The sequence below is a fragment of the Nocardiopsis coralli genome (assembly GCF_014892575.1).
Classification (GTDB): Bacteria; Actinomycetota; Actinomycetes; order Streptosporangiales; family Streptosporangiaceae; genus Nocardiopsis; species Nocardiopsis coralli.
The window spans coordinates 1-57,671 of sequence record NZ_JADBGI010000006.1; the positions used below are offsets into that span (position 1 = coordinate 1).

The following is a 57,671-nucleotide window of genomic DNA, read 5'->3' on the forward strand; positions in this document are numbered from 1 at the left end:
GTGGATAACTCCACGAGCACCCTTTTCTCGGATATCCTGAAGCGGGGGAAGGCGCGCTTGAAAATCCGCACGGCCTTGGGAGAATCTCCAACCCGGCCACCGCACACGTGTTACCCCTGACACTCAATGCCCTGCCGGGAGTGCGCGGGGCCCGGAGTCCGCCCGCACACCCGCCACTCCCCGACACTCAATGCCCTGCCGGGAGTGCGCGGGGCGTGCTTGTGCTTCCGCAGGAGCGAGCCACCGCCCGCACGCCGCAACCGTTGGTCGCAATGAAACACCCAAGGGGGATAGCAGTGACCACCGTTCCTTTGGGCGGGCGGGGGCCTTGGGGGTGAAGGGGGTTCGTCGATGCGGGTCGGGTCAGCCCGGCGAACAGGGCCGGAACGCACACCCGAGGCGCCCCGAACAACCACGCAGCACGCCGACGCATCCGCGCCAAGTTCAGGGATCGGGGGTGGCGCCGACGAGGGTTGCGTGCAGGCCCGGCCGGGCTACGATCCCGACCCCCGACGAACCACCACCCCCGAGGCAACACCACAGAACACCCCACCCCACATGACCCCCGACACCCCCACGCACAACCGACCCCGCAACCTCACACCCGAACCAATCGCGGGTGCCGGTCTCCGAGACCCGGTATCCAAGACCGTCCCCGGCCCCGAGCTCCGGAACAGGATCCGTGCGGGAAACCGTGAACCTCCCCGGCCCCTCGGCGCTACGTACTACGCAGCGCCGCCGGACCGCCCGGTGGCCGCGGACACGAGGAGGGCCGATGGTGGGAACGCCACCGGGAACGCCAGGGGCTTCAGGGACGCCCGTGTCACCGGGACGGACGGGCGGACCCGGCACAGCCGCGGAGACGGGCGCGGTCGACGCACCGTCGTGGCCGGTCGTGCTCCGCACCGAACTGACGCGGCTCAGGCGGGGGTTCCCGCTCTGGTACAGCGTCCTGCTGCCGGCGTTCCTGATCCTCCCGCTCGGGCTCATCACCGCGTTCTCCCCCGAGGCGCAGGCGGGCCGGGCGTGGGACACCTGGATCCAGGTGGTGCTCATGTTCTGGGGCGTGCTCCTACCGATGAGCGCCGCGCTCTACGCGGGGGTCGCCGAACGGCAGGACGACGACGCGCGGCGGCTGCTGTACACCTACGCGTTCCCGCGCAGCCGTCTGCTCATCGGCAAGTTCCTGGCGCTGGCTGTCCTGAGTCTGGTGTCGGCGTTCCTGCTCATCGCCTTCTTCCTCCTGTTGGGCGCGGGTCTGGGCCAGACCGGGGGCCTCGGGAAGATCGCCGTGGGCACCCTGGTTCCGTGGGCGGCCTTCCTCGGGGCGCTCGCGCTGTGCCTGGTCATCACCAACGCGTGGGGCTTCACGGCGACGATGTGCACGGGTGTGGCCGGGATGATGTTCGGCGCCCTGCTCGCCGACAAGGTCGTGTGGTGGGTGATCCCGCTCGCCTGGCCGATGCGCATGGTGGTTCCGATCGCGGGGATCGAGGCGTCCGGCGTTCCGCTGCCCGATCACCACCCGCTCAACGACCTGACGGTGCTACCGGTCGGGGTGGGCATGTCCCTCGCCCTGGCCGCGGTCCTGCTCGCCGTCGGTGCCCGTTACGTGAACCGGAAGGAACTGTGATGACCGAGGCGCTGCGGGTGTCGGGCGTGGAGAAGACGTTGGGGCGTTCCTTCGGCAAGCGGGGCGGCCACCCTGCTCTGCGGGGCGTGGACCTGAGCGTGCGGGCCGGGGAGGTCTACGGGCTGCTCGGGCCCAACGGCGCCGGCAAGACGACCCTGATGAAGACGATCGCGGGGCTGCTGCGCCTGGACACGGGGCAGATCTCGGTGTTCGGGCGGCCCCTGGACACGGACTCCCGCCGCGCGCTGGGCACTCTGATCGACGGTCCGGGTCTGTGGCCCCGGATGAACGCGGCCGAACACGTGCGCGTGCACACCAGGCTGCGGGGCGTCCCTGAGGCATGGGGGCACGAGGCCCTTGAGGTGGTCGCGATGGCCGAGCTCGCCGACCGCCGGGTCTCCGCGTACTCGCTGGGTATGCGGTGGCGGTTGGGGATCGCGCTGGCGCTCGTGTCCCGGCCGTCCCTGCTCGTGCTGGACGAGCCCACCAACGGTCTGGACCCGCTCGGGATGCGGGACATGCGCGGGCTTCTGCGGCGGCTCGCGGCGGAGGGTACGACCGTGTTCGTCTCCAGCCACCAGCTGGACCAGATCGCCCGGACCTGCGACCGCGTCGGGGTCCTGGTGGACGGCGCCACACGGTACGAGGGCACGCTCGAGGGTCTGGCGGCCGGCGGGGACCTGGAAGAGGGGTTCCTGGACCTGGTGTCCGAGGGCGCCGCGTAGGGGTTGCGCCCGGGCCGCCGCCCACGCGCCGGCCCGAGTGGGGGCGCCCGGCCCACAAGACGGGTCGGCCGGGCGCCCGGGGCTCAGTCGTCGTGCAGGGTGATCGCTGCGGTCGGACACACCTGTGCGGCTTCGTGCACGTCGGCGTGCAGGTCCGCGCCGGGTTCCGGTTCCAGCAGTTCGACGATGCCGTCCTCCTCGCGCTGGTCGAAGACGTCCGGCGCGATCAGGACGCACTGGCCGGCCCCGCAGCACGCGTCCTGGTCCACGGTGATCTTCATTCCGGGCCCCTCCTCACTCGTCGGGGTGTTCGCGGCGTCGGTCACCAGCGGACCGGGACCTCGCGCAGGCCGCCCACGAGGAGCCCTTCGACCCGTTCGAGGTGCTCGGGCGGCGATGCCAGTTCGAGGGTGGGGAGCTCGCGCAGGAGCACCTCCAGGGTCACCTGGAGTTCGGTGCGGGCCAGCGCTTGCCCGAGACAGGAGTGCGCCCCCGTCCCGAAGGCCAGGTGCGGGTTGGGGACACGCTCCAGGTCCATCCCGTCGGGGTCGCTGAACACATGCTCGTCGCGGTTGGCGGCGGCCATGCTGCACACGACGGCCGATCCCTCGGGAACGGTTTCGCCGGCGACCTCGGTGTCCTCGGTGACCATGCGGGTCAGCCCGAAACCTTGGTTGGCGTCGGCGCGCAGGGACTCCTCGACCGCGGTGCGCACCTTCGACGGGTCCGAGACCAGGCGTTCCCAGCGGCTGCGGTCGGCCAGGAGCATCGAGACCATCTTGCCGATCATGTTCGCGGTGGTCTCGTGCCCGGCGATCAGGAGGCCCATCGAGGTGCCGAGGAGTTCGGTGTCGTCGAGGCCGTCCTCGCCGCTCTCCCGCTGTTCGATGAGCGCGCTGATGAGGTCGTCGGCGGGTTCGGCGTGCTTGGCCTCGATGTGCCCGGCCATGTAGTCGACGAACTCCCGCTGGGCCGCCTGCATCTCCTGGCCGGTGTAGCGGGTGAGGTTCAGGAGGGTGTCGGACCAGCGCGAGAAGCGTTCCCGGTCCTCGGCGGGCACCCCCAGCATGTCGCAGATGACGAAGACCGGGAGCGGGAAGGCCAGGCTCGCCTTGAGGTCGGCGGGCTGCCCGGAGGCGGTCATGTCCCGGATGAGGTCCTCGGCGATCCGTTCCATGCCCGGCCGGAGCTGACGCATGCGTTTGGCGGTGAACCAGCGGCCGACCAGGCGCCTCCACCGCAGGTGGTTCTCGCCGGTGGAAGGCACCATCCGGGACAGGTCGGCCGAGTCGTCCCCGGTCTCCCCGGCGTCCCCGGCGGTGCTCCCCACACGGATGTCCCGTTCGAAGCGGGGGTCGGCGAGCATCGCCTTGACGTCCTCGTGGCGGGTGAGCAGCTTGGCCGGTGCCCCGTTGGGCAGGTGCACGTCGGCCACCGGACACTCGCGGCGCAGACCCTCCCATTCCCTGGGCGGTTCGAGCGCGGACTCCGGCGTCAACGGATAGGGCAGTGCATGTTCCTGCGGACTCATCGAGCCTTCCCTCTCGTGCTGCGGGGTGCGCGTGCGGGCACGCCCCGCGCGGATCGCGGCCGGGGGATGTGGTCGGTGCGGGCAGGATCGTGCGGCGGTACCGGGTCACGGTTCTGCACCCGGAATTGAGATGACGCTATCGCTTGCCGCGCGAGGGGGTCAAGAAAAGTGAGAGTCGACTCTCGGTCGATAGGGTGAGCCACATGAGTACCGAGGCCCCGAGACGGCTGCGCGCTGACGCGGCCCGCAACAGCGAGAGGATCGTGCGAGCCGCCCGCGACGTCTTCGCGGAACAGGGCCCGGACGCCCGCCTGGACGAGGTCGCCCGCCGCGCGGGGGTGGGCGTGGCCACGCTCTACCGGCGCTTCCCCGACAAGGCCGTCCTGGTGCGTGCGGTCCTGGACCAGGCCTTCCACGAACGTGTCGCCCCCGTCATCGAGGAGGCAGCGCAGGGGGACGACGCCCACGCCGGACTGGTCGCCGTGCTCGACGCGACGATGTCCCTGCTGGCGAGCGAGTACAACACCCTCTCGGCCGCGGGCGACCTGGGCGTGCTGACCATGGACTCCCGGCGGGCCTTCTTCGAGCAGATCATGGGCCTCGTCCGGCGTGCGCAGGAGGAGGGGGCCGTGCGCGGCGACCTCGAACCCGAGGACGTGCCCCGGTTCATGATCATGCTCGCCAGCGTCCTGGTGACCATGGAGCGCGGCAGCGAGGGGTGGAAGCGCTACCTCGCCCTCCTCGGCGACGCCCTCTCCCCCGAAGCGGCGCACCCCCTGCCCCCGCCCCCTCCCGTGATCCGCCCGTTCTGAGGCCCGCGCCGCGGTGCCGCGGTGTGCCCCGGAGCCGTGGCCGGAGCGCGGTGCACCCGCCATAAGCTGGACGACATGTCTGATCTCGCCCACACGAAGCGGGGTGGCCTCCGGTGAGGAACGCCGCCACCATCGTGTCCTTCGTCGTCTTCATCGTCGCCTTCGTCGCCACCCGCGACCTCACGCGGACCTTCCTGGCGTCCTGGGTCGACCTGGGAGGCGTCGCGCTCTGGGCCGCCTCCTTCGCCTCCTCCGTCGCGCTGGCCGGCTTGGCCGCCGGGCTCGTGCTCCAGATCTTCCGGTTCTTCGACCGCGGCTGACCCCTCGGGGGAACCGGCCGGAAACCGCCGCGTTCCACGGATTCCCGGGGCCCGTGTGCGTGCGCCATGATGTGCGCATGGGTTTGCGAGAGCGGAAGAAGGCGGCCACACGTGCCGCGATCCGACGCCAGGCGCTGGCGCTCATCCGGGAGCAGGGGTACGAGGCGACAACCACCGAACAGATCGCCGAGGCCGCGGGTGTCTCGGCGAGCACCTTCTTCCGCTACTTCCCGACGAAGGAAGAGGCGGTCCTCACCGAGGACGTGTTCGCCCGGGTGCACCGCTACTTCCTCGACGAACCCGCGGAGACGCCCCTCACCGACGCCCTGCGCTCGGGGGTGCGGCGCGCGTACGCGGAGATGAGCGGCGAGGACCGCGACGAGGACCTCGACCGGCGCCGGCTCATGTTCACCGTGCCGGAGCTGCGTTCGGCCCTGATCGCCCGGCACGCCACCGGGATCGGTGAGCTCGCCGAGGCCGCCGCCGAACGCACCGGACGGCCCGCGTCCGACCTCGACGTGCGCGCTTGGGCGGGCGCGTGCATCGGGGTGCTGTTGTCGGTCTCGCTCGCCGTCGCCGAGGAGGGCGGGGGCGAACCCGCGGACTTCCCCGACCTGCTCGACAGCGCGATCGCCCGCGTGCAGGGCGGCGCGCTGGACCTCTGAGCCGGGCGCGCGTTCCGGGGCGCCCGGGGGCGGCCGCGCGGATTGTCGGTGCCGGGTGTTGGTATGGGTAGCGGCCCCCAGAACCCGGTCACGGAGAGGTACGCCCGTGCTCCTTCCCCCCACCCACGACGAGTTGCTGCGGATGCCCTGGGCGAAGCACACTTCGAGGCTCAGGCCGAAGCACGGGCCGAAAGAGCGCAAGACGAGGCAGGGCTGGATGCACCCGCTGGTCTGCCACCTCATCGACACGATGGAGGTCGCGCGGCTGCTGTACCACCGCTTCCTCGGGCCGGAGGTGCGCAAGGAACTGGACGAGGTCTTCCGACCACTCACCGACGGGGACTCGCAGCAGACCGTGAAGTGGGTGGCGCTGCTGTGCGGGCTGCACGACCTCGGCAAGTTCTCCCCGGCGTTCCAAGGCGTCTCCGTGGAGGTAGCGAAGAAGCGCTTTCCGCACAGTGAGCACGAGTTGCTGGACGGCTGCGCGGCCCGGCGCGGCAGGAAGCAAGACACCCCGCACGGGATCAGTACCGGCGTGCACCTCGACGTGCTCCTGCGCGGTCTCGACGCACCGGTGACCACCCGCATCGTGCTGAGCCAGGTGTTGGCCGGCCACCACGGATATTTTCCGCCCCCCTCCGTACTCGCGCGATATCGGGACGCCAGGGGCGGCCTGCACAGGGAGGACATCGGGCAAGGTCTCTGGCGCGAAGGCCGGTCCGCCATGCTGCACGAGCTGGCGCGGCTCGCCGGCGTGGTCTTCGATGATCCGCGCTGGGCAGACGTACGTGTGACCTCTCGTGCCGTGCTCTGTCTGGCGGGGCTGACCACGATCTCCGACTGGTTGGCGTCGGACACCACGTACTTCCCCTACGCCAAGGACCCCGACTGCCTGGACGAGTACCGGGCCCGATCCGAGGCACGTGCGCACAGGGCCATGAATGTGACGGGGTGGCACCCTTGGCGGCCCGGCGAGCACACGGGCTTCACGGACATCTTCGCGGAGCAGCTGAGCCGGGACAGCGCGGAGACCGTCGAACCGCGCCCCCTGCAGCGTGAGGTGGAGCAGCTGGTCGATACCTGCCGGGAACCCGGTGTGCTGGTGATCGAGGCACCCACCGGCGAGGGCAAGACCAAGGCTGGCCTCCAGGCGGCCGCACGCCTGTCCCACGTGCTGGGACTGGGCGGGCTCTACTACTCCACACCGACCCGGGAACTCAGTCGCCAGACCTACGACGACGCACGCGCCCTGCTCGACGGACTCGGCTCCGACCTCGAGGTGAACGTCGTCTACTCGGGGTCGGCAAAGGAACAGAAGGAGATCGAGGCGGCGAACCAGGCCACGGCCGGCAGCACCATCAACCCGACAGGGGTGGAGGGTGAGGACGATGCGGGCGAGGACGGTTGCGCCCTTCGTGCGTGGGACTGGTTCGCGAGCAAGAAAGGGTTGGCCTTCCCGGTGGGGGTGGGCACCGTCGACCAAGCACTCAAGTCCGTGATCCGGGGAGGGCACAACTTCCTCGGCATGGCGGCGCTGAGCAACAAGGTCGTGGTGATCGACGAGGTGCACTCCTACGGCGCGTACACCACACGCATCGTCAAGCAGCTCATCTGGTACTGCGGTTGGTTGGGCTCGCCCGTAGTACTCATGTCCGCGACTCTCTCCCCGGAGCAGCGCGTCGAGCTGATCGAGGAATGGCACGCCGGGGCGGAGGGCCGTGTTCCACTCCCCCAGAGCACCAAGGACACCGGCTCGACGCCATGGAAAGTCACCTGGAGCCGGGACATGGCGAGGCCCAGGACATTCCGCCTGTCGGAGGTCGCGAGGAAAAGGGGGCCGGTACGGCTGAAGCGCCTACCTGAAAGCCCGGAAACCATCGCCGACCATGTCGAGAAGCTCGTGGACCAGGACGGCACCGCCCTGGTCGTGCTCAACACGACGGCACGGGCCAAGACCGTGCACGACCTGCTCGAGGAGCGGTACAAGAAGCGTTCCGGCTCCCCCGAGCTGATCCATTTCGAAGGGGACCACCAAGGTGAACAGCGCCGGGAGATCAAGGGCCGGATCGACGCGCACCTCGGCAAGAAGTCCCTGCCGGATCGACATGCGATCGTGGTCGGCACGCCGGTACTCGAACACGGCATGGACATCGACGCGGACGTTCTCGTCAGCGACCTGTGCCCGATCGACCTGCTGTTCCAACGGACAGGGAGGCTGCACCGCCACGCTCGCGGCACTCGCCCGTCCAACCTGTCCGTGCCCACGCTGTACGTCGCCGATATCGAACCTGCGGTCCTTGCAGCAGTGCCCGCGGGAAAGAAGCGCAAGAACCTGAAGTTCACCCCGTATGTGTCGAACGTCTACGAGCAGTGGATCCTCGGCCGTTCCCGCGCCATTCTCGAGGAGGTTTTCCCTGGCGAGCAGTGGCGCCCCTTCGATGAGGTCGGTGAGCAGATCCACCGGGTCTATTCGGAGGCGGATTCCATCGAGCCGGAGAAGGGGTGGGAAGACGCATGGCGAGCGGCGGAACGGAAATACCTCCGAAAGCTCGAAGACATGGAGGCGGACGCTCGGGCGGTCCTGATCCCGCTGCTCCGCGGACCCCAGCAGATCCACTTGGTGACGGAGCGCCGTGCACCGGCCGGCAGCACCCGCCAGTCGCAAGGGAGTCACGACGACCGCAAGTACCGCCGTCCTTGAGTCGAGCGTACGACCGCACAGGCGATCCCCATTTCTCCCACTTTTCCCACACAATGAACCCGAGTCCCGATAGAGTGACCGTCCCCCTACCCCCGGAGTTTTGGTGACCCTCTGCCGCTTCAACCTGCTCGACGAACAGTGGATCCCTGTCATCACAACCTCAGGTGAGTCCACGGAGCTCGGCATCCTCGACGTCTTCCGGAGATCGGGCGACCTTCGCTGCATCCGCGGTGAGTCGCCCGTGGTCACCGCCTCGCTGTACCGGCTCCTACTGGCATTCCTGCACCGGTCCCTCGACGGGCCAAAAGATGAAGATGCCTGGGGCGAACTCTGGGCGAGCCGCCCCGGATCGCAGGCCCTGAAGGATCTGGATAAGCACGGGGAATCACACCGTGATGCCTTCTGGCTCCTGGGCGGCGAGCGACCGTTCTTCCAATGCCCGAACCCCTCCGGGGTCAGGAGCCCCGCCTCTCAACTACTCCTGCACAGAGCCACGGGCAACAACACGACCTTGTTCGACCACACGGTGGACTCGGACCAGGCCGTGCTTCCCGCCGACGTTGCGGCCCGTTGGCTGGTCGCGGTGCAGTTCTACGACACCGGTGGACTGAAACCTGGGCGGTTGTCCAGTGTCGCCTCGCACGGCAACAGCTTCGGGACGGTTCTTCTCGAAGGCTCGACCCTCTGGGAAACCCTGATGCTCAATGCGGTCGTCTACGCCCCTGAGTGGCAGCTCCCTATTGGCCTGGGTGGAGCTCACGACTGCGCCGTCTGGGAACGCACGAGCCCTCCCTCACCAGAATCCGTCAAAGACGTGCGCCCGAAGGGCTGGGCCCACCTCCTCACGCTTCCCACGCGCAACATCCTCCTGCACTGGGTCGAGAAGGACGGTGCTCCCCATGTCGACGCGGTGGTGGTCTCGCCCGGCGAACAGCTCGCGAAGAACCTGGACAGCGAAATGATGGCCGCATTCGCAGAGCGTGAGACCAAAGGGAAAAAGAAAGAGGTCGATCCGGTCAAGCTGGAGATGCTGCGAGGGGTGTGGCGTCACGCCACCGACCTTCTCCTGCCGACCGAGAACCACGACGGAGCCCGCCGACCGGCGACGGTCTCCGCTGCGGCCGATCACGTCGATTACGGAAGGATCGACCCCGGAAAAACGGTCACCCTCCGTGTCTTCGGGCAGAAGCTCATGTCCAATCCGGGAGCGGTCGAGTACTGGTCCGAAGAAGCGTTTCCGATCAAGCTCTCTCTCCTCGTGGCACAGGACCGCGGATGGAGTCTCGATCTCGCGTTCGGGCACTCCGTGAAGCTGGCCGACGACGTCGGTAAGGCGCTCCAGGGGATGCTGCGCACCTACCGCGGAGAGCTCCGTGCATCGTTCGACCGCTACGAGCACTGGAGTTTTCTCGCTGAACGGTACTGGCCGCACCTGGACACCGGGTTCCAACGCTTGCTGCACGACGTCGGCGACCTGGTGGGGCGGCGTGATCCGGGCGACCCCCAAGGGCTTTCCGAACTCCGCGAACTACTGGATGAATGGCAAAACCACGTGCGGACCACGGTCGACCAGGCCCTCGACACATGGCTGGAGCGTTCCCCCGGAGGCTCCCCCCGTCAGGTGTTCGAGCTCGCAAGCACAGAAATGATCGCACGGTCGAATGTGAACAAGGCCTTCGACAACTTCGACGAGGCGATAGATCCGGACATCGCTCGAAGGACAGCACCGTGAACAAAGGGAAAGCGGATAACCCCCACCAGGGGTACGTGAACGAGCTTTACACGATGGGCTGGAAACTGAACTCGGGCCAAGCACAGGCCGTCGCGCAGGCAAGACGGCAGCTGGCGCGTTTCCGCCGCAGTCTCACCGAAGACAGGTACATCGATGACGTCTACGACGTGCTCCTGAAGTTCGAAAGAATCCCCGCCGCGCACGAGGGGCCTTGCCTGCTCATCGGCGGCCTCTACGCGCTGCACCCCGACAACGGCACCTCTTCACCCAAACGGTGGCCACTGTGTGCTGCCCTCGCGGAGTCCTCCTCCGCTGAAGCCAGGGTCCGCCAGCTCATCGGCGCGTCCCAAACCAGCAACGAGGCGCTCGAGCACTACCTCCGCCAGGCGGTCCGTCTCGTGTCACGCGCACCGGAACAGCGGCCACTCGACTACAACCAGCTCCTCTGGGACCTCATTCACCTCAGCAGCGGAGATGAGACGAGGGCGCGCCCCGTACGCCGGCGTTGGGCACGGGACTTCCGCCATCAGGTGCACACGAGCCAGACCTCCGACAAGAAGGATGCGACCTGACGACCATGATCATCGAACTGCACCTCATCCAGTCGTTCCCGGCGAGCAACCTCAACCGGGACGACCTGGGCCAACCCAAATCGGTCACCTTCGGCGGTGCTCTGCGCGGACGGGTCTCCAGCCAGAGCCTCAAGAAGGCCGCGCGTTCGCTCTTCCCCCACGTCGGCCTGGCCGAGGGCGAGACCGCTTGGCGCACCAAACGCCTGGTCCAGCAGGCGGCCGCGGAGCTGGAGGAGGGCGATGAGGAACAACGGGTGGCCGTGGTGACCGAAGCGCTCCGCCAGATGGGGTTCGGCGTGGAGTCCACCGGTCTGACCGAATACCTGCTCTTCGTCGGCAGGCGGGCCGTGGATGACCTCGTCGCGTTCTGCCGGGAGAACCAGGACTGGCTGCTGAAGGAGGATGCGAAGCGGGCCGACAAGATCGCCAAGGCCAAGACCGACCAGGCCAAGAAGAAGCTCAAGAAGGAAGAGAAGCCACCGAAGAAGGCGGCCCAGGCTGCGAAGCGGATCCTCGACGCCCGCCGTGCGGTCGACATCGCGCTCTTCGGCCGCATGATCGCCGACAACAAGGACTTCAACGTCGACGCGGCCTCCCAGGTCGCGCACGCCATCTCCACCCACGCGGTGGCGGGCGAGTTCGACTTCTACACCGCCGTCGACGACCTCAAGCCCGACGACGAGGCGGGCGCCGACATGATCGGCACGGTCGACTTCAACGCGGCCTGCTACTACCGCTACGCCAACCTCGACCTAGGCCAGCTCCAGCACAACCTGTTCGGCAAGGCCGCCAAGCCCGAGGACATCGACGAGGACCTGCTCCAGCGGGCCACCAGCGCGTGGCTGAACGCCTTCGTCCGGGCGGTCCCCAGCGGCAAGCAGAACTCCATGGCCGCCCGCACCATGCCGGACACCCTCCTCGCGGTGGTGCGCGACAGCGGTTCCTGGAACCTGGCCAACGCCTTCCTCGACCCGGTTCCGGGCAAGGGGGTCATGGGCGCCTCGACCGAACTCATGTGGAAGCACTTCCAGCAGCTGCGCGGGTTCTACGGCGAGGAGGAGATCCGCGCGGTGGCGATGGCTTCGCTCTCCGGCGACCTCGAGAAGCTCGAGGTTCCCGAGAGCGAGCAGGCCGCCAGCCTGCAGGCGTTCACGAGCAAGGTCCTGGGTGAGGCCCGTGGCTGAGGGCCCGGTCCTGGCTCTGCGGTTCGACGCCCCGATGCAGTCCTGGGGCGTGCGCTCGCGTTTCACCCACCGCGACACCATGCAGGAGCCCACCAAGTCGGGTGTGGTCGGGGTGCTGGGTGCGGCGCTGGGCATCGGGCGCACGGACAAGCCGGAGATCAAGCAGCTGGCCGACCTGCACATGGCGGTGCGGGTCGAGCGCGAGGGCATCGTGGAGCGCGACTACCAGGTCTCCACCGACGTTCCCACGACGAAGGGCACCGGGCACCGCAACGTCGTCAGCCACCGCTATTACCTGGCCGACGCGCTCTTCCTTGTGCTGTTGCAGGGCGAGCGCGCCTTGCTGGAGCGGGTCGCCGAGGCCGTCCAGCACCCCCGCTGGCCCCTGTTCTTCGGGCGCAAGGCCCACGTTCCGGCCTCGCCGTTGATCCTCGCCCCGGAGCGCGGGTTCGGTACCGGTCTGCGCCCCGAGGGCAGCCTCGAGCAGGCCCTGCAGGAGCACCCGTGGCAGGAGGAAAGGCCTGAGCTGATCAAGGACATCGAGAGCGACCCGTGGCTGCGCACGGTCACCGACGTCGAGGCGCACGAGCCCGAGCGGGAAGCGCGGTACGACGTCCCGGTGACCTTCGAGTCCGGCAACCGGAAGTTCCAGCAGCGGTACGTGCGCGTCGGCCGTGTTCCGGTCCCGCAGAGCGACGCCCAGCCGGAAAGGGAAAGCCCGTGTACCTGAGCCGACTGCGCCCGAGCATCCGCTCGCGTGCCTACCGCCGCGACCACGCGGACGTGCAGCACATGCACCGCACCCTGATGTCGGCCTTCCCCGAGGTCGACGCCGACGGGTCCGCGCGCAAGGAGAACGGGCTGCTCTGGCGCCTGGACCGCTCGGACGCAGGCCACATGCTGCTCGTGCAGAGCGCCGTCGAACCCGACTGGGCACAACTGCCCGACGACTATTTGGCCGCGCCGGCGGAGACCCGGTCCATGGCGGCGGTCTTCGAGGCGATCGTGCCCGGCCGTGAACTGGCCTTCCGCTGCACGGCCAACCCCACGCGCATCGTGCGGGACCCGAAGGCCCCGAAGTTCGAACGGGGACGGCGGGTGGCCCTGCACGACGAGAAGAGCCGGCTGGGCTGGATCGCACGCAAGGGTGAACAGCACGGGTTCGAGATCCCGGCGACCCACGACGGCGCCCTGGCCGTGGACGTCGTGCCCCTGCCGCCCGCGATCGGTTACAAGGGCACGTCGTCGCGGCGCAGCAAGATCACCGTGTCGCCGGCGCAGTTCGACGGCCGCCTGGTGGTGACCGACGCCGACGCTTTCGCGGAGGCGGTCCGCACCGGCATAGGCCGCGCGAAGGCGTACGGCTGCGGCCTGCTGAGCCTGGCCCCGGTGCCGTTCGTCTGACACGGACACCGGACCGGGGCGGGGCCGACAGCGCGGCCCCGCCCCGGTTCCGGGTCAGCCCTGCGGGATCAGGGCGATCGTGTGCTGGGTGTCCGCCTCGACCGCGTCCTCGCTGTAGTGCAGCGGGACGTAGTCACCCTCGCGCCACGGGTCGACGTGGTCGTCGTAGTGCGGGCTGTCGGGGTCTCCGGACTGGCCGGGGCCGTTGACGGCGAGGGAGGAGTCCCACTCGCCGACGTCCAGGACCATGCGGTACGAGGCGCCCGCGTTGTGCCGGTACTCGGACTGGTCCATCCCGGACCGGTTCACGGTGTGGTTGGAGCCCTGACGCTCGAACGGCCCCAGGTCGCCGTCGAGGGGGTGCTCGAACACCGTGTGGTGCAGGTCGCCCCAGCGCCACTGGGAAGGGTCCGCACCCAGGGATCCGGCGACGTCCTCGTAGGCCGCGGCGAGGGACTCGACGAGGATCCGGTCGCGCTCCGCCTCGGGGTCGCCGTCGAGCCACTCCTCCGGGTGGTGCAGTGCGTCCAGCAGTGCCCCGGCGTCCTCGGTGTGGTCGGCGAAGGCGGCGAGTTCGGGCGAGACCGCCTCGTAGAAGGCCGGGCCCAGGTGGCGGGCGAACCAGGTCTGGTACAGGGCGGCGGGCGCGGAGTCCACCGTGTGGTCGCCGTCCCAGCCCGTCAGGAGCTCGGCCGCGGCGCTCGCCTCGGCGTCCCTGCCGATGATGCTCTCCAGCAGGGGCAGCGCCTCGCGCACGGTCAGGTCGACGTCGTCGTTCTGCAGGTCGCCGGCCTCCTCCAGGGTGTGCGGGTCCCCGCCGCCGAGCACCTCGGTGATGCGGTCCTGGCGGAAGCCGGGGTCCCACTCGTAGCCGAGGTTGTTGTCCTCGGGCTGGTTGTACTCGTTGGCCGTGGAGAAGAAGCCCTCGTCGGGGTTGTGCACGTACGGCAGGTCGTCCCGGAACCCGTCCCACTCGTGGCTGCCGTCGCCGGGCACGGGGAGCAGGCCGTCGTCGTCGCCGCGGTCGGGCACGCGCCCGGCCGCGACCCACCCGATGTCGCCGTGCACGTCGGCGTAGGTGTAGTTCATCGGCGGTCCGCCCCAGCCGTCGAGGACCGAACGGAACGCGTCGAAGTCCTCGGTCTGCATGAGTTCGAGGCTGTTGAAGTAGGCGGTGGTGCCGGGCTCGGTCCAGGTGGTGCGCACGGCGTAGGCGGTGTCGGAGTCGGTGTCCTCCGAGATCACGGGGCCGTGGTGGGTGAAGCGCAGCTCCACCTCCTCGGTCGAGCCGTCGGGAAGGGTCAGCTCCTCGGTGACCGTGTCCATCTGCTTCCACTCGCCGTCGTGGCGGTAGCGGGTGGGGTCGTCGGGGTCGACGTCGTAGAACAGCAGGTCCTGCTGGTCGGCGGCGAGGAAGGTGAGCCCGAAGGCGGCCGTCCCGTTGTGCCCCATCGCCACGCCCGGCAGGAACGGTTCACCCGCGCCGACGACGTCGACCTCCGGGGAGGTCAGGTGCACGACGTAGCGGAGCGCGGGCGCCGTGACGGGCCGGTGCGGGTCGCCGGCGAGGATCGGGCGGCCGGAGTCGGTGTGGTCGGGTGAGACGGTCCAGCTGTTGCTGCCCTCGCCGCCGTTGGTGGTCAGCGGGGCGTCCTCCTCGGGCCCCGCCAGGCGGGCAGAGCCGTCGTCGTCGAAGGAGACGTCGCCGGTGGCGAGCCGGTAGGTGTCCAGGACGTCGTCGGGCACCGAGCACGGGTCCAGGCCCTCGGGCAGGGACGCGGTGTGATCGGGCTCCATACCGAGGAGCAGGTCGGCGTTGGCGAGCTCGTCGTCGCAGGCCACCTGGGTGCGGGTGAGTTCGCTGGCGAGGTTCTCGCCGAGGCTGTGCGTGCGGATGCGCACGACGTCCTCGGGTTCCCAGTGCGCCGGTTCGTAGCCGAGCTCGTCGAACTCGGGCGGGCGGTGCTCGGGGTTGTCGTCGAGCCAGTCGACGTAGGCGTTGATGCCCTCGGCGAAACGGGTGGCGGTGGTGCGGGCCTCGGGGCCGTAGCTCTCCCACTCGCGGTCCATGTCGCCCCGGTACAGGAAGAGGCGTGCGGCGCGGTCGCGCTCGACGAAGTCGGGCCCCAGGACCTCGGAGAGCTCGCCCAGTCCCTGTCTGCGGTGCAGGTCGATCTGGAACAGCCGGTCGCGGGCGGCGTTGACCCCCTGGGCGTAGAAGAGGTCCTCGTTGGTCTCGGCGGTGATGTGCGGGATCCCGGCGGAGTCGACGGCGATGGAGACCTCGCCGTCGAGCCCGGGCAGATGGAGTTCGTCCCGGTCGGCGGTCTCGGCGGGGGCGGCCCCGGTGAGGGCCAGTGGAGCGCCGATGACGGCGGCGGAGATCAGGGCCGTGGCTGTGCGTCTGCGCAAGATGCGTCCTTGAATCGGGGGGAGGAACGGATCGGAGGGACGCGGACGCAGGAACCTTACATCGAGCGCTGTGGGTCGGAAAGAGCCCACACCGGGCGGAACGGGTGTGACACTGGGGCCATGACGAGCCACACGATGCGAGCCATCAGGCAGGAGACCCTGGGTACCCCCGATGTCCTGAAGGAGGAGGAACTGCCCGTGCCGCAGCCCGGCCCGGGCCAGATCCGTGTCCGGACCGTCGCGGCGGGCGTCAACCCCACCGACTGGAAGCACCGCGAGACCGGCCTGTTCCTCGGTGAGCCGCCGTTCGTGCTGGGCTGGGACGTCTCCGGCGTGGTCGACGAGGTCGGGTTCGGCACGACCCTGTTCCGGCCGGGTGACGAGGTCTTCGGGATGGTGCCCTACCCCTACGGCGTGGGCACGCACGCCGAGTACGTCGTGGGTCCGACGCGGGCGTTCGCGCTCAAGCCGCCCGAGATCGACCACGTCACGGCCGGTGCGGTGCCGCTCGCGGCGCTGACGGCGTGGCAGGCCCTGGTGGACACGGCCGGGGTCGGTGCCGGCGACCGGGTGCTGGTGCACGCCGCAGCGGGCGGTGTGGGACACCTGGCCGTGCAGATCGCCAAGGCGCGCGGGGCCCACGTCATCGGGACCGCGAGCGAGCCCAAGCACACGTTCGTGCGTTCGCTGGGCGCCGACGAGGTCGTGGACTACCGGTCGGTGGACGTCGGCGAGGCCGTCCGCGACGTCGACGTGGTGTTGGACGCCGTGGGCGGGGCCGACCAGGTCGAGAGGTCGGTGCGCGCGCTCAGGCCCGGTGGGACGGTGGTGACGCTGCTGCCGTTCGACGCCCCGGAGACGGCGGCGCGGGCGGAGGAACAGGGGTCGCGGATCGCGCAGATGCTGGTGGAGCACGACCACCAGGGCATGCGCTCCATCGCCGCCCTGGTGGCACGGGGTGCGCTGCGGCCCACCATCGCCGACACGTTCCCGCTGGCGGAGGCGGCCCGCGCGCACGAGATCGGTGAGCGCGGACGGACGACGGGGAAGCTCGTGCTGACCGTCGGGTGAGGCCGGCGTGCATGCGTCGAGGGGGTGACGGCCGGGCCGTCACCCCCTCGTTCCGTCCGGGGTCAGTCCGCGGACGGGCGGGGTTCCACCACGGTCTCGGGCCCGGGGTAGATCACCATCTCCTCGCCGTCGGGGAACCGCACCAGGTACGGCGGGCCGTCGTCGGCGCCGCGGACCTCCACGATCTCTGCTGTTCGCTGCCCGTCGCTGCTGTGGGCCCCGTGCGTGTGCACGAGGTCCCCGATGTGTGCGCGCATGGTTTCCCCCGTTCGAGGCGGACGGATCGGCCGCAACCGGGATCTACCCGGAGGTCCCGCGCGCCGAAACGGTCCGTGCGTACCCTGCTCGCGCGAGCGCGCGGCGAACGTGTCCCCACCGGTGCCGCCTCCGACGTCACCGGGGGCTGAGGCCGGACAGCAGGAGGTCGACGACGGCGGGCAGGTGGTCGTCCAGCTCGTGGCGGGAGCCGGCGTCGGCCAGCGAGGTGAGCCCATGCAGCGTCGCGGAGAGCGTGATCGCGATCGTGCCGGGGTCGAAGGGGGCGATGGTGCCCTCGCGCTGCCCCTCGGTGACGGGGCGCAGCACGGTCTCCAGGAGGCGGCCGACGGCGGCGGTGAGCTCCTCGGGCGGGTCGGGCGTGTGTTTGCGCGCGTACATCAGCTCGAGGAGCGCGGGGTGGTCGAGGGCGAAACCGACGTACCCGCGCGCGAGCGCGAGCAGGCGGTCGCGCAGGGGTCCCGGGGTCTCCACGGCCTCGCCCATCCGGGCGTCCAGGCGCTCGAACCCGGTCAGGGCGAGGGTGTCGAGGAGGTGGTTCTTGTCGCGGAAGTGCCGCCCGGGCGCCGCGTGGCTGACACCGGCCCGGCGGGCCAGGTCACGCAGGGACAGCGCGTCGGGGCCTTGCTCGGCGAGGGCTCTCTCGGCCCCTTCGAGCAGGGCGGCGCGCAGGTCTCCGTGGTGATAGGGGCGGTGGGCCATGCACCCCAGGATAGACGGATGTATACGGTGCCATCATTGTTGTCATTGACAACTTCTCCGGCCGCTGCCTAGGTTGTGGACATGCAGACCAACGCCGTTTCCCTTCCCGACCTGACCGGACGGACGGTCGTGATCACCGGGGCCAACAGCGGCCTCGGCCTCGAGACCGCCCGCATGCTCGGCGGCCAGGGCGCCCATGTCGTGCTCGCCGTGCGCAACGAGGACAAGGGCCGGGAGGCGGCCCGGGAGATCCCCGGCGACCCCGAGGTGCGCCGCCTGGACCTCGCCGACCTGAAGTCCGTGCGCACGTTCGCCGAGGACTGGTCCGGCGACATCCACCTGCTCATCAACAACGCGGGTGTCATGGCGCTGCCCGAGGGCCGCACCGCCGACGGCTTCGAGACCCAGTTCGGCGTCAACCACCTCGGCCACTTCGCGCTCACGAACCTGCTGCTGGAGCACGTGAGCGGGCGTGTGGTCACCGTGTCCTCGGGCCTGCACCGCCTCTCGACCGGCATCCACTTCGACGACGTCAACCTCGAGCGCGGGTACACGCCCTACCGCGCCTACGCGCAGTCGAAGCTGGCCAACCTGCTGTTCACGCTGGAGCTCCAGAACCGTCTGGACGCGGCCGGTTCGCGTGTGCTCTCGACGGCCGCCCACCCCGGGTACGCCGCCACCAACCTGCAGAGCCACGGCGCCGACGCGTTCTCCCGCAACGTGGCGATGTTCGGCAACCGCATCGTCGCCCAGAGCGCGTGGGCCGGGGCCCTGCCCACGGTCTACGCCGCGACCCAGGACCTCGACGGCGCCGGGTTCGCCGGCCCGGGCGGGCTCTTCGGCATGTGGGGCGCGCCCGCCGCCTCCTCACGCAGCCCTGCGGCCAAGGACCCGGTCGCGGCCGAGCGCCTCTGGGAGCTGTCCGAGGAGCTGACCGGGACCTCCTTCCCGCTCTGATCTCCGGTTCACGGGGCGGGGTGCACCACCGGGTGCACCCCGCCCCGTTCGTGTGTCCGGGGTGGTGCGTGTGCCCCGATTCGGCGGGATCGATCGCTGCTCACGAAGAAAAATCGCATCCCGTACCAATCCTCACGCGCTGCGGCTACGGATCCCTCGTGACGCCTGACCGCCCACCCTTCACAGGGACACCGAAAGGACCAACCGTGCTTCCGTCTCTCCGCAGCATCGCCGCCCTCGGGATCACCACCGCCGCCGGGGCCGTGTTCGCCCTCGGCGCCGCCGCGCCCGCCTCCGCGCAGTCCGCGCAAGGTGAGGCCCCCGAGCAGAGCGAGCACGTCGAGCAGCAGGACGCGACCACGGGTGACGACGGACTCCTCGGCCCGGTCCTGGGCCAGTCCGGCCTGGTCACCGTCTTCATCGGCAATTACCAGATCAACCACTGACCGGATCGGTGCGGCCGGCCGCCCATCACTGGCCGGCCCCGCCACGGGCCGCACCGAACACGTCCTGTCATCACATGTTCTGTTCGTCAGGAGCCAGCATCCCCATGCAGACGCCGAGCACGTCCCGCAGACTTCCCCTGACCGCTGCCCAGAAGGGTCTCTGGTACGCCCAGCAACTCGACCCGGGAAACCCGCTGTACAACATCGCCGAGTACGTCGAGCTCCGCGGTGACCTGGACGTCGAGCGGTTCACCCAGGCGGTCCGGTCCATGGTCCTGGAGACCGAGGCCCTGCACCTGGTGTTCGGCGAGGACGAGGACGGCCCGTGGCAGCGGGTCGAACCGCCCGACGACTGGCACATGCCCGTCGTCGACCTGCGCGGGGAGGACGACCCGGACGCGGCCGTGCACGCGCGCATGCGGGAGGACCTCGACAGCGTGCACGTCTCCGAGGGCGGGCCGCTCTTCTCCGAGGTGCTGTTCCTGCTGCCCGACGACCGCCACATCTGCTACCAGCGGGTCCACCACCTGCTCCTGGACGGCTACAGCGCGATGGTCCTGCTCGGCCGGATCACCGAGCACTACGACGCCATGGCCGCCGGCGGGGAGGCGAGCCCCGCATCACACGGGTCCCTGGCCGACCTGCTGGAGGAGGAGGCCGAGCACACCGGTTCCGACCAGGACGAGGCCGACCGTGCGTTCTGGGCCGAGTACCTGCAGGACGGGCCCGGCGACGACGACCACGGCGCGGTGGGGCTCGCCGGGGAGCCGCGCCGTATACCCACCCGTCTGCACCGCGCGACCAGCAGCATCCCGGCCGAGCGCATGGGCGCCCTGCGCAAGGTGGCCGCCGGTGAGCGCACCGGCCCGCACGCCGCCGTCCTGGCCGCCACCGCCGCCTACGTGCACCGCGCGACCGGGGCCCGCGACGTCGTGCTCGGGCTGCCCGTGGCCGCACGCCGCACCGCGCTGGCCCGGTCGGTGCCCTCGATGCTGTCCAACATCGTGCCGCTGCGCATCGCCGTCGACCCGGGTCAGAGCCTGCGTTCCCTCGTCGGCCAGGTCGCCGTGCGCACGCGTGAGGTCCTGCGCCACCAGCGCACCCGGTACGAGGAACTGCGCCGTTTCGTACCCCGCGGAGGGCGCCTGACCGGCCCGTCGGTCAACATCATGCCGGTCGGCCGGGAGCTCACCTTCGCCGGTCTGCCCGCGACCGCGCACAACCTCTCCGTCGGCCCGGTCGAGGACATGTCCCTGGTCGTGCACGGCATCACCGCCGACCAGGACGTGCGCGTCGACCTCGACGGCAGCACCGACCTGTACACCCGCGCGGACCTGGACAGCCACCAGCGGCGCCTGCTGTCCGCCGTGGAAACGCTCGCCCATGCCCCCGACACCACCGTGGGCACGATGCCGCGCCTGCTGCCCGGCGAACGCCCCGAGCTGCTCGACTCCGCCCGCGGCCACACGCGCGAGACCGGCGAGCACACCGTCGTGGACGCCTTCGCCGACCGCGCCGCCGAGCGCCCCGATGCTGTCGCCGTCTCCGCCGAGGACGGCAGCCTCACCTTCGCCGAGCTCGACCTGCACAGCGACCGCCTCGCCCGCCTGCTCAGCTCGCGCGGGGCCGGACCGGGAACCGTCGTGGCCGCCCGACTGCCGCGCACCACCGCCTTCCCCGTCGCCGTGCTCGCCACGCTGAAGTCCGGCGCCGCGCACCTGCCGCTGGACCCCGATCACCCGGAGGCACGCCTGGCGGGCATGGCCGAGGACGCCCGTCCCGTGCTGACCGTCGCCGTCGCCGAGACAGCCCCGCCCGAGCCCCACCCGGACGGCGTCCTGCTGCTGGACGACCCCGCCACCCGCGCGCTGGGCGACCGCGCGTCCGACGCACCGGTGCACGGCCCCCGCCCCGAGGACGCCGCCTACGTCATCCACACCTCCGGTTCGACCGGGCGCCCCAAGGGGGTCCTGGTCGGCCACGCCGCGCTGTACAACCTGTTCCTGGACCACCGCGAACGCCTCTTCGAACCCACCCGGGAACGCCTCGGCCGCAGGGCCCGCGCCGCACTGACCGCCGGAACGTCCTTCGACGCCTCCTGGGACCCGATCCTGTGGATGATCGACGGGCACACCGTCCACCTCGTCGGCGACCGCCTGCGCCGCGACCCCGAGGCGCTCGTCGCCCACCTGGACGAGTCCGGCACCGACGCGGTCGAGACCACGCCGTCGTTCGTGCGCGCCCTGCTCCCCGCGGGCCTGCTCGACACCGGGCTGAGCGTGCTGGCCCTGGGCGGAGAGGCGGTCGACGCCGACCTGTGGACGACGCTGGCGCGCTCGCCGATCCACGCGGTCAACCTCTACGGGCCCACCGAGGCGACGGTCGACAGCCTGACCGCGCCCGTCACCGACGGGACCGCCCCGCACCTCGGCGCCCCGGTGGCCAACACCTCCGCGCACGTGCTCGACGCGTCGATGGAACCGGTGCCCGCCGGCGCCGTCGGCGAGCTCTACCTGTCCGGCGCCCAGCTCGCGGACGGCTACCTGAACCGGAGCGCGCTCACCGCCTCGCGCTTCGTCGCCGACCCGTTCTCCGGCGACGGGTCCCGCCTGTACCGCACGGGCGACCTCGTGCTGCGGGCGCGCAACGGTTCCCTGGAGTTCGCCGGGCGCGCCGACGAGCAGGTCAAGATCCGCGGGTTTCGTGTGGAGCCCGGGGAGGTGCGGGCCGTGCTCGAGCAGCACCCGGACGTGGAACGCGCCGCCGTCGCCGTGGACGGGGAGGGTGCCCTGGCCCGCCTGGTGGGGTACCTCGTGGGCGGTGCCGACCCGGACGCGGTCACCGCACATGCGCGCGCCCACCTGCCCGCGCACGAGGTCCCGGCCGCGCTCGTCGCGCTGGACACCCTGCCGCTCACACCCAGCGGCAAGCTGGACCGTTCCTCCCTGCCCGCGCCCGAGAGCCCGGCGACCGGGTCCCGCGCGCCCCGCACCGAACGCGAGGCCGCGCTGTGCACCCTGTTCGCCGAGGCCCTGGGCCTGGAGACGGTCGGCGCCGAGGACGACTTCTTCGCGCTGGGCGGCCACTCGCTGACCGCCTCGCGCCTGGCCCTGCGCATCCGCGCGGAACTCGGTCTCGCCGTGGCCGTGCGCGACCTGTTCGAGTTCCCCTCCCCCGCGTCCCTGGCCGCGGAGGCCCGGGAAGCGGGGACCGGCGAGGGCGGTAGGACGACCGCACCGGTCCTGCGTCCCCGTGTGCGCCCGCCGGAGGTGCCGCTCGCGCCGGCCCAGCAGCGCCTGTGGTTCGTCAACCGGCTCGACCCCTCGGCCGGGACCTACAACATCCCGGTGGCCCTGCGCGTGCGCGGTGACCTGGACACCGACGCGCTGTTCGGGGCCGTGCACGACCTCGTCGACCGCCACGAGCCCCTGCGCACCGTGCACCCGTGGGGCACCGACGGGCCGGTCCAGGATGTGCGTTCAACGGACCTGGACGCCGCCACCGTGCGCTGCACCGAGGACACTCTGCCGCGCCTGCTCGCCAACGAGTCCTCGCGCGGGTTCGACCTGACCACCGAGACACCGCTGCGTGTGCGGCTGTTCCGGCTCGCCGAGGACGAGGCCGTGCTGCTGCTGGTCGTGCACCACATCGCCGCGGACGGGTGGTCGCTGGCCCCGCTCGGCCGCGACCTGGCCACCGCCTACACCGCGCGCACCGGGGACACGGAGGCGTTCGACGCGCTCCCCGAACTGGCCGTGCAGTACGCCGACCACGCGCTGCACCAGCACGAACTCCTCGGTTCCGAGGACGACCCCGCCTCCCCCTCCGCCCAGCAGCTGGCGCACTGGCGGCAGGCGCTGGCGGGGGTCCCCGAGGAGACGACCCTGCCGCACGACCGTCCGCGCCCGCCCGAGCCCGAGCGCGGTGCGGGCCACGTCGCGCTCACCGTCGGCGCCGGGACCCACCGTGCCCTGGCCGACCTGGCGCGCAGCCGCGGGGTGAGCCCGTTCATGGTGCTGCACGCCGCCCTGGCCGCGCTCCTGTCCCGCCTCGGCGGGGACGAGGACGTGGTCGTGGGCACCCCGGTGGCGGGCCGCGGCGACGGAACCCTCGACGAACTGGTCGGCTTCTTCGTCAACACCCTGGCCCTGCGCACGGACCTGTCGGGCGATCCCACGTTCCTGGAGCTGCTGGACCGGGTGCGCGACGCCGACCTGGCCGCGTTCCAGAACCAGGACGTTCCCTTCGACCGGGTCGTGGAGGAGGCCGCGCCCGCACGCAGCACCGCGCGGCACCCGCTGTTCCAGACGATGCTGTCCCTGCAGAACACCCCCGGGGCCGACCTGCACCTGCCCGGGTGCACGGTGCGAACGGAACCGGGCGCCACGACCGGCACCGCCAAGTTCGACCTGTCGTTCGACCTGGCCGAGGCCGACGACCCCGGATCCGGGCTCACCGGCCACCTCGAGTTCGACGCGGACCTGTTCGACCACGACACCGCCGGCACGATCGCCGACCGGTACGCGCACCTGCTCGACGCCCTCGTGAACGACCCCGAGCGGCCGGTGCACATCCACGAGCTGCGCACCGACGGCGAGATCGCGCGGGAGGAGGCCGAGGAGGCACGCGCCCGCGGCACCGTCCCCGCCGGAACCGTCGTGGACCGCTTCCGCGAACAGGTGCGCGCCACCCCCGGCGCGACCGCGGTGACCGCCGACGACGCACGCCTCGACTTCGCCGCGCTCGACACCCGGGTGCGCGCGGTCTCCCGCCGCCTGGCCGAGGCCGGGGTCGGACGCGGGGACGTGGTCGCGGTCGCCCTGCCGCGTTCGACCGACACCGTCGCCGCGCTCCTGGGTGTGCTCGCCGCCGGCGCCGTCCACATGCCCGTGGACGCCGCCCACCCGGCCGAGCGCATCGCCGGGCTGATCGACGAGGCCGCACCGGCGTGCGTGATCACCAACCGCGCCTCCCCCGTCGATCTGCCCGAGGGGACGCCGCGGTTGGACCTCGACGCCCCGGTGCCCTGCACGCCCGGTGCGGCCCTGCCCGAACCGCCCCGGCCGGAGGACCCCGCCTACCTCATCCACACGTCCGGTTCCACGGGGCGGCCCAAGGGGGTCCAGGTCTCGCACCGGGCCCTGAACAACCTCCTGCACTCCCACGTGGAGCACGTCTTCACGCCACAGGCCGAGCGCTTGGGCCGGCGACTGCGTTTCGCCCACACCGCCGGGGTGGCCTTCGATGCCTCCTGGGACCCGATCCTGTGGATGGTCGCGGGGCACGAACTCCACGTCGTCCCCGACCGGGTGCGCCGCGAGCCCGATGCCCTCGCCGACCACCTGCGCGGCGAGCGCGTGGACGGCATCGAGGTCACACCGAGCCTGGCCGGGCAGCTCGCGCACGCCGGCCTGTTCGGGGCCGCGGACGGCCCGAGTCTGGTCGCCCTGGGCGGCGAGGCCGTCCCGCCCCGACTGTGGCGGCAGCTGCGCGAGACCGACGGGGTGTTCGCGCTCAACCTGTACGGGCCGACCGAGGCCACCGTCGACAGCCTCATCGCGCGCTCCGACGAGGAGGACGACCCGGTCATCGGCCGTCCCGTCGCCAACACCGGAGCCCGGGTGCTGGACAGCCGCCTGCGCCCGGTGCCCTCCGGTGTGGTGGGCGAACTCCACCTGACCGGGGCCGGGCTGGCCGACGGCTACCGGGGCCGCCCGGGGCTGACCGCCGAGCGCTTCGTCGCCGACCCCGCGGCCGACGACGGATCGCGTATGTACCGCACCGGCGACCTCGCAGTGCGCCGCCCCGACGGGGTACTGCGTTACGTGGGGCGCGCCGACGACCAGGTCAAGGTGCGCGGGTTCCGGGTCGAGCCCGGGGACGTGGAGGCCGCCGTCGCCGCGCACCCGGACGTCGCCCAGGCCGCGGTGGTCGCCACCGGTGCCGACAGCGCCGACGCCCGACTGGTCGCCTACGTGGTCCGCGGCGGGGCCGACCGCATCGACCCGGAGTCGGTGCGCGACGGGGCGGCCGAGCGCCTGCCCGAGCACATGGTCCCCGCCGCCGTCGTGGAGCTGGACGCCTTCCCGCTCACCCCGAACGGCAAGCTCGACCAGCGCGCGCTCCCCGAGCCCGCGCACACCGGCGGGCGCGGCCGGGCCCCGCGTTCCGGCGACGAGAACACCCTGTGCTCGCTGTTCGCGGAGACCCTCGAGGTGCCCGAGGTCGGCATCGACGACAGCTTCTTCGACCTGGGCGGGCACTCGCTGCTGGCCACGCGCCTCATCGCGCGCATCCGCACCGTGCTCGGGGTGGAGCTACAGGTGCGCACCCTGTTCCAGGCGCCCACGGTCGCCCGGCTCGCACGGCACCTGGGCACCGGCGACCGCGCCCAGACCCCGCTGCGTCCGGCCGCCCACCGGCCCGAGCGTGTGCCGCTCTCGCACGCGCAGCGGCGGCTGTGGTTCCTCAACCGTATGGATCCGGAGGCCGCCGACTACAACATCGTCATGGCGCTGCGTCTGACCGGCCCGGTCGACGTCGCGGCCCTGCGCAGGGCGCTCGGTGACCTGACCGCACGCCACGAGAGCCTGCGGACGGTGTTCCCCGAGGTGGACGGAACCCCGTACCAGCACGTGCTCGGTCCGCCCGAGGAGGACGACCGCCTGCGGGTGCGCCGCGCCGCCGACGAGGACGGGATGCACGCCCGCGCCCGCGAACTGGCCGTGCGCGGGTTCGACCTGCGCACCGACCGGCCGCTGCGGGCCGAACTGGTCCGCCGCACCGACGAGGACCACCTGCTCGTCGTGGTCGTGCACCACGTCGCCGGGGACGCCTGGTCCACGCTCCCGCTCGCCCGCGACCTGTCGACCGCCTACGCCGCGCGCTGCGACGGGAGCCACCCCCGGTGGAGCGCCCTGCCCGTCCAGTACGCCGACTACGCGCTCTGGCAGCGTTCCCTGCTCGGCGACGAGGACGACCCCGACAGCCTGCTCTCCCGCCAGCTCGGTTTCTGGTCCGGGCGCCTGGCCGGCCTGCCCTCCGAGCTGCGGCTGCCCACCGACCGCCCGCGGCCCGCGACCTCGCGCCAGCGCGCCGGGTCGGTGCCCGTGCACATCGGCCGCGACCTGCACCGACGCCTCCTGGAACTGGCACGCGGGTCGTCCGCGAGCCTGTTCATGGTGCTGCACGCCGCCCTGGCCGCGCTCCACACCCGTCTGGGCGCGGGCGAGGACATCGTGGTCGGCAGCCCCGTGGCCGGACGCACCGACGACGCGCTCGACGACCTGGTCGGGTTCTTCGTCAACACCCTGGTCCTGCGCACCGACACCTCCGGGAACCCGTCCTTCACCGACCTGGTGCAGCGGGTCCGGGACGAGTGGCTGGCCGCCTACGCTCACCAGGAGGTGCCCTTCGAACGGGTCGTGGAGCACCTGGCCCCGGAACGTGTGCTGGGCCGCCACCCGCTGTTCCAGACCATGCTCGCCCTGCAGAACACGCAGGAGGCCGTGGTCGACCTGCCCGGCCTGGACGTGCACGCCGAGGACGTCGACGACGGCGCCGAGGCCAAGTTCGACCTGCTGTTCACCCTCGGGGAGCGCACCGACGACCTGGCCGCACCGGACGGCATCGACGGCACGCTCGCCCACAACGCGGAGCTCTTCGACGAGTCCACCGCCCGTGACCTGGCCCGGCGCTTCGTGCTCGTGCTCGAGGCGGCCGCACAAGCCCCGTCCGCGCCGCTGGGCCGCCTGGACGTGCTGGCCCCCGGTGAACGCTCCGATCTGCTGGAGAGCGGACGCGGGCCCGACCGGGGGCAGCCGGCCGGGACGGTCGTGGAGCTCTTCGACGCCCGCGCCGAGGAGACCCCGGGGGCCACCGCCGTCGTGCACGGCGATCAGCACGTGGACTTCGCCGGTCTGCGCGATCGTTCCCAACAGCTCGCCGACGCCCTCAGCGGCGGGGGTGTGGGCCCCGGCGACACCGTCGCGGTGCTGCTGCCCCGCGGCATCCGCACCGTCTCCACACTGCTGGGGGTGCTGCGTTCGGGCGCCGCGTACCTGCCCGTCGACACCGCCTACCCGGACGGGCGCATCGCACAGATGCTCGCCGACGCCGACCCGTGCCTGGTGGCGGCCGACGCCGGCACCGAGGAGCACGTCCCCGACGGGCACCGGGTGCTGCGCGTCGACCTGCCGCTGCCGGAGAGCGTGCCCGGGCCCATGGTTCCGGGTCCCGGCCCCGCCGGGGGCGACGACACCGCCTACGTCATCTACACCTCCGGGTCGACCGGACGGCCCAAGGGTGTGGAGGTCGAGCACCGGTCGCTGACCAACCTCTACGGCCAGCACGACGACGCCCTCTTCGCGCCCGCCGCCGCTCACCTGGGGCGGAGGCTGCGGGTCGCCCACACGGCCGGGGTGGCCTTCGATGCCTCCTGGGACCCGATCCTGTGGATGGTCGCGGGGCACGAACTCCACGTCCTCGACGACACCCTGCGGCGCGACCCCCGTGCCATGGCCGCACACCTGCGCGACGCCGGCATCGACGCCCTGGAGGCCACGCCCTCCTACGTCCGCCAGCTCATGGCCGAGGGCCTGCTCGAGGGGGACGGCGGCCCCTCCGTGGTGGCCCTGGGCGGCGAAGCGGTCGACCAGGAACTCTGGGCCGACCTGCGCGCCCGTCCCGGCCTGCACGCCCACAACTTCTACGGGCCCACCGAGGCCACCGTCGACAGCGTCGTCGCCCGCATGGAGGACCGCGCCGAGCCCACCATCGGGCGGCCCGTCGCCAACAGCTCCGTGTACGTGCTCGACGGCGGGCTCCAGCCGGTTCCGGTGGGCGCGCTCGGGGAGCTGTACCTCTCCGGCGCAGGCCTGGCCCGGGGTTACCGCGGTCGTCCCGCGCTCACCGGTTCCGCGTTCGTGGCCGACCCCTTCGCGGGGGCGGGCGCGCGCATGTACCGCACCGGCGACCTCGTGCGGTGGGCCTCCGACGGGCACCTGGAGTTCGTGGGGCGCGCCGACGACCAGGTCAAGATCCGCGGGTTCCGCATCGAACCCGGCGAGGTCGTGGCCGCCCTGGACCGCCACCCCGACGTCGCTCACAGCACCGTGGTCGTGCACGGCGACGACCCCGCCACCCGCCGCCTGGTCGCCTACGTCGTCGGACACGGCGGCAGCGACCCGACCGCCGACTCGCTGCGCGCCCACCTGGCGCACACCCTGCCCGAGCACATGGTTCCGGCCCAGTTCGTCGCCATGGCCGCGCTGCCGCTCACCCCGAACGGCAAGCTCGACCGCGACGCCCTGCCGGAACCGGAGACCGTGGACACCGGAATCCGGGGCCTGCCACGGGGGCCGCGGGAGGAGCAGGCGTGCGCACTGTTCGCCGAGGCGCTCGGACGCGCGCGGGTCGGCGTGCACGACAACTTCTTCGAACTGGGCGGGCACTCGATGCTCGTGCCCGGGCTCGTCGACCGGCTCTCGGAGGTGCTCGGGAGCGACGTCGGTGTGGCCACGCTCTTCCGCGCCCCGACCGTGGCCGCCCTGCTGGCGGTCGTGGACGGGGCCGGCGACGGGGTCTCCGGCGAGGACGGGCTCGGCCGGGTCCTGGCCCTGCGACCCGGCGGCACCCGCACGCCGCTGTTCTGCGTGCACCCCGCCGGCGGGCTGGCCTGGCCCTACGCCGGGCTGCTGCGCCGACTGCGCCCCGACCAGCCGGTCTACGGGCTCCAGTCGCCCGCGGTCGAACCGGGCGGCACCACGACCGGCCGCAGCATCGAGGACCTGGCCGAGGACTACATCGCGCACATGCGCAAGGTCCAGCCCGAGGGCCCGTACCGGCTGCTCGGGTGGTCGTTCGGCGGCCTCCTCGCGCAGGCCGTGGCCGCACGCCTGCACCGGGAGGGCGACCGCGTCGACCTGCTCGCGGTGATGGACGGGTTCCCCGCGGGCCAGGAGGACAACGACGGCTTCGCCGGACGGCCGGAGCTGCTCGCCGCGTACCTGGAAGCGCTCGGTGTGCCCGCTGCGGCCGACGCGGAGCTGGACGCCGACGGGCTCCTGGAGGCGCTCGCACACCACGGCCACCCGCTGGCCGGCCTCACCCCGGAGACGGTCGACGCCCTGGCGCGCGGGTTCAGCCACCACGCAGACCTCCTGCGCCGGCACACACCTGACGTCCACCACGGCGACCTGCTGTTCTTCACCGCCACGGAGGGCAAGGGGCCCGGCGCCCCCGATGCCGGAACGTGGCGGCCGTACGTCACCGGGACGGTCGAGGACCACCCGGTGCAGACCACGCACTCGGCGATGACCGGTGCCCCGGCCCTGGACCGCATCGCGCCGGTCCTGGCCGAGCGCCTGGAACCAGCCACCACCGCACTCCACGCGGACCGACGGAAGGACCAGCCATGACCAACCCCTTCGACACCGACGACGGCAGTTTCCTCGTACTCGTCAACGACGACGGCCAGCACTCCCTGTGGCCCGGGTTCCTCCCGGTCCCCACCGGGTGGGCGCTGATCCACGGGCCCGACGACAAGCAGCCCTGCCTGGACTTCATCGACGAGAACTGGACCGACCTGCGTCCCCGCCGGCACCGCGAGCTCGACCGCGCCTGACCGGAACACGGGGACACCACAGGGGAGGGACATGAACACCGACCACGACCCGCCCGGGCCGGAGGCCGCCGCGCCGGCGGTCCGGGTCCGCGGGCTCACCAAGACCTTCGGCGGCCACAGGGCGCTGAAGGGGATCGACCTGGACGTGCCCGCGGGCCACGTCCTCGCCCTCCTGGGCCCCAACGGAGCGGGCAAGACCACGGCGGTCCGGGCCATCACCACCCTCACCCGGCCCGACGCCGGCACGGTCGAGGTGGCCGGGCACGACCTGCGCAGGAACCCCGGGGGCGTGCGCGCCAGCCTGGGCCTGTCCGGGCAGTACGCCGCCGTCGACGAACGCCTCACCGGGCACGAGAACCTGCGCATGGTCGCGATGCTCTACGGCATGGGCCGCAAGGAGGCCCGCCGCCGTTCGTGGGAGCTGCTGCGCCGGTTCCGTCTGGACGACGTCGCGCACCGCCGCGCCGGCCACTACTCCGGGGGCATGCGCCGCCGCCTCGACCTCGCCGGGGCGCTCATCGCCGACCCGTCCGTGGTCGTGCTCGACGAACCCACCACCGGCCTCGACCCGCGCGGACGCATGGACACCTGGGAGGTCATCGGCGGGCTCGTCTCCGGCGGCACCAGCGTCCTGCTCACCACCCAGTACCTGGAGGAGGCCGACCAGCTCGCCGACAGCATCGCCGTCATCGACCGGGGCGAGGTCATCGCCCGCGGTACCGCTGACGAGCTCAAGACGCGTGTGGGCGGCGAGCGCCTCGAACTGGTCGTGGAACACGCCGCCGACCTGGAGACCGCCCGCGCCGCCCTGCTGGTCGCCGGTTCCGGACCGCCCGACAGCGACCCGCAGGCCCGGCGCGCGCGGGCCGCGGTGACCAACGGCCGCAAGGCCCTCGGGGACGTGCTCACCGCCCTCGACGAACAGGGGGTACCCGTGCTCGACGTGGCCCTGTGCCGCCCGACCCTCGACGACGTGTTCCTGGAACTGACCGGACACCACACCGGGGACGACGGGGCGGACGCCGGCCCCGACGCCGGCGCCGACCACGGCGGGGAGGCCCGGCCATGACCCTGCTCCGCGAAGGGGGTGTCGTCGCCTGGCGCAACCTCCTCAACATCCGCCGCAACCCCGGCTCCCTGGTGACGGGGGTCGTGCAGCCGGTCATGTTCGTGCTGCTGCTCGCCTACGTCTTCGGGGGCAGCCTCGGCGGGGACGCCTACCGGGAGTTCCTCGTCGCGGGGATCCTCGTGCAGACCCTGACCTTCGGCACGTCCCTGACCGCGATCGGGCTCGCCAACGACCTGCACAAGGGGCTCGTGGACCGGTTCCGTTCGCTGCCCATGTCCCGGATGGCGGTGATCCTGGGACGCACCACCTCCGACCTGGCGGTGAGCGCCCTGTCCGTCGTGGTCATCGTGGTGTGCGGGCTGCTCATCGGATGGCGGGTGAACGGGACCCTGACCGAGGCGCTCGCGGCGTTCGGCCTCCTGCTGCTCTTCGCGTTCGCGGTCTCGTGGATCGGCGCGGTCATCGGCCTGACCGCCCGGAGCGTCGAGGTCGCCCAGAGCCTGGGGCTGATCTGGCTGTTCCCGGTCACGTTCGTCTCGGGCGCGTTCGTGTCGATCTCCGCGATGCCCGCACCGTTGGCTGCCGTCGCCGAGTGGAACCCGGTCACCGCGACCGCGACGGCGGCCCGGGAGCTCTTCGGCAACGCTCCCCCGCCCGGGCTCGCCCCGCCCGAGGGGTGGCCGGCCGAGAACGCGCTGCTGTACTCGTTGCTCAGCTCCCTGGTGATCATCGTGCTCTTCGCGAGCATCGCCCTGGTGCAGTACCGGCGCATCAACCGCCGGTGAGGCGTGGCCCGGCCGCCCTGTGGCCCAGCAGCGCGGCGTAACCCTGCTCGAGGTCGCGGCCGTCCGGGGCCGCCCGGGCCAGCGCGGACGCGGGGCCGGTGAAGGCGACCGTCCCCGCGTCGAGCAGGCAGACGCGGTCGCAGAGTCGGGCGGCGTCGTCCAGGGCGTGGGTGGAGAGCACGACGGTGGTCTCCCGGGCGAGGCCGGCGACCAGTCCCCGGAACCGGTGCCGGTGCACAGGGTCGAGCCCCGAGGTCGGTTCGTCCAGCACGAGCAGCCGGGGGCCGCCGATCAGGGCCTGCGCGAGCCCGGCCCGCTGCAGCGCGCCGGCGGACAGGGCGGCGGCGCGGGTGCGGGCCTGCGGGCCCAGGTCGAGCCGTTCGAACACCCCGTCCACGCTCGCGGCCCTCGAGCGTGCGTCGGGGGCGCCCTTGAGCAGCGCCGTGTTGTCGAGGTTCTCCCGCACGGTCAGGTGCGGGTAGAGCCCCGGTTCCTGCGGCATGTACCCGACCAAGCGGCGCACGGCCCGCCTGCCCCGGCCGGTACGCAGGTCGTGCCCGCCCACGGTGAGGGTCCCCGAGCGCGGCCGGAGCAGGCCTGACACCAGCCGCAGGAACGTGGTCTTGCCTGCGCCGTTGGGTCCCAACAGGCCGAACACCCCGCCCCGCACGTCGAGGTCGATCCCGTCCAGCGCGGCCCGGCCCCAGTAGCGGTACCGCAGTCCGGTCGCGGTGATCTGCATGTTCGGACCCCTCAACCCGCGCTGCGGCCGGGCCGGGCGACCAGCCACGCGGCGCCGGCCAGCGCCAGGGCCGCGACCGCCGACGCCGCCGCGAGGTCGGACCACAGCGGCGCGGCGACCGCCGTGACCGGACTCTCCGCCGGGCCCCACCGGAGCACGACCACGGCCACCGCCCAGGACACACCCCCGAGCACGAGCCCCACCGCGGGTGAACGCCACACGGTCCCGAATACGGTCAGCGCCGCGCCCAGCAACGCGGGCGGGAACCAGGAACCCACGAGGTCGGGGAAGGCCCCTGCGCCGGGCAGCGCCCCGGCCAGCGCCGAGACCCCGGCACCCAGCGCGAGCACCGTGCCGAGCACCAGCACCAGGCGGGCGCACCACACGGCCAACGGTGGTACGAGCACCGCGTGGAGCGCCTCCTTGCCGGGGTCCCTGCCCGGGTCGCTCGCCACCAGCCCGGCGACCGTGACCAGGCCGACCGTCACCGCCTCCACGTACGGCGCGGCCGGGACAACGGGGAGCAGGAGCAGCGCCAGGGCCAGCACGGCGAACCCGGCGACCACCGCCGAGGCCAGGGCGGCCGGGACGAGGCGGGCCTGCCGCAGGGTCACCGCCGCGGCCAGCCGTGCCGCACGCGCGGGGCCGACCCGGGGCGCGGGCACCGGCTCGGGTCGGGGTTCTGGTTCGGGGACGGCCCGTTGCGCCAGGCGCGGGGCGATCAGGGCGTCGAAGGACGGCACCGCGGGCGGCGGTTCCTGGTGCTCCTGTGTGCGTAGGACCGTGGCGATCCGGGCCTGCGCACGCACCCGGTTCCCGCAGTCCGCGCACCCGGCCAGGTGGGACCGCTGCTCGGCGGACAGGTCCGGCGCGTCCGTCCCGCTCGCGGCGGCCCGGGTCACGGCCTCGTCGTCCACGTGCCGGTCGTGCTCCATGTCAGCTCACCCACTCCCCCGGAAGCTGCGCGGCCAGTATCCGCCGCGCCTTGGCCATTCGGCTCTTGACCGTTCCCACCGGAACCCCCACCACTTCGGCGATGTCGGCGTAGGGCAGCTCCTCGACGAGGGCGAGCACGACGACGTCGCGGTGGGTCTCCGGCAGCCGGCCGATCGCCGCGAGGATCGTGTCGTGCCCGGCCGAGGCCAGGACCTCGCCCTCGACGTCGGCGCTCTCGTCCACCGGCTCGGGGGCCTCGTCGTACTCGACGGTCGGGGGATCGCGGCGCCGCAGCCGGTTGTGCGCCTGGCGCCGGGCCACCCCGAGGATCCAGGCGCGTACCGAGGAGGCGCCCCGGTAACCGTGGGCGGAGGTCCAGACGGCGATCCAGGTCTCCTGCAGGATCTCCTCGGCCGTGCCCGCGTCGGAGGTCAACCGCCGCAGCAGCCGGAGCACGGCCGCGGCGTGGCGCTCGTACAGGGCACGCAGCGCATGATCGTCCCCGGCCCCGACCCGCTCGAGCAGGCGGCCGTCACCGTCCACGTCCTCACCCCCGGGCTCTGGATCCGCTGGGATCCTACTCCGCCGGGAACGCCCGTGCTTGTCGAAGTTTTGCCGGGACGAACCCCGGACTGTCGGTGGCGGGGAGCACACTCGTGTGCGTCACCCAAGGAGGCGCCACCATGCTCACCACCAACTACCTCGACGGTTCCCCGAGCTGGATCGAACTCAGCACCAGCGACATCGACGGGGCCATGGAGTTCTACGGACGTGTGCTCGGCTGGGAATCGGAGTCCGCGGGCCCCGACACCGGCGGGTACCGCATGCTGCGGTCGGACGGTGCGGTCGTGGGCGGGGCCGGGCCGCTCATGGCCGACGACCAGCCCGTGGCCTGGGAGATCTACTTCACCACCCCCGACGTGCGCACGACCGTGCGCAGGGCCCAGGAGCTGGGCGCCTCCGTGTACGTCGAGCCGATGGACGTCATGGGGCTGGGGCACATGGCCTACCTCGCCGACCCGCAGGGCGGCGGGTTCTCCCTGTGGGAACCGGCGAGCTTCCCGGGGATGGAACGCACCGACGTGCCCGGCTCCCTCATGTGGACCGAGCTGTGGACCCCCTCCGCGCAGGGGGCGAAGGACTTCTACGGCACGCTCTTCGGCTGGGAGTTCAACGACATGTCCATGGGCGACGGCGCTGTGTACAGCACCGTGCGCCCGCACGACACCGGTGAGGAGCGCTACTTCGGCGGGGTGATGAACGTCGACCCGGCGGACCTGCCCGCCACCGAGGGCGCCGCCGACTGGCACCCGGTCTTCCACGTCACCGACTGCGACCGGGCGGCCTCCGCGGTCACCGACGGCGGCGGGCAGGTGTACATGGGCCCGGAGGACGCGACCGGCGTCGGGCGGATCGCGGTGTGCGCGGACCCGTACTCCGCAGGGTTCGTGCTGCTGACCCCGGACCCCGGGTGACCCGGGCGCCGAGAACGCATGGCGCGGCCCCTCGGGCCGCGCCATGCGCAGGGCCGGCGAGGCACGCAGCTCCGGCGCGCAGCCTCAGCACTTGCCCATGAAGTACAGAAGGACGTCGGTCCCACGCGCGCCGACGGAACGTGGACCTCACCCCGCACACGTGCGGCTCGACCGGTGCCGAGGAGCCGACGGCGCGCGGTCCCCGGTCCCGGTCCAGGACGCCGGGCCCGGTGTTCGGAGACCGTCAGCGCGTGCCCCGAGGGCCCTCTCCCCCGGTCCACACGACAGGCCTGTCGACCCCGAGGGCCTATCTGCCCGTGTCATGCGCCGGGCAGGGGCGGACCACTGCGATCCCGCACACGCCGTGGCGCCCGGGCGTCCCAGGCCTCGGTGAGGAGCTCGCCGAGCTCCTCACCGCCGACCCGGTCCAGCCGTACGAGCACCGAGGCGTGCCCGGCGTAGTGGTCGGTGGTGAAGAAGGTGTCCGGAGCGCTGTCCAGCAATACCTGCTTCTCCCCCTGGTCGGCCCGCCAGCAGACGAGCACACCCGGTTCCTCGTGCATGCGCGCGAAGATCCGGCCGCCCGCGTAGAAGGCCGGGGTCCCGTAACAGGGCTTCTCCGTCACCTCGGGCAGGCCCATCGCCAGCCGCCGCACGTCGTCCTCGGTACTCACGGTGTCTCCTCCCTGTCCGGGGAACTGCTCAGGGTCCTACCCCCGAGCGGGGGCCTGGGCCTGTTCCGGCACCGGTTCGACCGCCAACCGTTCCCAGTCCCCGACGTCGCGCTGCAACTGGCGGTCGTGCGTGGCCAGCACCACCGCGGCGCCCGTGGCCCGCAAGCCCTCGGTGAGCTCGTCCACCAGCGTGATCGACAGGTGGTTGGTGGGTTCGTCGAGCAGCAGAACGTGCGGGCGCGACGCGAGCACGAGCGCCAGGTCGAGGCGGCGCTGCTGCCCCATGGACAGCTCCCGCAGCGGCTTGTTCACGTCCGCGGACGCCAACAGACCCAGGGAACTCAGCGAGAGCCCCTCCCGGTCCCGCAGCACCCCGTCGCTGACCAGCCGTTCCACGTGTGTCTCGAACACGTGGCGTGCGCTGCGGTCACCGGCGTGCGGGGACTCCTGCGCCAGCAGCCGCACCCGCGCCGTGCGGGCGGTGTGCACCCGCCCCCGCGTGGGTTCGACCGTGCGGGCCAGGACCTTCAGGAGCGTCGACTTGCCGGCGCCGTTCGGTCCGGTGACCACGAGCCGCGAGCCCGAGTCCAGCGACACCGTCACCGGCCCGTGCAGGCGGCCCTCCACCGCGACCTCCTCGGCGCGCAGCAGGGTCACCCCCGAACGTTCGGGCAACTCCGGCATCCGGAACCCCATCGGCGGTGGCGGCATGTCCACCGCGTGCGCCTCCAGGTCCTCACGCCGCCGGTGCACGGCACGCACCAGCCCGCCGGCGCGGGTGGCCCGCTGGTGTTTTCCGGTCCCCTTATCCGGACGCCACCCGCTCACGAGCCGGTTCTGCGCCGCGGAGAGGTCCTGCGCGAGCCTGGCGTGCTCGGCCTGCTGCTTCTCGTACTCGTCGGCCCAGCGCTCGCGTTCGGCGCGCCGGCCCTCCACGTATCCGGCGAACCCGCCCCCGTACACACGAGGCAACCCGTCGCGGCTGGGGTCGAGGTCCAGGACGGTCGTGGCCACGTCCGACAGCAGAGCACGGTCGTGGCTGACCAGGACGACCCCGCCGCTGCGCCCGCGCAAGCTCCGGGTCAGGAAGTCGAGCCCGGCCGCGTCGAGGTGGTTGGTGGGTTCGTCCAGCAGCAGGAAGTCGTGCGCCGCACCGAGCAGGCACGCCAGCCGCACCCGGTACCGCTGTCCGACGGAGAGCTCCGTCAGCGGGCGGGAGCGGTCGGTGACGGCGCCGAGGTGCTCCAACGCCAGGTCCACACGGCGGTCGGCGTCCCACGCGTCGAGGGTCTCGGCGTCGCTCAGGGCCGTTTCGTAGCGTTCCACGGCCGCGGGGTCGCCCCCGGCCAGGCCCTCCGCGGCGGCGTCGAGCTCGGCCAGGGCGCTGCGGGCGTCGGCGAGCTCGATGTCGACGAGGTCGCCGACGGTGCGGCCCTCGACCACGTCGATCTCCTGCTCGGCGACGCCCAGGGTCCCGATGCGCCGGACGGTTCCGGTGTCGGGTTCGAGCACCCCGGCGAGGATGTGCAGGAGCGTGGACTTGCCGCGCCCGTTCTCGCCCACGATCCCCCAACGGGAGCGCGGGGTGACGGTGAGGTCCGCGCCGGACAGCACGGTGCGTCCGCCGCGGTCGATGCCGATGCCCTGCGCGGTGAGCTGGGCGTTCTCGCCCGCGGGCATGGCTGTTGATCTGAGCCTGAGGGTCATCTGTTCCTCCGAACAGAGCTGTGCCCCGGAGGTTTGCTCGACGGGGTGTGCACGAGCTCTGCGAGCCGACGGTCGGCCCCGGTCAGCGGGGCCAGGACATGCGTCGTGCACCCGCGGCCACGTGGTCGTGTTGGCGGGCGCTGCGGCTCTGATCAGAGGAAGAGAGGAAGATGCACGGCTCCACTCTACGCGCCCGCCCCCGACCCGGACCTGTGCGATCGGCCATACCGTCCCGCAGGGAAGGCCCCGGTCCCGTTGCCGGTTGACCTGACCGGAGCCCGGTCCCGTTTGTCAGGAGGACGGTCATCAGCACACCCACCCCGGCCGACGCGCGGATGCATGACACCACCGTCGCCTCGGCCCACGAACGCGCACAGGATCCCGCCAACGGCTGGCGCGGCGAGGCGCTCGACCTCGACGCCTACCTCGCACGCATCGGATACGACGGTCCGCTCCGCCCCGACGCCGCAACCCTGGCCGCCGTGCACCGGGCCCACACCGGCGCCATCGCCTTCGAGAACGCCGACCTCATGCTGGACCGGCCGATCTCCCTGGAGGTCGAGGACCTGCAGGCCAAGCTGGTCGACCGCAGGCGCGGCGGTTACTGCTACGAACAGAACCTGCTGCTGGCGGCCGCCCTGGAGCGCCTCGGTTTCCGCGTGCGCGGCCACGCGGCGCGGGTCCGGGTCGGCGGAGGCGTGCGTCCCGCGACCCACATGCTGTTGACCGTCGACCTCGGCGACGAGGGCCGGATGGTCGCCGACGTCGGTTTCGGGGGCGGCGGACCGCTGGAGCCGATCCCGCTGCGCGACGGGGCCGAGGTCCGACAGGGGCGGTGGCTGTTCCGGCTGCGCCACGAGGGCGGTGTGGCCTGGGGTCTGGACACCGCCGCCGGGGCACAGTGGAACGACGTGCACGGGTTCACGGACACACCCTTCCTCCGCTCCGACTACACGATCTTCAGCCACTACCTGTCGACGCACCCGCGCTCGCCCTTCCGTCGGCGCCTGGTCGTGCAGCGCAGCGAGGACACCGTGCGCCACACCCTCACCGGGACACGGCTGACGGCGCAGTACCCCGACGGGACGACGACCACCCGCGACCTGGACCCGCGCGACGTGTCCGCGGTGCTGCGGGACGTCTTCGGCATCGAGCTCGACGACGGCGAGGCCTCGGCGCTGGCTGCCGCCGCGGGATGAGCACCGGCGGTCCTGCGTCCGGGCGGGACCGCCCGGGACCGCCCGGGGCCGCCCGGGGCCGATGAGGGGCCGGGGTCGACCTGGAGATCTCCCTGGCTCCGTCCCTGAAAAACGGGTCGTGGTCCGGCCGCAGGGCCCGTGCCCCCTTCCGGGTTCCACGCATGCGGGTGGCACACACGTGCTGGTCACGGCCGGGCCCCGCCGTCAGGGATCCCCCCGAGGCCGGGTTGCGGGGCGCTCTGTGCACCGCCGTTCGCGGCCCGGCGACCGCGTGTAGCTTCACGGCCATGGCACAACGGGGTTCACGCAGAGGCACCGCACTGGTGGCCGGTGCCGTGGTCGCGGTCCTGCTCACGGCGCCGGCCGCGGCGGCCGCTGCGGCTGCCGAGGGCGGTTCCGACGACCGGCCCGGCAGCCTGGAGGTCGACCGTTTCGTCGAGGGCCACATCGACCGGCACGGGCTCGCGGGGGTGTCGGTCGCCGTGGTCCGCCACGGGGAGATCCTCCACGCGAAAGGGTACGGACACGGCTCCACCGGGGCCGAGGTCACCGCGCACACCCCGATGCCGCTCGCCTCGGTGTCCAAGTCGGTCACGGCCATGGCGGTGCTGCGGCTGGCCGAGGACGGCGACATCGAGCTCGACACCCCGGTCGGGGAGTACCTGGACGGGTTCGACCCGGCCGACCCGCGCGCCGAGGAGATCACCCCGCGGCAGCTCCTCGACCAGACCTCGGGGATCACCTCGCACGGCCTGTTGAGCCCCGACCGCCAGGAGATCACCACGACCGAGCAGGCCGCGGACGTCATCGCGGGCATGGAGCTCGGCGCCGACCCCGGAACACAGCACGAGTACCAGAACGGCAACTACTGGCTGCTGGCACGGCTCGTCGAGACGGTGAGCGGGGAGCCCTTCGGTTCCTACCTCGACCGCGAGGTCTTCCGGCCCCTGGGCATGGAGGACAGCACCTCCGTGGACACCGCCGACGCCTTCGCCGGGGTCGACGGTACGGCACCGGGCCACGTCGACCTGTACGGGTTCCCGGTGCCCCGCGAGGAGCCGCCCGACTTCGTGGCCGGCTCGGGCAACGCCGTGTCGACCGCCGAGGACATGGCCCGGTGGCTGGTACCCCACACCAACGGCGGACGGTCCGTCACCGGCGAGCCGTTCGTCGGCGTGGACACACTCACCGAGGCGCTCACCCCCTCCGACCCGGCAGGGCGTTACGGGTTCGGCTGGCGCCACGTGCCGGGCGAGGGCCGGGTGGCGCACGGCGGCGCCCTGTTCGGCCACCTCTCGTACCAGACCGTCACCGACGACGGACTGGGCGTGGCCGTGCTGAGCAACACCCTCACCACCTCGTACGACACCGCCCAACCCCTCGCCGTGGGGCTGGGCGACCTCTTCGAGGGCCGGTCCCCGGAGAGCCCGATCCCCTACCACCGGATCATCGACGCGGTCCTGGCGGGCCTGACGCTCCTGAGCATCGCGCTGGGTGTGCGCAGGCTGCGCCTGGCCGGCGTCTGGGCCGAGCGGCACTCCGACCGGCCCACCTGGCGGCTCGCCCTCCGGCTCGCGCCCCGCCTCCTCCCGACCCTGCTCGCCTGCGGTTTCGCGGCGGCCGCGGTCGCAGGCGTGGCCGTCGTCGGCGCCTCGCCCCGGACCGTGGCCGCCATCGCCGCGGGGACGTTCTGGCCGCCGTCGTTCACGGTGTGGATGGTGGTCGCGGCGGCGTTCGGCCTCGCGACGGTCGCGCTCCGGGTGCACCGCCTGCGCAGCGCCCGGTCGCAGGAACCGTCCCCGGAGGGCTGAGGGGGTACCGGCGCTCTCCGCCCCCGGGCACCGATGAAAGACCGGCGAAAGAACGGCCCCCGATGCTGGTCCCAGGAGGAAGGAACCGGTCCCGGCGCGTGCGAGACCGTGTCGGGACCGGGCCACCACCGGCCCCAGCGGAGGGACCACCCATGAGCGAGGACACACGCACCCCCGACACGACCGTGGACGGGGACCCGGTCTACGTCATGGCGCGGAACAGCGCGGAGACGCAGCGCCTCATCGACCAGGCCGCGTTCCGTGAGCCCCTCACCCGCCGCCTGTTCGAGGACGCCGGGATCGCCCCGGGCATGCGCGTCCTGGACCTGGGTTCCGGCGCCGGCGACGTGGCGTTCCTGGCCGCGGAGATGGTCGGCCCCACCGGCCGGGTTCTCGGGGTGGACACCGACCCGGAGGTCCTGCGTACCGCCCGCGCCCGCGCCGAGGCGGCGGGCCTGGACCACGTCGACTTCACCGTCGGCGACCTGCGCACGGTCGACCCGGGCGAGCGCTTCGACGCGGTGATCGGCCGCTTCGTGCTCATGTACCTCGCGGACCCGGCGGACGGGTTGCGCCGCGTCGCCCGGCACCTGGCCCCGGGCGGGACGCTGGCGCTCATGGAGGTCAACTGGCGCCCGGAGTCGATGATGGCCTTCCCGTCCACTCCGCTCTGGGAACAGCTCTGGACCTGGATGTGCGAGACGGTCGAACACGCGGGCGTGGAGAAGAACATGGGGTTCAAGCTCCACCACGCCTTCACCGAGGCCGGGCTCCCGCGCCCGCGGAGCACGTTGCAGGCGGCGATCGCCGACGGCGACGACACCGACGCGCACCTGTACGCGGCGCACACGCTCCGGGGCCTGATGCCGTTGATGCTGCAGTACGGCGTCGCCACCGAGGAGGAGGTCGGCATCGACAGCCTCGCCCGCCGGCTCCAGGCGGAGACGCGCGCGGCGGGCAGCATCCTCAAGATCACCGACGTCGTGGGCGCGTACACCCGCCTCCCGGGCTGACGACACCCGCCACGTCGTCAGCCCGGTGGCCCCTCACCTCACGGCAGGCTCAGCTTCGACATCCGGCCGCCGTCGACCGGGTAGACCTCACCCGTGACGAAGGAGGCCTCCTCGGACGCCAGGAAGGCCGCGAACGCGGCGACCTCCTCCGGCTTCCCCGAACGGTCCACCGGGTGGATCCTCCCGATACCCCGCCGGAAGGCGTCCGGATCCGGCATGCCCTCGACGAACTCCAGGTTGAGGTCGGTGTCGATCCAACCCGGGGCCACGGCGTTGCACCGGATCCCCTCGTGCCCGTGGTCGACCGCCACCGCGCGGGTCAACCCGTGCAGCCCGGCCTTGCTCGCGCAGTAGGCCGCGTGGCGGGGGTTGGAACCCAGCCCCTCGATCGATCCGACGTTGACGATGTTGCCCCGGGTCCGGCGCAGGTGCGGAAGCGCGGCCCGGATCAGCAGGAACGGGGCGGTCAGGTTCACCGCGAGGCTCCGCTGCCAGTCCTGCGCCGACATCTCCTCGACCGTCGCCTCCTGCATCATGCCCGCGTTGTTGACGAGCACGTCCAGTTGCCCGGCGCGCTCGATCACCTCGGCCACGATGCGGTCCGGGCTCTCGGGGTCGGTGAAGTCCGCGGGCACGGCGTCGAACTCGTCGTCGGGGCCGCGCTGCGCGGTGAGGACCGTCGCGCCCTCGTCCCGCAGCCTCCGGGCAACGGCCCGGCCGATGCCCGACCGTCCCCCCGTCACCAGCGCGACCTTGCGCTCGAACCGGCTCATGCGACCGCCTTCCCGCCGTTGACCTCCACCAGCGCACCGCACATGTAGCGGGCCGAGTCCGAGGCGAGGAACAGCACCACGTCGGCAATGTCGCCCGGTTCGGCGATCCGTCCGAGGGGCACGGTCGCCCCCAGCTCCGCCACGGCCGTGTCGGGGTCGAAACCGCGTTGGGCGAAACCGCTGCGCAGCATCGGTGTGTTCACCTCGTTGGGGCACACCGCGTTGACACGCACGCCCTGCGGCGCGTGGTCCATCCCCATGCACTGGGTGAGGGAGGCCAGCGCCGCCTTGGTCATGGTGTAGAGGGCGTGGTTCGGTCCCGGGGCCTTGCCGCCCCAGCAGGAGGAGACGTTGACGACCGCACCCCCGCCGTCCGCCGCCATCAGGGGGATCGCGGCCCGGCACAGGCGGAAGGGGGCCTCGACGTTCACCCCCATGGACAGGGACCAGTCGGCGTCCGAGGCGTCGGTGACGGGCCCTCGTGTGATGACGCCGGCGTTGTTGACGAGGATGTCGAGCCCGCCCAACGCGTCGCGCGCGGCCGTTGCGAGCCCGTCGGTGTAGGCCTGGTCCAACAGGTCGCCGGGCAGGTGGGCCTCGGCCTCGATGCCGCTCACGTCCCGGTCCGCCACGACCACCCGTGCGCCCTGGGCACGGAACCGTTCCACGACGACGGTGCCGACACCGCCGGCCGCACCGGTGACGAGTACGTTCTTTCCGGAAAAGCTCAAATCTGTACCTCCCCTGGGATCAAACCACCTCGAAGGCGACGCTCCCCAAACCGGCGAAGCGCCCCTCCACCGTCCCGGGCCGATCCATGGGGACCGCGCGCAGGCAGCTGCCGGGCAGGATCACGTCGCCGGGTGCGAATTGGGGTGTCGGTAAGGAGCGTGTCACCAGGTGCCAAGTAACCCGCGAGTAACTTACGGGTTCTCCGGACAACCAGCCCCAGCGCCCCGGAAGATCGTGGATAGCCGGGCGTACCGCTCGGCCAGGGACACGAGCGGGCAGGGGACGGTCGGGTGGCGCGTGATCTGGACCTGGACGAACTCCTCGACGCCTTCACCCTCACCGCCGACGAGTTGAGGCTGCTGCGGAACAAGTCCGGGGCGACCCGGCTCGGGTTCGCGCTGACCCTGCGTTTCCTGCTCTGGCGCGGCCGGTTCCCGCGCGGCCGCGGTGAGGTGCCCGACAACGCCGTCGTCCACGTGGCCAGGCAGGTCAAGGTCGAGCCTTCCGAGATCGCCTTCTACGACTGGCAGGGGCGTTCGGCCAAGCGGAACCGCACCGAGATCCGCGAGTTCACCGGCTTCGGCGAGTGCTCGGTTCCCGACGCCGAGAAGGTCACGCTGTGGTTGGCCGAGAACGTGTGCGACCAGGAGCGCAACCCCGACCGGGTACGCCAGCGCCTGCTGGAGCACTGCAAAGAGGAGCTGATCGAGCCGCCGGAGAAGACCCGCATCGAGCGGATCGTGCGCTCGGCGCTGAGCCAGGCCGAGGATCAGATGATGGCCCGCGCGGTGGGCGAGGTGCCCGCCGAGGTCGTGGAGCGGATGCTCACGCTGATCGGTCAGGCCAGCGACGACCCCGACGAGGCGCCGGCGGCAGGGGAGGGCCCCGAGGTGTATGCGCGGATCAAGGACGCCCCGGGCAATGTCAGCCTCAAGACGCTGATCGCGGAGAAGACGAAGCTGGAAGCGGTGCGCGCTGTCGGGGTGCCGCACCGGGCCTTCGCGCGCCTCCCGGCCACGATGGTGGCCGCGTGGCGGGACCGGGCCGCGGCCGAGGCTCCCTCGCACCTGCGCGGCCACCCGCACCAGATCAAGGTGTGCCTGCTGGGAGCGCTGCTGTTCTCACGTGAGCGGGAGATCACCGACACCCTGGTCGATCTGGTGATCTCGACCGTGCACAAGATCAACGCCCGCGCGGAGAAGGTCGTGACCGCCGAGTTCGTTCGCGACCTCAAGCGGGTCTCGGGCAAGGAGGACATCCTCTTCCGGATCGCCGAGGCGTCCGTGGGCTCGCCGGAGTCGCTGGTGCGCGAGGTGGTCTACCCGGCCGCCGGCGGTGAGCAGACGCTGAAGGACCTGCTGGCCGAGTTCCGGTCCAAGGGCACCAGCTACCGCCAGCACAAGCAGCGGGTGTTCAAGTCCTCCTACTCCAACCACTACCGCGTGGGGCTGCTCCAACTGCTGGACGTGCTGGAGTTCCACTCCTCCAACGACGTGCACCGCCCGCTGGTCAAGGCCCTGGAGCTGATCTGCCGCTACCGGGAGGTGGCCAACAACCGCCCCTACTACGACGCCGGTGAGCACGTCCCCGTCGACGGGGTGATCCCCTTCGAGCTGCGCGAGCTGCTGCACCGCACCGACCAGCGCGGCCGGGTGCGGGTGCTGCGCACCGTCTATGAGTGCGGGGTGTTCCAGAGCCTGCGCGAGCAGTTGCGCTGCAAGGAGATCTGGGTGGTGGGCGCGGACCGGTGGCGCAATCCGGATGAGGACCTGCCCGCCGACTTCGCGGACAAGCGCGTGGAGAACTACCGGAAGTTGAACCAGCCCCTGGATCCGGATGAGTTCATCGCGCGCCTGCGCGGCGACATGGTGACCGAGCTGGCCCACCTCAACGACGCGCTGCCCCGCCTGGGGTGGGTGGAGGTCGCCGAGCGCAAGGCGGGGGCGATCAGCCTGACGCCGTTGGAGGCGCGTGCTGAGCCGCGCAACCTGCGCAGGTTGAAGAAGGCGGTGCGCGCCAAGTGGGGTGTGGTCCCTTTGCTGGACATGCTCAAGGAGACCGCGCTGCGCACCGGGATGCTGGAGGCCTTCACCGGGGTCGGCACCCGCGAGGCCATCACCACCGAGGAGCTGTGGGAGCGGCTGATCCTGGTGATCTACGCCTATGGCACCAACACCGGGCTGCGTCGGGCGGCTGCGGGCGAGCACGCCTACTCCGAGGACGACCTGCGCTACATCCGGCGCCGCTACTTCACCATCGAGGGGGCCCGGGGCGCCGCCCGCGCGATCGCCAACGCGACCTTCGCCATCCGCTCCGAAGCGCTCTGGGGGCAGGGGTCGACCGCGGTGGGGTCGGACTCCACGCATGTGAAGGCGTTCGACCAGAACCTGTTCACCGAGTGGCACTCGCGGTACGGGGGCCGGGGTGTGCTCATCTACTGGCACATCGAGGAGCGGTCGATGGCCGTGCACTCCCAGTTGCTGTCGTGTTCGGCCTCGGAGGTGCACGCCATGGTGGAGGGGGCGATGCGGCACGGCACCTCGATGAACGTGGAGGCCAACTACGTCGACTCCCACGGCCAGTCCGAGATCGGGTTCGGTATCACGCGGTTGCTGGGGTTCAAGCTGTTGCCGCGCATCAAGCAGATCAACCGGGTCAAGCTCTACCAGCCCGACCGCGGCGACCTGGAAACCTACCCGCTGTTGCGGCCTGCGATGACCCGGCCGATCCGCTGGGACCTGATCGCCCAGCAGTACGACCAGATGATCAAGTACGCCACCGCGATCCGGCTGGGCACCGCCTCCACCGAGGCGATCCTGCGCCGCTTCACCCGGGCCGCCTCCCACCCCACCTACGCGGCGATGCTGGAGGTGGGCCGGGCCGAGAAGACCGCGTTTGCGGCGCGCTACCTGCGCGATCGCGATTTGCAGTACGAGGTGGGGTCGGGGCTGAACGTGGTGGAGAACTCCCACGGCATCCACGGCGAGATCCTCTACGGCAAGACGGGGGAGCTGTCCTCCAACCGCCGCGAGGAGCAGGAGTTGACCATGCTCGCCCTGCACATCCTCCAGGCGTGCCTGGTGTATGTGAACACGCTGATGCTCCAGCAGGTGCTGGCCGAACCCGAGTGGGAGAACACGCTGACGGCCGAGGACCGGCGCGGGCTCACCCCGCTGTTCTCCTCGAACATGAACCCCTATGGCGACATCCGTCTGAACATGGGCAACCGCCTGGCCCTGGGTGGATGAGACCGAGACGGTGTCCGGACCGGGTGCGGGAACCGGTGGGTGTGCCTACAGTCCGAAGGCGCCGCCCTCGATGAGGATGACCACACCCAGGACAATGAGGACCAGAGGCAGCAGGATGTGACCCCAGCGGCTGAGCGCGCGGGCGATGGGAGCGCGGGTGGCCAGGAACTTGCCGGCCGCGCACAGCACACCGACCAGGATCAGAAAGACCGTCGCGTAGACGGCCAGACTGGCGTAGCCGACGGTGACGAAGACGGGGACGTAAACGCCGATGTTGTCGCCGCCGTTGGCGAAGGTGACGGTGGCGACGGTGAGCAGGGCCGGGCCGTTGTCGCTGTCGGGGGCCTCATCGTCGTCATCGCCGCGCCACAGGTTCCAGGCCGCGCGCAGGCCCAGCAGCAGCGGCAGCAGCCCGAAGTAGGCGCGCACCTCCTCGGGCAGGAAACTCGCGCCGAAGGTGGCGGCCAGCGCGGCGGCCAAGATCGCGATGAAGCCCAGGTACTGCCCGGCCACGATCTTGGCGGTGGCCCCGCGGTGCCCGGCGCCTTGGGCGAAGAACAGCGCGAGCACCACGATGTCGTCGATGTTGGTGAGGGCGAACAGGCCGGCCGCCTGGGCGATGATGATCAGGTCCACGGGTCGGAGTCCTTACCGGGCGGTGCCGGTGCGCCCTGGCGGGCGGACGTGAGCACGAGCAGTACCGCCCCTGCGACGATGAAGGCGTCGGCGAGGTTGAAGGTGGGCCACCAGCCGCTGTGCAGGTAGTCGGTGACCACACCGTCCAGGCCGCGATCGATGAGGTTGGCCAGCGCACCGCCCAACATCCCGGCCAGACCGACGCGGCCCGCGAGCGGGGTGGTAGGGGCGGTGCGCCAGGCGTAGGCGGCCACGGCGGCGGTGATGAGCCCGGTGAGGGCCACGATGACCCATGTGGGCATGCTCGCGCCCAGGCTGAAAGCGACGCCGGGGTTGTAGGTCAGGCGCAACTCCAGCAGCCCCAGGAGTTGTGGTCCGGGCCCGCCGGTCAGCCGGTCTTCGGCTAGGGCCTTCAGGGCCAGGTCGGCGGCTGTGAGTGTGAGGGCGGCGGCCAGCACGCCCCAACGGGGGAGCGTGCCGGCCGCAGTCGGTGTCGTCGGCCTCACGCCGTCGCCCCCGCACGCTCGCGTGGTGCGGCGGTGGCGGGACCACCGGGAGCCAGTCCCAGGCGGCGGGTGCGTCCGGCGCGGATGCCGTTGCCGATGACCACGACCTCGGCCACCTCGTGCACCAGCACGACCGCGGCCAGGCCCAGGATGCCGAACAGGGCCAGGGGCATCAGGCCGATGATGATGGCCAGCGACAGTCCCACGCTCTGCCACATGATGACCCGAGAGCGGCGGGCGTGGCCCAGGACCTGGGGCAGGTGGCGCAGGTCCTCGCCCATCAAAGCGACGTCGGCGGTCTCGATGGCCACGTCGGTGCCCATGGCGCCCATGGCGATCCCGAGGTCGGCGGTGGCCAGGGCGGGTGCGTCGTTGACGCCGTCGCCGACCATCGCCACCGGGCCGTGTTCGCGTAGCTGGCCGACGATGCGGGACTTGTCCTCGGGGCGCAGCTCGGCGTGCACGTCACCCGGATCGATGCCCGCCTGGGCGGCCAGGGTGGTGGCGGTGGCGTGGTTGTCGCCGGTGAGCATCACCACCCGGTAGCCCGCACCGCGCAGGGAGGCCACGACCTCGCCCGCCTCGGGGCGCAGCTCGTCGCGCACCGCGATGGCGCCCAGCAGCGCGCCGTCGTCCTCGACCAGGACGGCGGTGGCCCCGGCGTGCTGCATCCGCTTCACGTCCCCGGCCAGTGGGTCGGCCTCGATCCAGCCCGGTCGGCCCAACCGGACACTGCGGCCGTTCAGGGTTCCGGTGAGCCCGGCTCCGGTGACCGCCTCCACGTGCTCGGCCCGCTGGGGTGCGGGGGCGGCGGCCAGGATGGCGCGGGCGAGGGGGTGTTCGCTGCGCTCCTCCAGCGCGGCGGCCACCGCCAGTACCTGCTCTGCGGTGTGGCCGGGCGCCGGGGCGGTTTCGATGACGGCCGGGCGGTTGCGGGTCAGGGTGCCGGTCTTGTCCAACGCGACGGTCTTGACCCGGCCCATGGCTTCGAGGGCGGCGCCGCCCTTGACCAGGGTGCCGTGCTTGGAGGCGGCGCCGATCGCGGCGACCACGGTGACCGGGACGGAGATGGCCAGCGCGCAGGGGGAGGCGGCCACCAGCACGACCAGGGCGCGTTCGATCCACATCAGCGGGTCACCGAAGAGCGCCCCGAGGGCGGCGATGAGGGCGGCGGCGATCATCACCCCGGGCACCAGCGGTTTGGCGATCTTGTCGGCCAGGCGCTGTCCGGCGCCCTTGCGGGACTGCTCGGCCTCCACGATGGAGACGATGCGGGCCAGGGAGTTGTCGGCCGCGGTGGAGGTGACGGTCACCTCCAGGACGCCGGTGCCGTTGATGGAGCCGGCGAACACCTCGTTCCCGGGTCCGGCCTCGACGGGGACGGACTCGCCGGTGATGGCCGAGGTGTCCAGGCTGGTGTGCCCGGAGGCGATACGGCCGTCGGTGGCCAGGCGCTCCCCGGGGCGCACCACCAGCGTGTCGCCCACGACCAGCTCGGCCGGGTCGACGGTGCGCTCGGTTCCGTCGCGCAGCACTCTGGCCTGGTCGGGGACCAGGTCCAGCAGGGCGCGTAGGCCGCGGCGGGTGCGGGCCACGGAGTACTCCTCCAGCCCTTCGGCGATGGTGTAGAGCACCGCCAGCATCGCGGCCTCGCCCACCTCACCCAACAGCACGGCGCCAACGGCGGCGATGGTCATCAGCGTGCCCACGCCGATCCTGCCCTTAGCCAGGCGGCGCACGGTGGAGGGGACGAACGTCCACCCCGCGACCGCCAGCGCGGCGGCCTTGAGAACCAACCCCACCAGGTCGCCGGCGCCGACCCAGCCCGCGCCGTACCCGGCCAGCAGCAGCGCCGCGGCGACGGCGGCGAAGCGGATCTCGCTCACCTGCCACAACGCCTCCGGTTCGTGCTCTTCGGCTGCTTCCCCTGCGCGGGGCTCGTCGCCACCGCATCCGCACGCGTCACTCACCGCGCACCTCCGTCATCGTCGTGCTGTCGGTTCCGTAGTTGGGGCACAGTGCGACCGCGCTGCCGGTCGCGGCCAGCAGGATCTCGGCCGAGGCCAGCAGGTCCAGCAGCTCGGGGCGGGTCAGGGAGTAGAACACCTGCCGTCCCTCGGGACGCCCGTCGACCAGGTTGCAGTCGCGCAGGCATGCCACGTGCTTGGAGATCGTGGACTGGGCCAGTCCCAACTGTTCCACCAGGTCGGACACCCGCGCCTCACCTTGGGCCAGGCGGCGCACGATGGCCAGCCGGGTGCCGTCGGAGAGGCTGTGGAAGAGCGCCTCGGCAGCGCCCAAGCCCGTAGTTGTGGCTACGCACTCATCCGTGCCATTCATCGTCATATAGCGATCATATCCCATGTTGGCGATGTTGAAAGGTGTGGGCATGCTCATGAACCGCGTGGAGTCGGCGCTGATCGACTCACCGCCCCGGCGCTGGTTGCAGCACTACGAGGCCGCAGTGCTGGTCGAACTGGGCGGGCGCACGCCAGGCGCCCACACCGCCGAGCTGGGATGCGGACCCGGATACGGCACCAAACTCATCCTGGACACCTTCGGCGCCGCGTCCGTGGACGCCGTGGACCTGGACCCCAAAATGCTGGCCAAAGCACGGCGCCGCCTTCAGCGCCACGGCGAGCGCGTCTACCTCGCGCGCGGCTCGGCCACCGACCTGGCCGCCGCCTTCGGCCCCATCGACGGCGGAAAGGACGCCTCCTACGACGCGGTGTTCGACTTCGCGATCATCCACCACATCCCGAACTGGAGAGAGGCCCTGGCCGAGGTCGCCCGCGTTCTCACACCGGGTGGCCGGTTCTTCTTCGACGAGGTCACCGCCACCGCCCTGGCCCGCCCCACCTACAAGGCCCTGTTCGACCACCCCACCGCCGACCGGTTCAGCGCGGGCGAGTTCCTCGCCGAGCTGCCCCGCCACGGCCTGCACATCGGCGAGAACTGGCGCACCCGCATCGGTAGCGACTACCTCCTCGGCGTCGCCACCCGCACCCAAAAGGGCAGGTGAGCACGATGGCCATCACCGCACTGGTGCTCTACGGCGTCTTCATCGTCCTGACCGCGACCAAGACGCAACTCCAACGACGCCACGGCACCGACACCGGGATCCGACGCCCGGCCAGCCCGCTGGCCTGGGCCGCCCGACTCCCGCTCGCACTGGGCAGCCTGGCCACCGGCGTCGCCGCACCCATCGCCGAACTGGCCGGCCTCACGCCGCTGCCCGGCCTCGACCAGCCCGCCCTGCGCACCGCCGGCGCGGCCCTGGCCGCCCTGGGCGTGGCGGGGACCTTCGCCACCCAGCTCGCCATGGGCCAGGCCTGGCGAACCACACCCGATGAGACCGAACGCCCGCACCTGGTGACCGGCGGCCCGTTCCGCATCGCCCGCAACCCCATCTACACCGCCTACACCGCGATGTCGCTGGGCCTGGCCCTGACGGTCCCCAACCCCATCGCCGTACTCGGCGCAGCCGCCGTCCTCATCGGCGTTCAAATGCAGGTCAGGGCGATCGAGGAACCCTACCTGCGGCGCATCCACGGCGCCGCCTACTCCGGTTACGCCGCGCGCACCGGCCGTTTCCTGCCCGGGATCGGCCGCCTCACCGACCACACCACCACGAAGGGACCCCGATGAGCGGCTGCTGCACCCCGAGCGACCAGGACCCCACCCCCGAAGAAGAGCGCACCGGCACGATCGCGCTGGTCCTCGTCGTGGCCATCAGCGCCGCCACCCTGGTGGTCGTCGGCGCCTTCCTGCTGTCCTAGGGCACGCATGAGGCATCGTGCGGCGCTGCGGGCCTCACCGGTCGACGGTGAGCACCTCCAGGGCGGCGGCCTTGTCGGCCTCGGTGGGCAGAGCGTAGCGGCGGGTGGTGTTGATGTCGGCGTGCCCCATCAACTCGGCCACGGTCACCAGGTCCACCGGCTCCTTCGCCAGGTCGCCGCAGCCGCGCACCAGGTCGGTGCCGAAGGTGTGCCGTAGCACGTGTGGGCCGAACGCCTCCCCGTCGTCGCCCGGTCCGATTCCGGCCGCTGACCCCAACTCGCACACCACCGCGTTCGCCGCCCGCGTCGACAGCGCCTGGCCGTCGCGGTTGCGCACCAGCGGACCGGCAGCAGGGCGGCCGAGCTCGTCCAGGAGGAGTTCGAGGGAGGCGCGGGCCTCGGCGTGCAGCGGGACGGTGCGGTCCTTGCCGCCCAACCGTCCCTTGCCGCGCACCCGCACGCTGCCCCGGCGCGCGGACAGGCGGATGTCGGCCGCGTCCAGGGCGACGATCTCGGCGATGCGCAACCCCGTGTAGTAGGCCAGGTGGCAGATCACCCGGTCCCGGGCGGAGGCGTCGCGGGCCACGGTGCGCAGGAACCTCAGCTTGGCGCGGGCCTCGAGCGCGCGTGGAGCGCTGGGGCGGGCCAGGTGCTCGCGGACCACGTCGGGCCGTCCCGAGCCGCGCAGGGCGAAGAAGGCGTCGATGGCGGCGAGGCGGTTGTTGATGGTGGCCGCCGACAGGTGGGTTCCCCGGGCGGTGCGGGTGTTCTTCAACGTGCGGCGGTAGTCGCGCACCGCCCAGTCCCGCGCGGCCGCATCGCACAGCGGGTCGCCGTCCAGGGCGCCGGCCTCGCGCGCCTGGGCGAGCCAGGCCAGGAAGTGGGCGGCGTTGCGCCGGTACTTGTCGCGGGTGGCCGTCCCCAAATCGGTGGAGGCGGCCAGCTTCTCGCCGAAGGCGCGGTGTTCATCCGCCAGGTCGTCGGGCAGGTCGAGGGTTCGGCGCGGCCGGCCGGTGCGTGTGTTTCCAGAAGTGGAAACCGGGGGCTGTCCTCCGACAGGAGGTGTGTTTCCAGAAATCATGTCCTCAGGCTACTTCAGGGAACGCTGATTTCCAGAAGTACGGGCATCCGCCGCAAGCGTCGACTAAGTTACTCGCGGGTTACTTGGCACTTGGTGACGCGCTCCTTACCGACACCCCGAATTCCACCCCGAGGGGCGCGAGCCGGTCGGCGAGCCAGGCGATCGCGGAGACCGGGTTGCCCAGGATCTCGCGCGTTGAGCCCTCGCTGAGGACTTCCCCGTCGTGCGTGACCTGCCCGTGCATGTCCCGGAGGTCGACGTCCTCCAGCCGGCGCGGTGCCCCGCCGAGGACCACGGCCCCGGTCGACCCGTTGTCGGCGAGGGTGTCGGGCAGGTCGATGTCCCAGTTCTCGAACCGGGAGTCGATGATCTCGATGGCGGGGAGCACGTACGCGGTCGCGGAGATCACGTCGGCGGCCGTGGTGCTCGGCCCGCTCAGGCCCTCCTTCAGCACGAAGGCGGGCTCGAGCTCCACGAACGGCTCCACGTGGTTCCGCCGGTCGACCGCCAGCCCTTCCGGGACGAAGGTGCCGGCCAGCAGGTGGCCGTAGTCGGGCCGGTCGAGCCCGAAGGCGTCCTGCATGGCCTTGGCGATGTTGCCGAGTTTGTATCCGACCACCCGGTCACCTGCGGCGACGCGGTCGGCCACGCCCTGCTGCTGGATCCGGAACGCGGTGTCCGCATCCAGGCCGGTCCACCCCTTGGTCAGCGGGGGCAGTGCGCGCACGTCCCGCCGTGCCCTCGCGAGTTCGGCGGCGGCGTTGCTGATCCTGGTCTCGATGTGCATCCGTCTCCTGTCCGGGGCACGGGGGTGCCCCTGGCCGGAAGGGCGCAGCGGGCGGATCCGTCCTTCCGCCCGCTGCGCACGACTGTTGCTGCCGTTGCTGCCGTCACCGGTCGCCGGGGCGCTCGCCCACCTTCCAGATGTTGACCGAGGAGAGCAGCTCACGCGGGTCCCACACGACCCACTCCTCGGCGAGGAGGTCCTCCTCGAACCGGCAGAAGGTGGCCCCCGTGACCGTCACGACCCGGTCGGTGGGCGGCACACCCATGAAGGACCCGGTGTGTGTGCCGTGGCTCTGCCAGCGGATCGCCACCATCGACCCGTCCTCGACGGTCTCCAGGACCTCGGTACGCAGGTCGGGGAAGGCCTCCTGGGAGCTCTCGATCGCCTTCCTGACCGACTCGATGCCCTCCGAACCGGTCTTGGTGTGGCGCACGTACCCGTCGGCGAGCAGGCGCTCGAAGGACTCGAGGTCGCCGTTGCCCCAGGCCGCGCGCCAGGCGTTCCTGATGGTCGTGGACTTGTCCTCACTCATCGTCGGGCCCCGCTTCCCGCGTACGCGTTCTCCGCCGGGCCGCTGTAGCGCCCGAACTCGCCGCCCTGGAACAGCAGGGGCTGACCGTCCGCGGCGGCCATGCCCGTCACCCCGCCGACGACCATGAAGTGGTCGCCCACCACCACTTCGGCCTGCAGGGTGCAGTCGATCCAGGCCACCGAGTCCAGCAGGTGCGGGACGCCCGTCTCACCGGTCTCGTAGCGCAGCCCGTCGAACTTCCCGGGCCCCTTGCGCGAGAGCGCGCTGCACACCTCACTGCCCGGGCCGGCGAGCACGTTGGCGGAGAACTGCTGGCTGCGGCGGATCCGCGGCCAGGTCGAGGAGGTCTCGGCGACGCTGAAGGTCACCAGCGGGGGTTCCAAGGACAGGGAGGCGAAGGTCCCGACGATGAAACCGAGCTCCTCGCCGGTCGCGTCGATGCCGGTGATCGCCACGACAGAGGTGGGGATGCGCCCCATGACCTGGCGGTAGTGCTGCTGCGAGATGGAAGATTCGACGGTCAACATGTTCGACACCTCCGAGGGGGTCTTCGGGCTCTGCCTCTTCGGGATCAGGCGGTCTGCAGCTGGCGGTCGCGGTGGGCGGATCCGGGGTGGTCGTCGCGGAGGCGGGTCACGCCCGGGCCGTAGAGCTTCTCCCGCAGCGTGGAGCCGTCGTAGTCCTGCCACACCGAGCCGCGGCGCTGCAGCTCGGGGACGACCAGTTCGATGAAGTCGGCGATGTCCTGGTACTTGACGGCGTGGCCGATGTTGAAGCCGTCGATGCCGGTCTCGCGCATCCACGACTCGAGCTCATCGGCCACGGTGGAGGGGGACCCGACCAGCGTCGGTCCGGTGCCGCCGACGCCGATGTACTCGGCGATGTCGCGGGGCGTCCAGTCGCGGTCGGGGTCCATCTTGGCGAAGAGGTCGACCATGGTCTGGCCGGCGTCGGTCTTGACGTGGCGCAGGGGCACGTCCGGGTCGAACTGGGACATGTCCAGGCCGGTCCAGCCGCTGTAGCGCGCCATCGCTCCGGCGTAGCTCACCGTGCGCCGGTACTCCTCGTGGCGGCGGTGCGCCTGTTCGTCGGTGGGCGCGCAGACCACGTTCAGCATCTGCAGGACCCGCACGCTCTCGGGGTCCCGGCCCGCCTCCGCGGCCTGGGCCCGCAGGTCGTCGACCTGCCGCTTCAGCGCGGGTTTGGAGGTCGCGTTGGCGAAGACGGCCTCGGCGCCGGCCGCGGCGAGGGCGCGCCCCTTCGACGAGCCGCCGGCCTGGAAGATCACCGGTGTGCGCTGGGGCGAGGGCTCGCAGAGGAAGAAGCCGGGGACGTCGAAGTAGGTGCCGTGGTGGGCGATGTCCCTGACGCGGTCCGGGTCGGCGTAGACCCCGTTGGCACGGTCGAGCACGACCGCGTCCTCCTGCCAGGAATACTCCCAGAGCTTGTAGCAGACCTCGAGGTACTCGGCGGCCATGGCGTAGCGCTCGTCGTGCGGCACCTGGCGTCCGGTCCCGAGGTTGCGGGCGGCGCTGTCGGCGTAGGAGGTCACCAGGTTCCAGCCGACACGGCCGTCGGTGAGGTGGTCGAGGGTCGAGAAGCGCCTGGCCAGCGCGTACGGGTGCTCGTAGGAGGTGGACGCGGTGATCCCGAACCCGAGGTGTGTGGTGGCGCTCGCCATCGCCGAGACCACCATGCTCGGGTCGTTGGACGGGAGCTGCGCGGCGTCCCTGAGTGCGTGGGCCGCGCTCTGTTCGTAGACGTCGTGGTACCCGACGTTGTCGGCGAGGAAGAGGCCGTCGAACCGGCCTTCCTCGAGGAGCCGCGCGTACTCGGTCCAGTACTTGAGGTCGGTGTAGCGCGCGCCCCGGTCGTCGTCGTGCCGCCACAGGCCCGCGGACAGGTGTGCCGGGCCTTGGAAGTCGAATGCGAAGAGCCGCATCCTCCGGTCGTTCATGGGGAGCCTTCTCTCAACGTTCACTTAATGAACGCGCTGATCGAATGATGAACGATGCAAACGCTACGGACGCCCCAGAAACGCGTCAAGGGGGTCACGGGGAACTCGTTCGCAGAATCTGCAGGGGGCCTGAGATCCCGATGTTTTCCCTGTTCAAGGCGTTATCAATGGCCCGACTCAGGCATGACGAAAGGCCCGGCCGCTCCACGCGACCGGGCACACCTATGGTGTTCGTCTAGTGAACGCCCGAAGATTCGGACGGATCGGCGTGGTCGCGCCTCAGCTCCAGCACGAACCGCACCGCGGCGATGATGAGAAGGATCAGGAAGGGCAGCCCGATCACGATGGACACGGTCTGCACCGCGGACACGCCCCCGGTCAGCACCAGCACGATCGCGGTCAGGGCGATGGCCGAACCCCAGACCACGACGATGCCCCTGCGCGGGGCGAGGGTGCCGCCCTGGCAGAACATGCCGAGCACGATCGACGCGGAATCGGCGCTGCTGACGAAGAACAGGACGATCAGCACGATCACGAGCACGGACAGGATCGCCGTGAGGGGCAGCTGTTCGAAGAGCGCGAAGAGCACCGCGCCCTCACCCGACGACTCGAGCGCGCCGGTGAGTTCGCCGTCGCCCGAGCGGTCCATGTGCATCGCGGTGCCCCCGACGATGCTGAACCAGAGCAGGCTCAGGGCCGTGGGGGCCGCCAGCACGGCGAGCAGGAACTCGCGGATGGTGCGCCCGCGGGAGATCCGGGCGACGAAGGTCCCCACGAAGGGGGCGTAACCCATCCACCATCCCCAGTAGAAGACGGTCCAGGAGTTCACCCATTCCCCGCCCCCGTAGAGGCCGGTCTCGGTGGCCATGGGGACGAAGCCGGCGACATACCCGCCCAGGGCCTCGATGTAGGTCTGGATCAGGTTCACGCTCGGGCCCGCGACGAAGACGAAGGCCATGATCAGACCGGCCAGGACGGCGTTGATCGTGGAGATGTGCTTGATCCCCCGGTGGAGACCCGAGACGGCGGACAGCACGAAGAGCAGCGTGACACCGGTGATGGTCGCGATGGCGACCGTGTTGTTGACCGGGATGCCGAAGGTCGAGGCGAGGCCGTCGTTGATCTGGATCGCGCCCAGGCCCAGGGAGGTCGCGGCGCCGAACGTGGTCAGGAAGACCGAGAAGGCGTTGACCGACCGGGACGCCAACGAGGTCGTGGGTTTGTTCGGGCACACGACGGAACTGATCAGGCTGGGGCGGCCCTTGCGGAAGATCCCGTAGGCCAGGGGGAGCCCGATCAGCGCGTACAGGGTCCACGTGTGCAGACCCCAGTGGAAGATCGTGTACTCCATCGACAGCCGGGTCGCCTCCGCCGAACCGGCTTCCGCTCCGCCCAGGGGCGGCTCGGCGAGGTGGGACAGGGGCTCGGCCACACCCCAGAAGACCAGCCCGGTGCCCATCCCCGCCGCGAACAGCATCGTGATCCACGCGCCCGTGGAGAACTCCGGACGCTCACCCTCGCGCCCCAGGCGGATGCGCCCGTACCGCGAGAAGGCGATGAAACCCGCGACCCCGACGAGCCCGGTCAGGGCAAGGACGTAGAGCCAGCCGAACGAGTCGAGGATGCGGTCGAGGGCGGACTGGGCGGCGGCCGCCAGCCCGTCCGCGTCCGCCACACCCCAGCCGACGAACCCCGTGCACATGAGCATCGCGATCCCGAAGACCACCCAGTCCATCGAGCCGCGGGCCGGTGGTCGGGGCTCGTCACCGGCGTCGTCCGGCGACGTGTCGGGGGTCTGGGCAGGCTTTTCGGACACCATGACGGCGGATTCCTTCGTGTTGGCGGGGCCCCTGGGGAGTCATGAACGTCAACAGATGGACGTTCTGATAGTGAACGTAACGTCCAGTTAATGTGACCCACAGCACCAGGTCGGTCAAGGGGGGTACCGAAATTACCTCAAATGCACACGTGGAATGTGCAGCAATGGCCCTTTAAGTCGGATTGAGGGGGTTGACACTCCATCGAGCGCAAAAATAATCTGAACACCGCGTTCATTATTTGAACTGACATGCGCGCCGAAAGGCAGCTCCCCCCGAAAAGACCCCGGTCACAGCGCCACGAACCCCCGCGCCGGACACCGCCGGCACAGGCGCCCGCCGAGGGTCGGAGAAAGGCACCCCATGCAGGAATCCGCGGACGTCGTCGTCGTGGGGGCCGGTGTCGCCGGCCTGATCACCGCACGTGAACTCGGGCGCGCCGGAAAGCACGTCCTCGTACTCGAGGCCCGCGACAGGCTCGGTGGGCGCGTGTGGACCGACGAGCGCTTCGACCGGCCGCTGGAGATGGGCGGCACCTGGGTCCACTGGCTGCAGCCGCACGTGTGGGCCGAGATCAGCCGCCTCGGGCTGGAGGTCACCCGCGGCCCGCGCCCGGAGAAGGCCTACTGGCTGGCCGGCGACCAG

At 71.6% G+C, this 57,671-nt stretch carries 48 protein-coding genes and 1 pseudogene (1 of these 49 running past the window's edge); 27 read left to right on the forward strand and 22 right to left on the reverse strand.

What is annotated here, in order from left to right:
- Positions 1-820: 820 nt before the first annotated feature.
- Both IDM40_RS07955 and IDM40_RS07960 read left to right on the forward strand, forming a co-directional pair.
- Positions 821-1,633 carry an ABC transporter permease gene (locus tag IDM40_RS07955; RefSeq protein WP_328806968.1) on the forward strand — a complete coding sequence of 271 codons (813 nt, stop codon included), beginning with the start codon at positions 821-823 and terminating at the stop codon, positions 1,631-1,633.
- A complete protein-coding gene (locus IDM40_RS07960) occupies positions 1,633-2,358 on the forward strand; it encodes an ABC transporter ATP-binding protein (RefSeq protein ID WP_193121293.1) in 726 nt (241 codons plus the stop codon). Before IDM40_RS07955 ends, IDM40_RS07960 begins: the two co-directional genes overlap by 1 nt.
- Before the next feature lie 83 nt (positions 2,359-2,441).
- Here the strand turns inward: IDM40_RS07960 and IDM40_RS07965 are convergent, their stop codons facing one another.
- Positions 2,442-2,639, reverse strand: a complete 198-nt coding sequence (locus IDM40_RS07965) for a ferredoxin (RefSeq protein WP_193121294.1) — start codon at positions 2,637-2,639, stop codon at positions 2,442-2,444.
- Between the two features lie 41 nt (positions 2,640-2,680).
- Positions 2,681-3,889, reverse strand: coding sequence for a cytochrome P450 (locus tag IDM40_RS07970; protein ID WP_193121295.1), 1,209 nt, complete (start codon positions 3,887-3,889; stop codon positions 2,681-2,683).
- A gap of 203 nt (positions 3,890-4,092) precedes the next feature.
- Here IDM40_RS07970 and IDM40_RS07975 point away from each other — a divergent pair, with 203 nt between their 5' ends.
- The 9 genes from IDM40_RS07975 to cas6e all read left to right on the forward strand — a co-directional run bounded on the left by IDM40_RS07975 (position 4,093) and on the right by cas6e (position 13,279).
- Entirely contained in the window at positions 4,093-4,701 is a 609-nt protein-coding gene (locus tag IDM40_RS07975) for a TetR/AcrR family transcriptional regulator (protein ID WP_193121296.1), read from the forward strand.
- 113 nt (positions 4,702-4,814) lie between these two features.
- Complete coding sequence (locus IDM40_RS07980; protein WP_193121297.1) at positions 4,815-5,021, forward strand: hypothetical protein; 207 nt, start codon at positions 4,815-4,817, stop codon at positions 5,019-5,021.
- A 77-nt stretch (positions 5,022-5,098) separates the two neighbouring features.
- Positions 5,099-5,686 (forward strand): acyl-CoA-like ligand-binding transcription factor, encoded by a 588-nt coding sequence (locus tag IDM40_RS07985; RefSeq protein WP_193121298.1) that lies wholly within the window; start codon positions 5,099-5,101, stop codon positions 5,684-5,686.
- 142 nt (positions 5,687-5,828) lie between these two features.
- Complete coding sequence (cas3, locus tag IDM40_RS07990) at positions 5,829-8,387, forward strand: CRISPR-associated helicase Cas3' (RefSeq protein WP_193121526.1); 2,559 nt, start codon at positions 5,829-5,831, stop codon at positions 8,385-8,387.
- Positions 8,388-8,490: 103 nt separating this feature from the next.
- Entirely contained in the window at positions 8,491-10,119 is a 1,629-nt protein-coding gene (casA, locus tag IDM40_RS07995) for a type I-E CRISPR-associated protein Cse1/CasA (RefSeq protein WP_193121299.1), read from the forward strand.
- Between the two features lie 35 nt (positions 10,120-10,154).
- Positions 10,155-10,691, forward strand: coding sequence for a type I-E CRISPR-associated protein Cse2/CasB (gene casB, locus IDM40_RS08000; protein ID WP_216630552.1), 537 nt, complete (start codon positions 10,155-10,157; stop codon positions 10,689-10,691).
- Between the two features lie 5 nt (positions 10,692-10,696).
- Complete coding sequence (gene cas7e, locus IDM40_RS08005) at positions 10,697-11,875, forward strand: type I-E CRISPR-associated protein Cas7/Cse4/CasC (protein ID WP_193121301.1); 1,179 nt, start codon at positions 10,697-10,699, stop codon at positions 11,873-11,875.
- On the forward strand, positions 11,868-12,605 hold the full coding sequence (gene cas5e, locus IDM40_RS08010) for a type I-E CRISPR-associated protein Cas5/CasD (protein ID WP_328806969.1): 738 nt from the start codon (positions 11,868-11,870) through the stop codon (positions 12,603-12,605). The genes cas7e and cas5e overlap by 8 nt, the downstream gene beginning before the upstream one ends.
- Positions 12,596-13,279: a type I-E CRISPR-associated protein Cas6/Cse3/CasE gene (cas6e, locus tag IDM40_RS08015; protein WP_193121302.1), complete on the forward strand. Its 684-nt coding sequence runs from the start codon at positions 12,596-12,598 to the stop codon at positions 13,277-13,279. Before cas5e ends, cas6e begins: the two co-directional genes overlap by 10 nt.
- Before the next feature lie 54 nt (positions 13,280-13,333).
- Here the strand turns inward: cas6e and IDM40_RS08020 are convergent, their stop codons facing one another.
- Entirely contained in the window at positions 13,334-15,691 is a 2,358-nt protein-coding gene (locus tag IDM40_RS08020) for a penicillin acylase family protein (RefSeq protein ID WP_193121303.1), read from the reverse strand.
- Between the two features lie 135 nt (positions 15,692-15,826).
- Between IDM40_RS08020 and IDM40_RS08025 the strand changes: the two genes are divergently transcribed.
- Positions 15,827-16,762, forward strand: coding sequence for an NADP-dependent oxidoreductase (locus IDM40_RS08025; protein WP_193121528.1), 936 nt, complete (start codon positions 15,827-15,829; stop codon positions 16,760-16,762).
- A gap of 62 nt (positions 16,763-16,824) precedes the next feature.
- On the opposite strand, the gene IDM40_RS08030 is transcribed toward IDM40_RS08025, so the two are convergent.
- Both IDM40_RS08030 and IDM40_RS08035 read right to left on the reverse strand, forming a co-directional pair.
- The gene (locus tag IDM40_RS08030; protein WP_193121304.1) at positions 16,825-17,019 is read right to left on the reverse strand and encodes a DUF1918 domain-containing protein; all 195 of its coding nucleotides are present in this window, start codon (positions 17,017-17,019) and stop codon (positions 16,825-16,827) included.
- A 136-nt stretch (positions 17,020-17,155) separates the two neighbouring features.
- Complete coding sequence (locus IDM40_RS08035) at positions 17,156-17,740, reverse strand: TetR/AcrR family transcriptional regulator (protein ID WP_193121305.1); 585 nt, start codon at positions 17,738-17,740, stop codon at positions 17,156-17,158.
- 81 nt (positions 17,741-17,821) lie between these two features.
- Between IDM40_RS08035 and IDM40_RS08040 the strand changes: the two genes are divergently transcribed.
- From IDM40_RS08040 to IDM40_RS08065, 6 genes are all read left to right on the forward strand, one after another.
- The gene (locus tag IDM40_RS08040; RefSeq protein WP_193121306.1) at positions 17,822-18,697 is read left to right on the forward strand and encodes an oxidoreductase; all 876 of its coding nucleotides are present in this window, start codon (positions 17,822-17,824) and stop codon (positions 18,695-18,697) included.
- A 206-nt stretch (positions 18,698-18,903) separates the two neighbouring features.
- The gene (locus IDM40_RS08045) at positions 18,904-19,143 is read left to right on the forward strand and encodes a hypothetical protein (RefSeq protein ID WP_193121307.1); all 240 of its coding nucleotides are present in this window, start codon (positions 18,904-18,906) and stop codon (positions 19,141-19,143) included.
- A 104-nt stretch (positions 19,144-19,247) separates the two neighbouring features.
- Positions 19,248-29,561 carry a non-ribosomal peptide synthetase gene (locus IDM40_RS28595; RefSeq protein ID WP_193121308.1) on the forward strand — a complete coding sequence of 3,438 codons (10,314 nt, stop codon included), beginning with the start codon at positions 19,248-19,250 and terminating at the stop codon, positions 29,559-29,561.
- Positions 29,558-29,767: an MbtH family protein gene (locus IDM40_RS08055; RefSeq protein WP_193121309.1), complete on the forward strand. Its 210-nt coding sequence runs from the start codon at positions 29,558-29,560 to the stop codon at positions 29,765-29,767. The genes IDM40_RS28595 and IDM40_RS08055 overlap by 4 nt, the downstream gene beginning before the upstream one ends.
- Positions 29,768-29,798: 31 nt before the next feature.
- Positions 29,799-30,836: an ATP-binding cassette domain-containing protein gene (locus IDM40_RS08060; RefSeq protein ID WP_193121310.1), complete on the forward strand. Its 1,038-nt coding sequence runs from the start codon at positions 29,799-29,801 to the stop codon at positions 30,834-30,836.
- A complete protein-coding gene (locus IDM40_RS08065) occupies positions 30,833-31,621 on the forward strand; it encodes an ABC transporter permease (protein WP_193121311.1) in 789 nt (262 codons plus the stop codon). Before IDM40_RS08060 ends, IDM40_RS08065 begins: the two co-directional genes overlap by 4 nt.
- Here the strand turns inward: IDM40_RS08065 and IDM40_RS08070 are convergent.
- The 3 genes from IDM40_RS08070 to IDM40_RS08080 are packed head-to-tail and all read right to left on the reverse strand — an operon-like array spanning position 31,608 to position 33,842.
- Positions 31,608-32,363: an ABC transporter ATP-binding protein gene (locus tag IDM40_RS08070; protein WP_193121312.1), complete on the reverse strand. Its 756-nt coding sequence runs from the start codon at positions 32,361-32,363 to the stop codon at positions 31,608-31,610. The genes IDM40_RS08065 and IDM40_RS08070 overlap by 14 nt on opposite strands.
- 11 nt (positions 32,364-32,374) lie before the next feature.
- Positions 32,375-33,298, reverse strand: a complete 924-nt coding sequence (locus IDM40_RS08075) for a hypothetical protein (RefSeq protein WP_193121313.1) — start codon at positions 33,296-33,298, stop codon at positions 32,375-32,377.
- A 1-nt stretch (position 33,299) separates the two neighbouring features.
- On the reverse strand, positions 33,300-33,842 hold the full coding sequence (locus IDM40_RS08080) for an RNA polymerase sigma factor (protein ID WP_193121314.1): 543 nt from the start codon (positions 33,840-33,842) through the stop codon (positions 33,300-33,302).
- Between the two features lie 140 nt (positions 33,843-33,982).
- On the opposite strand from IDM40_RS08080, the gene IDM40_RS08085 reads away from it, so the two are divergent.
- Positions 33,983-34,774: a VOC family protein gene (locus tag IDM40_RS08085; protein WP_193121315.1), complete on the forward strand. Its 792-nt coding sequence runs from the start codon at positions 33,983-33,985 to the stop codon at positions 34,772-34,774.
- 320 nt (positions 34,775-35,094) lie between these two features.
- Here the strand turns inward: IDM40_RS08085 and IDM40_RS08090 are convergent, their stop codons facing one another.
- Together IDM40_RS08090 and IDM40_RS08095 are read right to left on the reverse strand one after the other, a co-directional pair.
- On the reverse strand, positions 35,095-35,448 hold the full coding sequence (locus tag IDM40_RS08090) for an MmcQ/YjbR family DNA-binding protein (RefSeq protein ID WP_193121316.1): 354 nt from the start codon (positions 35,446-35,448) through the stop codon (positions 35,095-35,097).
- A 36-nt stretch (positions 35,449-35,484) separates the two neighbouring features.
- Complete coding sequence (locus IDM40_RS08095) at positions 35,485-37,128, reverse strand: ABC-F family ATP-binding cassette domain-containing protein (RefSeq protein ID WP_193121529.1); 1,644 nt, start codon at positions 37,126-37,128, stop codon at positions 35,485-35,487.
- A gap of 362 nt (positions 37,129-37,490) precedes the next feature.
- On the opposite strand from IDM40_RS08095, the gene IDM40_RS08100 reads away from it, so the two are divergent.
- From IDM40_RS08100 to IDM40_RS08110, 3 genes are all read left to right on the forward strand, one after another.
- Positions 37,491-38,354, forward strand: a complete 864-nt coding sequence (locus tag IDM40_RS08100; protein ID WP_193121317.1) for an arylamine N-acetyltransferase family protein — start codon at positions 37,491-37,493, stop codon at positions 38,352-38,354.
- Between the two features lie 287 nt (positions 38,355-38,641).
- Positions 38,642-40,165: a serine hydrolase domain-containing protein gene (locus tag IDM40_RS08105; RefSeq protein WP_193121318.1), complete on the forward strand. Its 1,524-nt coding sequence runs from the start codon at positions 38,642-38,644 to the stop codon at positions 40,163-40,165.
- 152 nt (positions 40,166-40,317) lie between these two features.
- Positions 40,318-41,178: a class I SAM-dependent methyltransferase gene (locus tag IDM40_RS08110; protein WP_193121319.1), complete on the forward strand. Its 861-nt coding sequence runs from the start codon at positions 40,318-40,320 to the stop codon at positions 41,176-41,178.
- A 38-nt stretch (positions 41,179-41,216) separates the two neighbouring features.
- Here the strand turns inward: IDM40_RS08110 and IDM40_RS08115 are convergent, their stop codons facing one another.
- Positions 41,217-41,951 carry an SDR family NAD(P)-dependent oxidoreductase gene (locus IDM40_RS08115; protein WP_193121320.1) on the reverse strand — a complete coding sequence of 245 codons (735 nt, stop codon included), beginning with the start codon at positions 41,949-41,951 and terminating at the stop codon, positions 41,217-41,219.
- Complete coding sequence (locus tag IDM40_RS08120; RefSeq protein ID WP_193121321.1) at positions 41,948-42,682, reverse strand: SDR family NAD(P)-dependent oxidoreductase; 735 nt, start codon at positions 42,680-42,682, stop codon at positions 41,948-41,950. Before IDM40_RS08120 ends, IDM40_RS08115 begins: the two co-directional genes overlap by 4 nt.
- Positions 42,683-42,964: 282 nt before the next feature.
- Here IDM40_RS08120 and IDM40_RS08125 point away from each other — a divergent pair.
- A pseudogene (locus IDM40_RS08125) lies at positions 42,965-45,931 on the forward strand (Tn3 family transposase); the annotation flags it as partial.
- Positions 45,932-45,976: 45 nt separating this feature from the next.
- Here the strand turns inward: IDM40_RS08125 and IDM40_RS08130 are convergent.
- The 4 genes from IDM40_RS08130 to IDM40_RS08145 are packed head-to-tail and all read right to left on the reverse strand — an operon-like array spanning position 45,977 to position 49,419.
- Positions 45,977-46,567 carry a cadmium resistance transporter gene (locus tag IDM40_RS08130; protein ID WP_017611618.1) on the reverse strand — a complete coding sequence of 197 codons (591 nt, stop codon included), beginning with the start codon at positions 46,565-46,567 and terminating at the stop codon, positions 45,977-45,979.
- Complete coding sequence (locus IDM40_RS08135) at positions 46,558-47,073, reverse strand: signal peptidase II (protein ID WP_026118040.1); 516 nt, start codon at positions 47,071-47,073, stop codon at positions 46,558-46,560. Before IDM40_RS08135 ends, IDM40_RS08130 begins: the two co-directional genes overlap by 10 nt.
- Entirely contained in the window at positions 47,070-49,043 is a 1,974-nt protein-coding gene (locus tag IDM40_RS08140; protein WP_168444094.1) for a heavy metal translocating P-type ATPase, read from the reverse strand. The genes IDM40_RS08135 and IDM40_RS08140 overlap by 4 nt, the downstream gene beginning before the upstream one ends.
- Positions 49,036-49,419 (reverse strand): ArsR/SmtB family transcription factor, encoded by a 384-nt coding sequence (locus IDM40_RS08145; protein ID WP_193121322.1) that lies wholly within the window; start codon positions 49,417-49,419, stop codon positions 49,036-49,038. Before IDM40_RS08145 ends, IDM40_RS08140 begins: the two co-directional genes overlap by 8 nt.
- A 43-nt stretch (positions 49,420-49,462) precedes the next feature.
- Between IDM40_RS08145 and IDM40_RS08150 the strand changes: the two genes are divergently transcribed.
- The 3 genes from IDM40_RS08150 to IDM40_RS28600 are packed head-to-tail and all read left to right on the forward strand — an operon-like array spanning position 49,463 to position 50,852.
- A complete protein-coding gene (locus IDM40_RS08150; RefSeq protein WP_017611622.1) occupies positions 49,463-50,095 on the forward strand; it encodes a class I SAM-dependent methyltransferase in 633 nt (210 codons plus the stop codon).
- 5 nt (positions 50,096-50,100) lie between these two features.
- Positions 50,101-50,721 carry a methyltransferase family protein gene (locus IDM40_RS08155; RefSeq protein ID WP_017611623.1) on the forward strand — a complete coding sequence of 207 codons (621 nt, stop codon included), beginning with the start codon at positions 50,101-50,103 and terminating at the stop codon, positions 50,719-50,721.
- Positions 50,718-50,852 carry a hypothetical protein gene (locus IDM40_RS28600; RefSeq protein WP_017611624.1) on the forward strand — a complete coding sequence of 45 codons (135 nt, stop codon included), beginning with the start codon at positions 50,718-50,720 and terminating at the stop codon, positions 50,850-50,852. Before IDM40_RS08155 ends, IDM40_RS28600 begins: the two co-directional genes overlap by 4 nt.
- Before the next feature lie 34 nt (positions 50,853-50,886).
- On the opposite strand, the gene IDM40_RS08160 is transcribed toward IDM40_RS28600, so the two are convergent.
- The 6 genes from IDM40_RS08160 to IDM40_RS08185 form a co-directional block, all read right to left on the reverse strand.
- Complete coding sequence (locus tag IDM40_RS08160; protein ID WP_061083622.1) at positions 50,887-51,933, reverse strand: tyrosine-type recombinase/integrase; 1,047 nt, start codon at positions 51,931-51,933, stop codon at positions 50,887-50,889.
- A gap of 79 nt (positions 51,934-52,012) precedes the next feature.
- Entirely contained in the window at positions 52,013-52,720 is a 708-nt protein-coding gene (locus IDM40_RS08165; RefSeq protein ID WP_193121323.1) for a 2-keto-4-pentenoate hydratase, read from the reverse strand.
- A gap of 103 nt (positions 52,721-52,823) precedes the next feature.
- Positions 52,824-53,252 (reverse strand): ester cyclase, encoded by a 429-nt coding sequence (locus IDM40_RS08170; protein ID WP_193121324.1) that lies wholly within the window; start codon positions 53,250-53,252, stop codon positions 52,824-52,826.
- A complete protein-coding gene (locus IDM40_RS08175; RefSeq protein ID WP_193121325.1) occupies positions 53,249-53,779 on the reverse strand; it encodes a flavin reductase family protein in 531 nt (176 codons plus the stop codon). The genes IDM40_RS08170 and IDM40_RS08175 overlap by 4 nt, the downstream gene beginning before the upstream one ends.
- A gap of 44 nt (positions 53,780-53,823) precedes the next feature.
- Complete coding sequence (locus IDM40_RS08180) at positions 53,824-55,209, reverse strand: LLM class flavin-dependent oxidoreductase (RefSeq protein ID WP_193121326.1); 1,386 nt, start codon at positions 55,207-55,209, stop codon at positions 53,824-53,826.
- A gap of 235 nt (positions 55,210-55,444) precedes the next feature.
- Positions 55,445-57,028 (reverse strand): BCCT family transporter, encoded by a 1,584-nt coding sequence (locus IDM40_RS08185; protein ID WP_216630508.1) that lies wholly within the window; start codon positions 57,026-57,028, stop codon positions 55,445-55,447.
- 361 nt (positions 57,029-57,389) lie between these two features.
- Between IDM40_RS08185 and IDM40_RS08190 the strand changes: the two genes are divergently transcribed.
- Positions 57,390-57,671: the start of a flavin monoamine oxidase family protein gene (locus tag IDM40_RS08190; protein ID WP_193121327.1), read on the forward strand. Its footprint extends 1,008 nt past the window's final position; 282 of the gene's 1,290 nt are visible here — the first part of the coding sequence; it begins with the start codon at positions 57,390-57,392; its stop codon lies beyond the right edge, outside the window.

Excerpts from the sequence above, each read along its gene's own strand:
- cas7e (WP_193121301.1), top strand. The coding sequence starts at position 10,697 with ATGATCATCGAACTGCACCTCATCCAGTCGTTCCCGGCGAGCAACCTC.
- IDM40_RS28600 (WP_017611624.1), top strand. The coding sequence starts at position 50,718 with ATGAGCGGCTGCTGCACCCCGAGCGACCAGGACCCCACCCCCGAAGAA.
- IDM40_RS08115 (WP_193121320.1), bottom strand. The coding sequence starts at position 41,951 with ATGAGCCGGTTCGAGCGCAAGGTCGCGCTGGTGACGGGGGGACGGTCG.
- IDM40_RS08160 (WP_061083622.1), bottom strand. The coding sequence starts at position 51,933 with ATGATTTCTGGAAACACACCTCCTGTCGGAGGACAGCCCCCGGTTTCC.
- IDM40_RS28595 (WP_193121308.1), top strand. The coding sequence starts at position 19,248 with ATGCAGACGCCGAGCACGTCCCGCAGACTTCCCCTGACCGCTGCCCAG.
- IDM40_RS07975 (WP_193121296.1), top strand. The coding sequence starts at position 4,093 with ATGAGTACCGAGGCCCCGAGACGGCTGCGCGCTGACGCGGCCCGCAAC.
- IDM40_RS08110 (WP_193121319.1), top strand. The coding sequence starts at position 40,318 with ATGAGCGAGGACACACGCACCCCCGACACGACCGTGGACGGGGACCCG.
- IDM40_RS08165 (WP_193121323.1), bottom strand. The coding sequence starts at position 52,720 with ATGCACATCGAGACCAGGATCAGCAACGCCGCCGCCGAACTCGCGAGG.
- IDM40_RS08040 (WP_193121306.1), top strand. The coding sequence starts at position 17,822 with ATGCAGACCAACGCCGTTTCCCTTCCCGACCTGACCGGACGGACGGTC.
- IDM40_RS08060 (WP_193121310.1), top strand. The coding sequence starts at position 29,799 with ATGAACACCGACCACGACCCGCCCGGGCCGGAGGCCGCCGCGCCGGCG.
- IDM40_RS08105 (WP_193121318.1), top strand. The coding sequence starts at position 38,642 with ATGGCACAACGGGGTTCACGCAGAGGCACCGCACTGGTGGCCGGTGCC.
- IDM40_RS08070 (WP_193121312.1), bottom strand. The coding sequence starts at position 32,363 with ATGCAGATCACCGCGACCGGACTGCGGTACCGCTACTGGGGCCGGGCC.
- IDM40_RS08030 (WP_193121304.1), bottom strand. The coding sequence starts at position 17,019 with ATGCGCGCACACATCGGGGACCTCGTGCACACGCACGGGGCCCACAGC.
- IDM40_RS08155 (WP_017611623.1), top strand. The coding sequence starts at position 50,101 with ATGGCCATCACCGCACTGGTGCTCTACGGCGTCTTCATCGTCCTGACC.
- IDM40_RS08075 (WP_193121313.1), bottom strand. The coding sequence starts at position 33,298 with ATGGAGCACGACCGGCACGTGGACGACGAGGCCGTGACCCGGGCCGCC.
- IDM40_RS08100 (WP_193121317.1), top strand. The coding sequence starts at position 37,491 with ATGCATGACACCACCGTCGCCTCGGCCCACGAACGCGCACAGGATCCC.
- IDM40_RS08185 (WP_216630508.1), bottom strand. The coding sequence starts at position 57,028 with ATGGTGTCCGAAAAGCCTGCCCAGACCCCCGACACGTCGCCGGACGAC.
- IDM40_RS07965 (WP_193121294.1), bottom strand. The coding sequence starts at position 2,639 with ATGAAGATCACCGTGGACCAGGACGCGTGCTGCGGGGCCGGCCAGTGC.
- IDM40_RS08085 (WP_193121315.1), top strand. The coding sequence starts at position 33,983 with ATGCTCACCACCAACTACCTCGACGGTTCCCCGAGCTGGATCGAACTC.
- IDM40_RS08170 (WP_193121324.1), bottom strand. The coding sequence starts at position 53,252 with ATGAGTGAGGACAAGTCCACGACCATCAGGAACGCCTGGCGCGCGGCC.
- IDM40_RS07960 (WP_193121293.1), top strand. The coding sequence starts at position 1,633 with ATGACCGAGGCGCTGCGGGTGTCGGGCGTGGAGAAGACGTTGGGGCGT.
- IDM40_RS08175 (WP_193121325.1), bottom strand. The coding sequence starts at position 53,779 with ATGTTGACCGTCGAATCTTCCATCTCGCAGCAGCACTACCGCCAGGTC.
- IDM40_RS08180 (WP_193121326.1), bottom strand. The coding sequence starts at position 55,209 with ATGAACGACCGGAGGATGCGGCTCTTCGCATTCGACTTCCAAGGCCCG.
- IDM40_RS08145 (WP_193121322.1), bottom strand. The coding sequence starts at position 49,419 with ATGACGATGAATGGCACGGATGAGTGCGTAGCCACAACTACGGGCTTG.
- IDM40_RS08065 (WP_193121311.1), top strand. The coding sequence starts at position 30,833 with ATGACCCTGCTCCGCGAAGGGGGTGTCGTCGCCTGGCGCAACCTCCTC.
- IDM40_RS08150 (WP_017611622.1), top strand. The coding sequence starts at position 49,463 with ATGCTCATGAACCGCGTGGAGTCGGCGCTGATCGACTCACCGCCCCGG.
- cas3 (WP_193121526.1), top strand. The coding sequence starts at position 5,829 with ATGCCCTGGGCGAAGCACACTTCGAGGCTCAGGCCGAAGCACGGGCCG.
- IDM40_RS07985 (WP_193121298.1), top strand. The coding sequence starts at position 5,099 with ATGGGTTTGCGAGAGCGGAAGAAGGCGGCCACACGTGCCGCGATCCGA.
- IDM40_RS08035 (WP_193121305.1), bottom strand. The coding sequence starts at position 17,740 with ATGGCCCACCGCCCCTATCACCACGGAGACCTGCGCGCCGCCCTGCTC.
- IDM40_RS07970 (WP_193121295.1), bottom strand. The coding sequence starts at position 3,889 with ATGAGTCCGCAGGAACATGCACTGCCCTATCCGTTGACGCCGGAGTCC.
- IDM40_RS08025 (WP_193121528.1), top strand. The coding sequence starts at position 15,827 with ATGCGAGCCATCAGGCAGGAGACCCTGGGTACCCCCGATGTCCTGAAG.
- IDM40_RS08095 (WP_193121529.1), bottom strand. The coding sequence starts at position 37,128 with ATGCCCGCGGGCGAGAACGCCCAGCTCACCGCGCAGGGCATCGGCATC.
- IDM40_RS08055 (WP_193121309.1), top strand. The coding sequence starts at position 29,558 with ATGACCAACCCCTTCGACACCGACGACGGCAGTTTCCTCGTACTCGTC.